General features: G+C 55.3%; 47 protein-coding genes, 1 tRNA gene, 1 pseudogene and 1 riboswitch (2 of these 50 running past the window's edge). Of the genes and pseudogenes, 22 read left to right on the top strand and 27 right to left on the bottom strand.

Features of this window, described 5'->3' with window-relative positions; translation table 11 throughout:
* From CI070_RS05255 to CI070_RS05235, 5 genes and pseudogenes are all read right to left on the bottom strand, one after another.
* The coding region annotated (locus CI070_RS05255) for an autotransporter family protein (RefSeq protein ID WP_143245701.1) crosses the window boundary (this coding region is incomplete at its 3' end): on the bottom strand, positions 1 to 1,447 show 1,447 of its 2,874 nt. 1,427 nt of the annotated region lie to the left of the window's left edge.
* Between the two features lie 636 nt (positions 1,448 to 2,083).
* Positions 2,084 to 2,899 (bottom strand): class II aldolase/adducin family protein, encoded by an 816-nt coding sequence (locus tag CI070_RS05250; RefSeq protein WP_094137115.1) that lies wholly within the window; start codon positions 2,897 to 2,899, stop codon positions 2,084 to 2,086.
* A gap of 19 nt (positions 2,900 to 2,918) precedes the next feature.
* A complete protein-coding gene (fucK, locus tag CI070_RS05245; protein ID WP_094137114.1) occupies positions 2,919 to 4,343 on the bottom strand; it encodes an L-fuculokinase in 1,425 nt (474 codons plus the stop codon).
* 430 nt (positions 4,344 to 4,773) lie between these two features.
* On the bottom strand, positions 4,774 to 6,552 hold the full coding sequence (locus CI070_RS05240; protein ID WP_094137113.1) for an L-fucose isomerase: 1,779 nt from the start codon (positions 6,550 to 6,552) through the stop codon (positions 4,774 to 4,776).
* Positions 6,553 to 7,129: 577 nt separating this feature from the next.
* Positions 7,130 to 8,506, bottom strand: a pseudogene (locus tag CI070_RS05235) (sugar MFS transporter); the annotation flags it as partial.
* Positions 8,507 to 8,695: 189 nt separating this feature from the next.
* Here CI070_RS05235 and CI070_RS05230 point away from each other — a divergent pair.
* On the top strand, positions 8,696 to 9,208 hold the full coding sequence (locus CI070_RS05230; RefSeq protein ID WP_094137111.1) for a hypothetical protein: 513 nt from the start codon (positions 8,696 to 8,698) through the stop codon (positions 9,206 to 9,208).
* 147 nt (positions 9,209 to 9,355) lie between these two features.
* Entirely contained in the window at positions 9,356 to 11,404 is a 2,049-nt protein-coding gene (locus tag CI070_RS05225) for a sialidase family protein (protein WP_094137110.1), read from the top strand.
* 208 nt (positions 11,405 to 11,612) lie between these two features.
* On the opposite strand, the gene CI070_RS05220 is transcribed toward CI070_RS05225, so the two are convergent.
* Positions 11,613 to 12,206 carry an RNA polymerase sigma factor gene (locus CI070_RS05220; protein WP_094137109.1) on the bottom strand — a complete coding sequence of 198 codons (594 nt, stop codon included), beginning with the start codon at positions 12,204 to 12,206 and terminating at the stop codon, positions 11,613 to 11,615.
* Here CI070_RS05220 and CI070_RS13895 point away from each other — a divergent pair.
* From CI070_RS13895 to CI070_RS05195, 6 genes are all read left to right on the top strand, one after another.
* Positions 12,205 to 12,438 carry a hypothetical protein gene (locus CI070_RS13895; RefSeq protein ID WP_143247155.1) on the top strand — a complete coding sequence of 78 codons (234 nt, stop codon included), beginning with the start codon at positions 12,205 to 12,207 and terminating at the stop codon, positions 12,436 to 12,438. The two genes, CI070_RS05220 and CI070_RS13895, sit on opposite strands and share 2 nt — an antisense overlap.
* Before the next feature lie 118 nt (positions 12,439 to 12,556).
* A riboswitch (TPP riboswitch) is annotated at positions 12,557 to 12,676 on the top strand.
* A 65-nt stretch (positions 12,677 to 12,741) separates the two neighbouring features.
* A complete protein-coding gene (thiC, locus tag CI070_RS05215; RefSeq protein ID WP_094137134.1) occupies positions 12,742 to 14,565 on the top strand; it encodes a phosphomethylpyrimidine synthase ThiC in 1,824 nt (607 codons plus the stop codon).
* A gap of 125 nt (positions 14,566 to 14,690) precedes the next feature.
* Positions 14,691 to 15,596: a thioredoxin family protein gene (locus CI070_RS05210; protein ID WP_179219355.1), complete on the top strand. Its 906-nt coding sequence runs from the start codon at positions 14,691 to 14,693 to the stop codon at positions 15,594 to 15,596.
* A 93-nt stretch (positions 15,597 to 15,689) separates the two neighbouring features.
* Positions 15,690 to 16,301 (top strand): RNA polymerase sigma factor, encoded by a 612-nt coding sequence (locus CI070_RS05205; protein WP_094137107.1) that lies wholly within the window; start codon positions 15,690 to 15,692, stop codon positions 16,299 to 16,301.
* Positions 16,302 to 16,316: 15 nt separating this feature from the next.
* Positions 16,317 to 16,988, top strand: coding sequence for a hypothetical protein (locus CI070_RS05200; RefSeq protein WP_094137106.1), 672 nt, complete (start codon positions 16,317 to 16,319; stop codon positions 16,986 to 16,988).
* Between the two features lie 248 nt (positions 16,989 to 17,236).
* On the top strand, positions 17,237 to 18,196 hold the full coding sequence (locus tag CI070_RS05195; protein ID WP_179219354.1) for a PDZ domain-containing protein: 960 nt from the start codon (positions 17,237 to 17,239) through the stop codon (positions 18,194 to 18,196).
* A 133-nt stretch (positions 18,197 to 18,329) separates the two neighbouring features.
* On the opposite strand, the gene dgt is transcribed toward CI070_RS05195, so the two are convergent.
* The 3 genes from dgt to CI070_RS05180 all read right to left on the bottom strand — a co-directional run bounded on the left by dgt (position 18,330) and on the right by CI070_RS05180 (position 21,146).
* Positions 18,330 to 19,658, bottom strand: a complete 1,329-nt coding sequence (gene dgt, locus CI070_RS05190) for a dGTP triphosphohydrolase (RefSeq protein ID WP_094137104.1) — start codon at positions 19,656 to 19,658, stop codon at positions 18,330 to 18,332.
* A 398-nt stretch (positions 19,659 to 20,056) separates the two neighbouring features.
* Positions 20,057 to 20,914, bottom strand: coding sequence for an EamA family transporter (locus CI070_RS05185; RefSeq protein WP_094137103.1), 858 nt, complete (start codon positions 20,912 to 20,914; stop codon positions 20,057 to 20,059).
* Between the two features lie 157 nt (positions 20,915 to 21,071).
* Positions 21,072 to 21,146, bottom strand: a tRNA-Val gene (locus tag CI070_RS05180).
* A gap of 209 nt (positions 21,147 to 21,355) precedes the next feature.
* Here CI070_RS05180 and alr point away from each other — a divergent pair.
* On the top strand, positions 21,356 to 22,459 hold the full coding sequence (gene alr, locus CI070_RS05175) for an alanine racemase (protein ID WP_094137102.1): 1,104 nt from the start codon (positions 21,356 to 21,358) through the stop codon (positions 22,457 to 22,459).
* Between the two features lie 115 nt (positions 22,460 to 22,574).
* Here the strand turns inward: alr and CI070_RS05170 are convergent, their stop codons facing one another.
* The 6 genes from CI070_RS05170 to CI070_RS05145 all read right to left on the bottom strand — a co-directional run bounded on the left by CI070_RS05170 (position 22,575) and on the right by CI070_RS05145 (position 30,768).
* Complete coding sequence (locus CI070_RS05170) at positions 22,575 to 23,582, bottom strand: ABC transporter ATP-binding protein (protein ID WP_094137101.1); 1,008 nt, start codon at positions 23,580 to 23,582, stop codon at positions 22,575 to 22,577.
* 18 nt (positions 23,583 to 23,600) lie between these two features.
* Positions 23,601 to 24,578: an ABC transporter ATP-binding protein gene (locus CI070_RS05165; RefSeq protein WP_094137100.1), complete on the bottom strand. Its 978-nt coding sequence runs from the start codon at positions 24,576 to 24,578 to the stop codon at positions 23,601 to 23,603.
* 3 nt (positions 24,579 to 24,581) lie between these two features.
* On the bottom strand, positions 24,582 to 26,831 hold the full coding sequence (locus CI070_RS05160; protein ID WP_094137099.1) for an extracellular solute-binding protein: 2,250 nt from the start codon (positions 26,829 to 26,831) through the stop codon (positions 24,582 to 24,584).
* A gap of 24 nt (positions 26,832 to 26,855) precedes the next feature.
* A complete protein-coding gene (locus CI070_RS05155; protein WP_094137098.1) occupies positions 26,856 to 28,463 on the bottom strand; it encodes an ABC transporter permease subunit in 1,608 nt (535 codons plus the stop codon).
* 5 nt (positions 28,464 to 28,468) lie between these two features.
* Positions 28,469 to 29,824: an ABC transporter permease gene (locus tag CI070_RS05150; protein WP_256943697.1), complete on the bottom strand. Its 1,356-nt coding sequence runs from the start codon at positions 29,822 to 29,824 to the stop codon at positions 28,469 to 28,471.
* 206 nt (positions 29,825 to 30,030) lie between these two features.
* The gene (locus CI070_RS05145; protein WP_094137133.1) at positions 30,031 to 30,768 is read right to left on the bottom strand and encodes a metallophosphoesterase family protein; all 738 of its coding nucleotides are present in this window, start codon (positions 30,766 to 30,768) and stop codon (positions 30,031 to 30,033) included.
* 177 nt (positions 30,769 to 30,945) lie between these two features.
* On the opposite strand from CI070_RS05145, the gene dcm reads away from it, so the two are divergent.
* Genes dcm through CI070_RS05130 form a run of 3 tightly spaced genes read left to right on the top strand, consistent with a single transcriptional unit; the run spans position 30,946 to position 33,065 of the window.
* Positions 30,946 to 31,896, top strand: a complete 951-nt coding sequence (dcm, locus tag CI070_RS05140; RefSeq protein WP_094137096.1) for a DNA (cytosine-5-)-methyltransferase — start codon at positions 30,946 to 30,948, stop codon at positions 31,894 to 31,896.
* Positions 31,897 to 31,906: 10 nt separating this feature from the next.
* Positions 31,907 to 32,638: a hypothetical protein gene (locus CI070_RS05135; RefSeq protein WP_094137095.1), complete on the top strand. Its 732-nt coding sequence runs from the start codon at positions 31,907 to 31,909 to the stop codon at positions 32,636 to 32,638.
* Between the two features lie 19 nt (positions 32,639 to 32,657).
* The gene (locus CI070_RS05130; RefSeq protein ID WP_094137132.1) at positions 32,658 to 33,065 is read left to right on the top strand and encodes a very short patch repair endonuclease; all 408 of its coding nucleotides are present in this window, start codon (positions 32,658 to 32,660) and stop codon (positions 33,063 to 33,065) included.
* Positions 33,066 to 33,070: 5 nt separating this feature from the next.
* Here CI070_RS05130 and CI070_RS05125 read toward each other — a convergent pair whose 3' ends face one another.
* From CI070_RS05125 to CI070_RS05100, 6 genes are all read right to left on the bottom strand, one after another.
* Positions 33,071 to 33,949, bottom strand: coding sequence for a hypothetical protein (locus tag CI070_RS05125; protein ID WP_094137094.1), 879 nt, complete (start codon positions 33,947 to 33,949; stop codon positions 33,071 to 33,073).
* Between the two features lie 19 nt (positions 33,950 to 33,968).
* Positions 33,969 to 34,886: a 2-dehydropantoate 2-reductase gene (locus CI070_RS05120; RefSeq protein WP_094137093.1), complete on the bottom strand. Its 918-nt coding sequence runs from the start codon at positions 34,884 to 34,886 to the stop codon at positions 33,969 to 33,971.
* 27 nt (positions 34,887 to 34,913) lie between these two features.
* Complete coding sequence (locus CI070_RS05115) at positions 34,914 to 36,536, bottom strand: formate--tetrahydrofolate ligase (RefSeq protein ID WP_094137131.1); 1,623 nt, start codon at positions 36,534 to 36,536, stop codon at positions 34,914 to 34,916.
* A gap of 188 nt (positions 36,537 to 36,724) precedes the next feature.
* Positions 36,725 to 37,324, bottom strand: coding sequence for a DUF1287 domain-containing protein (locus tag CI070_RS05110; protein WP_094137092.1), 600 nt, complete (start codon positions 37,322 to 37,324; stop codon positions 36,725 to 36,727).
* A gap of 30 nt (positions 37,325 to 37,354) precedes the next feature.
* Positions 37,355 to 38,611 (bottom strand): phosphoribosylamine--glycine ligase, encoded by a 1,257-nt coding sequence (gene purD / locus CI070_RS05105; RefSeq protein ID WP_094137130.1) that lies wholly within the window; start codon positions 38,609 to 38,611, stop codon positions 37,355 to 37,357.
* A 232-nt stretch (positions 38,612 to 38,843) separates the two neighbouring features.
* Positions 38,844 to 39,347 (bottom strand): single-stranded DNA-binding protein, encoded by a 504-nt coding sequence (locus tag CI070_RS05100; RefSeq protein ID WP_094137091.1) that lies wholly within the window; start codon positions 39,345 to 39,347, stop codon positions 38,844 to 38,846.
* A gap of 191 nt (positions 39,348 to 39,538) precedes the next feature.
* On the opposite strand from CI070_RS05100, the gene CI070_RS05095 reads away from it, so the two are divergent.
* From CI070_RS05095 to def, 4 genes are read left to right on the top strand one after another with little or no spacing between them, the layout of a single operon-like run.
* The gene (locus CI070_RS05095; RefSeq protein WP_094137090.1) at positions 39,539 to 40,756 is read left to right on the top strand and encodes a hypothetical protein; all 1,218 of its coding nucleotides are present in this window, start codon (positions 39,539 to 39,541) and stop codon (positions 40,754 to 40,756) included.
* A gap of 38 nt (positions 40,757 to 40,794) precedes the next feature.
* Positions 40,795 to 41,427, top strand: a complete 633-nt coding sequence (locus CI070_RS05090) for a MotA/TolQ/ExbB proton channel family protein (RefSeq protein ID WP_094137089.1) — start codon at positions 40,795 to 40,797, stop codon at positions 41,425 to 41,427.
* Between the two features lie 7 nt (positions 41,428 to 41,434).
* A complete protein-coding gene (locus tag CI070_RS05085; RefSeq protein WP_094137088.1) occupies positions 41,435 to 41,863 on the top strand; it encodes an ExbD/TolR family protein in 429 nt (142 codons plus the stop codon).
* A 32-nt stretch (positions 41,864 to 41,895) separates the two neighbouring features.
* Positions 41,896 to 42,444, top strand: coding sequence for a peptide deformylase (gene def, locus CI070_RS05080; RefSeq protein WP_094137087.1), 549 nt, complete (start codon positions 41,896 to 41,898; stop codon positions 42,442 to 42,444).
* A 162-nt stretch (positions 42,445 to 42,606) separates the two neighbouring features.
* Here def and CI070_RS05070 read toward each other — a convergent pair whose 3' ends face one another.
* Positions 42,607 to 43,794 (bottom strand): glycoside hydrolase family 57 protein, encoded by a 1,188-nt coding sequence (locus tag CI070_RS05070; protein WP_094137085.1) that lies wholly within the window; start codon positions 43,792 to 43,794, stop codon positions 42,607 to 42,609.
* Between the two features lie 52 nt (positions 43,795 to 43,846).
* A complete protein-coding gene (locus CI070_RS05065) occupies positions 43,847 to 45,145 on the bottom strand; it encodes a glycosyltransferase (RefSeq protein ID WP_094137084.1) in 1,299 nt (432 codons plus the stop codon).
* Between the two features lie 229 nt (positions 45,146 to 45,374).
* Between CI070_RS05065 and CI070_RS05060 the strand changes: the two genes are divergently transcribed.
* The gene (locus tag CI070_RS05060) at positions 45,375 to 47,762 is read left to right on the top strand and encodes a glycoside hydrolase family 31 protein (RefSeq protein ID WP_179218523.1); all 2,388 of its coding nucleotides are present in this window, start codon (positions 45,375 to 45,377) and stop codon (positions 47,760 to 47,762) included.
* A gap of 40 nt (positions 47,763 to 47,802) precedes the next feature.
* Here the strand turns inward: CI070_RS05060 and CI070_RS05055 are convergent, their stop codons facing one another.
* On the bottom strand, positions 47,803 to 48,816 hold the full coding sequence (locus tag CI070_RS05055; protein ID WP_094137082.1) for a chorismate-binding protein: 1,014 nt from the start codon (positions 48,814 to 48,816) through the stop codon (positions 47,803 to 47,805).
* 260 nt (positions 48,817 to 49,076) lie between these two features.
* On the opposite strand from CI070_RS05055, the gene nrfD reads away from it, so the two are divergent.
* From nrfD to CI070_RS05030, 5 genes are read left to right on the top strand one after another with little or no spacing between them, the layout of a single operon-like run.
* Entirely contained in the window at positions 49,077 to 50,417 is a 1,341-nt protein-coding gene (gene nrfD / locus CI070_RS05045) for an NrfD/PsrC family molybdoenzyme membrane anchor subunit (RefSeq protein WP_179218521.1), read from the top strand.
* A complete protein-coding gene (locus tag CI070_RS05040) occupies positions 50,414 to 50,974 on the top strand; it encodes a quinol:electron acceptor oxidoreductase subunit ActD (protein ID WP_094137079.1) in 561 nt (186 codons plus the stop codon). The genes nrfD and CI070_RS05040 overlap by 4 nt, the downstream gene beginning before the upstream one ends.
* Complete coding sequence (locus CI070_RS05035) at positions 50,971 to 51,633, top strand: c-type cytochrome (RefSeq protein WP_094137078.1); 663 nt, start codon at positions 50,971 to 50,973, stop codon at positions 51,631 to 51,633. The genes CI070_RS05040 and CI070_RS05035 overlap by 4 nt, the downstream gene beginning before the upstream one ends.
* The gene (locus CI070_RS13500) at positions 51,630 to 52,862 is read left to right on the top strand and encodes a hypothetical protein (protein ID WP_179218519.1); all 1,233 of its coding nucleotides are present in this window, start codon (positions 51,630 to 51,632) and stop codon (positions 52,860 to 52,862) included. Before CI070_RS05035 ends, CI070_RS13500 begins: the two co-directional genes overlap by 4 nt.
* Positions 52,859 to 55,183: a c-type cytochrome gene (locus tag CI070_RS05030; RefSeq protein ID WP_179218517.1), complete on the top strand. Its 2,325-nt coding sequence runs from the start codon at positions 52,859 to 52,861 to the stop codon at positions 55,181 to 55,183. The genes CI070_RS13500 and CI070_RS05030 overlap by 4 nt, the downstream gene beginning before the upstream one ends.
* Before the next feature lie 145 nt (positions 55,184 to 55,328).
* On the opposite strand, the gene icd is transcribed toward CI070_RS05030, so the two are convergent.
* From icd to CI070_RS05015, 3 genes are all read right to left on the bottom strand, one after another.
* Positions 55,329 to 56,576, bottom strand: a complete 1,248-nt coding sequence (gene icd, locus CI070_RS05025; protein ID WP_094137129.1) for an NADP-dependent isocitrate dehydrogenase — start codon at positions 56,574 to 56,576, stop codon at positions 55,329 to 55,331.
* A 139-nt stretch (positions 56,577 to 56,715) separates the two neighbouring features.
* Positions 56,716 to 57,450, bottom strand: a complete 735-nt coding sequence (locus CI070_RS05020; RefSeq protein WP_094137076.1) for a DUF4230 domain-containing protein — start codon at positions 57,448 to 57,450, stop codon at positions 56,716 to 56,718.
* A protein-coding gene (locus CI070_RS05015; RefSeq protein WP_094137075.1) for a YkvA family protein crosses the window boundary here: on the bottom strand, positions 57,431 to 57,671 show its 3' portion. 47 nt of this gene lie beyond the right edge of the window; 241 of the gene's 288 nt are visible here — the last part of the coding sequence; the start codon falls outside the window, past its right edge; the stop codon is at positions 57,431 to 57,433. Before CI070_RS05015 ends, CI070_RS05020 begins: the two co-directional genes overlap by 20 nt.

Raw genomic sequence — 57,671 nt, 5'->3', positions numbered from 1 at the left:
TGAAGATGATGGTTCCGTCCGTGTCCTGGACATTCCCTTCCTCATCCGTGTAACGGTTGAGCGTGAGAGTAAGTGGACGGTCGGAGTGTTCATTCCGGCTGGTAATCGGGTCGTTGAAGCGGATTTCACGCCCCTCCTCCGCGGCTAAGGCGAGCCTGCCCAGCGTCCCTATAGTACCTCCGGGGATTTCTCCAGCCGTAGTAAGGTAAATAGCATTGGCGACGCCGTTTTCCACAGAGAAGGTGCCGTCGTCATGGCGGGTGAAAGCACCCCCGGTCATATTGCCGCTGAAGAGCACGTCTTTCGTCAGAGCGATAATGTCGAGTTTTGCTGCTGACATGATGGCCCCCCCTTTGGTTTTGGCATAGTTGTTGATGAAAGTTGCCCCGTCGCTGAAAGAGATGTCCCCACTAGAGCAAATCACGCCCCCCGAAGCTATAGTGGAGTTGCTGAAAGCATAATTGTTGATGAATGTAGCATTGGATCCTACAGCTATTGCTCCATGAAATCCCATGCCAACAATTTGATGTCTCACGGAGTAGAATACGCCGCCAAAAGCTCTATCCAAATTACTGAAAGCATAATTGCCGATAAAGGTTGCATTGGCGCCCACAGTAGATTTTGCTCTGTTGGAGGTAATAACTCCTCCGATAGCTGTAGTGGAGTTGCTGGAAGCATAATTGCCGATAAAAAAGGAATTGTCTCCTATGGTTATTGTATTATCGTGACTATAAATAACCCCTCCTTCAGCTTGATTCAAATTGCTGAAAGCATAATTGCCAGAGAAGATAACATGATCTCCTATGGTGATCGGCGAATTTGAACTGTTTAACAATACCCCGCCCTGTGCCTTCCTGTTATCAACGCCTAGCACACAGTTGTTGGAAAAAATAACGCCGTCCCCTAACTTCAAAATCTCTCCACGATGAGAGCTATGTAACAGAGCAATGGCAATTCTATCGACATTATCTCTTCTGTTTTCTACGCAGTTGCGGTCAAATTGTACCTTACCTTCTATCATTAACGAAGACACGGTCATGCTCCGAGCTAGCTGTTTTACGGAACCGCTCAAGATGATGGAATTCATTTCCAATGTTATGTCATTTAACCCTGCCCCTGAAAAATCATAAAGGCATTCCCTTTCTCCCAATCCTGCCAAATCGATGGTGCGGAAAGTATCCGGATCATTGGACCGGAAATTGACGGCTACCGTCAGACCGCCAGTCAGCGAGGAATCGTCATTGTGCAGAATGACGGTATCCCCGGAAGACAGCGCTCCGGAAGCAGCCAGTTCCTGAAGCGTGTTATACACATGCTGCCCCGGGTTGGTTGCTTGGGAGGCGTCCACCACGAATTCCGCCCCGGAAGCGGCAGTCGCCAGCGTTACGGAAAACAGAAGGCGACCCAGCAGGAAGCGGCGCAACGGCAATGGAAGAAGAAGTCTCATATCTTTTAAAAAGAATCATTAATATTGGAAGGCCCGCTAAATAGCGGATTTTGAATCCGCTGTTCACGCTGCGTTTTGACAGGGAAAGTCTTAGAAAATATCCCGCTTATTCCAAAATATGTCCTCCGTGAAACGGCAGGCGCGCGTTATCCCCGGAGAACAGCGGCGGCCAGTATCCGAAGGGCCATGAGAGACAAATACAGCTTTTTTATTATCAATACATTACCATCAGTTCAGAACACGCGTTTTCCATGGCGGCCCAAAAAAATGCATATCCCACTAAAATAATAGGATTGACAGCGGATTCAAAATTCGCTGTCAGCAGCCCTTTTTCTCAGCGCCATGAAAACCTTTGAAGATTATCTGGAACTGTTTTATCCTTAATTATTTATTCTTTTTATGAAAGAATATTGCATTCCAATGTTGTTTCCGAGCAACTTGAGGATGCGGGCATGAAGAACCCCTTCTGTAAGGCAGGTGGTAAGGAAGACGGATAAACGCCCATCAAAAAGGCCGGGAACCGGATTTTATCCGTGTGCGCGGGCCGCGGGAAAGAACGGGGCAGGGAGAAAGCTGGGGGAAAAGGGGCGCCTTGCAGAGCAGATGCCGGCGCCCCATTGAAAAACAGTGAATGCGTTATTTGCCGGATTTGCCCAGCCTGTAACCGGCGTAGGTTTCCGTGTTGTACAGGGGCTGATTGTCCGGCACGGCGTAGCCGATGGATTTGCGAATAGCGAGGAAGTCCGCCACGCCTTCCGGCCCCACTTGGTTCAAAGGCGCTTTGTGCAGGCCGGCCATCAGCACCATGCGGCAGTAGGCGTCCGCATTTTCCATGAACCATTCCGCTTCTTCCACGTCACGTGCTCCGGTAATGACTCCGTGGTTTTCCATGAAAACGACGGTGGACTGTTTGGCTGCTTCCGCCACAGCCCGGGCCGTTTCCAGAGAACCGGGCGTTCCGTAAGGGGCCAGCGGGATATGTCCCAGGAAGATATCCGCTTCCGGATTAATTCCGGAGGGGGGAACCTGTCCGGCAAACAGGAAAGCATTGCAGTGCGGGGGGTGGGCATGAATGCAGGCATTGACTCCCACGGATTTCATCATGGCAATGTGCGTTTTCACCTCGCTGGTGGAGGGGCGTATGCCCGCCTTCTGGCGCGCGTCCATGTCCACCATGCAGATGTCTTCCACAGTCATGAAGCCTTTGGAACACAGGGTGGGGGAGCAGAGCAGCAGGTTCTGGGCCACGCGCACGGAGATATTGCCCCCGTTGCCGTCCACATATTCCCGGTTCCACAGGCGGCGCCCTATGTCGCACATGCGTTCCTTGATAACCAGAATTTCCGGGGAATGGAAGAATTCATTCACTTCCTCCCGCGAGACGGGGTTGTATTTTTCCCATGGGAACACTTTGTCCGGAAGGGGTGGGGAGATTGACCAGTCTTCTGACATATTGAGATGTAATAGCGTGTTATTGATTGAGATTTTCGTAGGCGGCTTCCTGGGAACCCGGCATGTATGTCCGGTAGGTAATGCCGAAGGCGTCCCGGGCCTGCTCCGGCGTAGAGTACACCCCGGCGCCCGCAAAGGCAAACATGGATGCTCCCAATACCGTACTTTCTGAAACTTCAGAGACTTTTACGGGAATCCGGAGAATGTCCGCCCTCATCTGGGTCCAGACGCTGTTTCTGGCGCCTCCGCCCACCAGGATAAGGAATTCGCTTTTGAACCCGCCCACGGATTCCAAACGGCGCAGACGGGATTTCAGCCGCCAGGTGAGCGCTTCCATGGCGGCGCGGTAGATATGGCCGCGTGTTTTTCCCAGCACCAGGCCGTTAATGGAGCCTTTCCGGTCTCCGGAGGCCAGGAAGTCCGGAATCATGGTTACGCCGTCGCATCCGGGAGGGACGGCGGCTGCTTCCGCGTCCATGGCGTCATAGGATTCCCCGTGAAAGCAGGCTGCTTTCACCCATTCGATAATGCCGGAACCCAGCCATTGAAGCCCGGGGTTGAGCAGGCCGGATTCCGCGTCGAATTCCGCTGTGGCGCCGTCCTCATAATCTTCCCGGGTCAGCGTGGCCTGCGCGGAGCGTGCCATCAGGATTTCCCATGTGCCGGAGGAAAGGACGGGCTGGTCCTTTTCTGCGCCGGATCCGAAAATGGCGAACTGGGTGTCATGCCCGGCGGAAATGACGGGAATGCCCTCCAGGGCCGGGAGATTCATCGCGTCTGCCGCTTCCGGCGTAAGGTGGCCGATAGTTTCCCCTGCATTCACGATGGCAGGGAAGAGGCTGCGTCTCAGGCCGAGGCGGTTCAAAATAAGTTCGGAAAAATCTCCCGTTTCCAGATCCGTGAGCTGGGAGGTCCCTGCCATGGTCCGGTCTGTCGCCATGATGCCGGTGAGCCTGTACGCCAGCAGGTTGGAGATGAAGAGCCACGCATGGGCTTTTTCCAGAAGTTCCGGGTGGTTTTCCTTGAGCCAGACGAGTTTGTAAATGGTATTGAAGGCAAAGGCCCCCACGCCGGAGATACGGTTAAGTTCCTCTTGCGGGATATATTTGCCGATGTTTTTCATGACCTCCGCCGTGCGGGGGCATTTCCAGGAGATGACTGGACAGAGCAGACTGCCGGCGTCATCCACAAGCGCCCCGTCCACGCCAAAGGTGGTAACCGTGGCGGCCACCACCTGTTTGACATCCAGACCTTCCAGGGATTTCACGGCACATTCGGAGAGCTGTTTGAAAATCCGGTCGGCGTCCCAGATATGAAATTCGGGATTTTCCTCACCGGGCAGCGTGGCGTTCGGCTGTGCGGCTTTCCCCACAATGACGCCTTGTTCATTCACAACCATGGCGCGCACGTTAGTCGCGCCGCAGTCCAAGCAAAGGGAGTACATGAGTTAAGAGTTAATCGTGAAAAGTTAATAGGAATCCGGTTGAGCTGTTTTGTTAATAGAAATGAGCATGTTAAGGATTTCTGTGCAGTCCTGGTCGATAAAGGAATACTTCCGCTTTCGTCAGGCTTCCGGCGGCATGCGGCAGTTTAAGCCATGTATGCGTCTCGGAACATTCCTTCAGGATATGCGGGTTTTGGGAAAGAAATCCCTTCTGCTGCTTCCATAGACAGCTTCGAATAAATTGGCGGCAATGCCCGTACCGGAACGTATGAGCTGGATGGGCAATTCCCGCTTGCCTCCTGCTTTTTCAAGCGCCCGCATCATTCAATGATGCGGCCCGAGAGAGAAAAGCTTTTAGAGGAAACGAGACTTTCTGCCATGTTTTATCCGAAGCTGTTAACTATTACCTATTAACTGTTGCCTTTCGTTTTCAGTATTTCCCGTACAGCGGGCCGTAGTTGGCGCAGGCGCGGAAATCAGCCCCTTCCGGGTCCGCAGTGCCGTGGAGACCCCAGGCGGAGGGGCGGTAGATTTGGTCATCCGGAATGTTATGGGCGTATACGGGAATGCGCAGCATGGAGGCCATCGTCAGGATGTCCGCGCCGATGTGGCCGTAAGTAAAGGCTCCGTGGTTGGCTCCCATGTTGGCCATGACGCTGTACACGTCCGTAAAGGCTCCCTTGCCGGTCAGGCGCGGGGCGAACCAGGTAGTCGGCCAGCCCGGATCGGTGCGTTCGTCCAGGGTTTTGTGCACCTCGGCAGGCAGCTCCACGGACCAGCCTTCCGCCACGATCAGAACGGGGCCGAGCCCCTTGACGATGTTCAGGCGCATCATGGTGACGGGAGCGCCGCCCCTGGTGACGTAATGGACGGAGTAGCCGCCGCCGCGGAAGTATTCCCGGTTGGCCGGGCACCAGACGGCTTGCTCCATCATGGTTTTCGCATCGTCCGGAGTGACGTCCCAGTGTTTTTTCATGACGGGCTGTCCGTCCTTGTCCGTGCAGGCCATGCAGCCGTCCAGGGCGGCGGAGCCGGAATTGATGAGGTGAATGATGCCGTCCTTGGCATGGCCTTCCAGCGTATAACCCGTGACGCGCTTCACGGCTTCCGGGCTCCAGTAGGTGCGAACGTCCGCGAAGACGTTGGCTTGTCCGGTCAGCAGATAGCCGAAGAGGAGGCAGGCGCCGTTGAGAGAGTCATTTTCCGTGGCGAAGGGAAGCGGGGCGCGCGGGCCGTTCCAGTCAAAGGTGGAGTTAAGCAGGGTTTCCGCAATGTCTCCGTTCGGGTAAAAGTCCGTCCAGTGGCGCTGGCCCTGGAAACCGCCGGCAATGGCCTGGTAACCCAGGGATTCTTCTTCGCGGTCGATTTTCTTGAGTTTGGGATTGCCCTGCATCATATCGCGGAAGATCATGGCCATCAGCACGCTTTCCCTGAAGGTTTTGCGGCGTCCGGCTTCGTCCAGCTTCAGGTCCGGGCGGTTTTTGTCCTCGGCGAATTTAAAGACGGAGTCCGCCCATTGCATGGCGAGGTCGAATTCCGCTTCATCATAAATTTTCTGGTCCATGCGGCGGCGCACTTCCGTCATGTCCACGGCCTGTACGCGGATGCCCAGGTAATTTTCCCAGAAAGACTGGTCCACGATGGAACCGGCAATGCCCATGGAGCAGCCGCCGATGGAGAGATAGCCTTTTCCGCGGAGGGTGGCTACGGCGAGGCCGGCGCGGCAGAAGCGCAGGATTTTTTCAGCTACGTCTTCCGGAATGGAAGTGTCCGTGGCGTCCTGCACGTCTTTTCCATAGATGGAGAAAGCCGGGAACCCTTTCTGGTTCAGGCCGGCCAGCGCGGCGGCCAGGTACACGGCGCCGGGCCGTTCCGTGCCGTTGAAGCCCCAGATGGCCTTGGGAGTGAACGGATCCATGTCAAATGTTTCACTGCCGTAGCACCAGCAGGGCGTGACGGCCAGGGAGACGCCGACGTTGTTGGCCTTGAACTTGTCCGCGCAGGCGGCGGCTTCCGCCGGGCCGCCGATACAGGTGTCCGCGATTACGCATTTAACGGGTTCGCCGGAGGCGTGACGGATGTTGGCCTCAATGAGGGCCGCCGCCGCCCTGGCCATGTTCATGGTTTGATCTTCCAGGGATTCCCGAACGCCAAGGCGGCGACCGTCAATCGTGGGGCGGATTCCGATGGTTGGTAATGCTGTTTTCATATTTTGCGTAGGTGATGTGAAGTGGTCATGCCCGGGCAGGCTCTTCTTCTTTTTTCAGATGAGTGTTGCGGAAGAAGAAGCCGTAGATTAGTACCACGGCAAAGCAGATGATGGGAATAAAGAAGGATGACCGTACCGCTTTTTCCACAAAGTTTTCCTGGGCCGTCTGGAATTGCTTCATATCCAGGGGGCGGGCAATGAGGTTGTCCAGCACTTCCGCCTGGTTCCCGGAGAGCGTGGAGAGAGCGGGAATCAGGGAGAATTGCTGAATTTGCTGTTCTCTTCCGGCAGGAGCGGGGAGGCGTTCCAGATTGGCTTTGAAAACGGCCAGTTCCTCGGGCTTGAGGGAGGAACAGCCGGGCAGGGATTGGGCCGCCTGCTCAAAAGCTGCCCCTTCCAGGGAGGGAAGGGAAAGGAAAGTTGCCAGGTTTTTCTGGAATTTGCCGGCGGCCCTGGCCTGTTCTTCTCCGTCCTCAGGGTTGGCTTCAGACATCCTGTACAGCGCCAGCATGGCTCCGGATAAGGATTTGCGGGCGTCTGCCGCTTCCGCCTGCGCGATCAGGGGCCGGTTGATGGATTCAAAATAGGCCACCTGGTTTTTTACTGTGGTGTTGTCTATCCAGGACCCCATGTACGGGGTAATGACTGCTCCGCCCAGAATGGCCATGATAAGGCCCGCCGCTCCCAGTTTCACTTCAGACCCCAGTCCGCGCAGGGCGATGCCGTAAATAGTGGGGAACATCAGGGACATGCAGCCGGAGATGCCGACCAGCGTCCAGACGGAGATTTCCCTGGGCAGATAGATGGTGCCCAGGCAGCAGAGAATGCCGGCGACGGCGAAAAGGGACATCATGTTGGCCGGGTTAAATTTTTTCATCAGGGCCGTAGTGATGGCGCGGCAGACGATAAACAGGATGATGGAAAAGATATAGTAGTTGGAGGCTGCCGCTTCCTGCATTCCGGGGAAGACGGACATGATGTATTTAATCGTCCACGTCCACACGGCGATCTGCACGCCTACATAGAAAAACTGGGCAGCCACGCCGCAGAAGTAGCGCGGAAGCTTCACCAGCTTCATAAGCTGGCAGCGGTAGTCCGGCATGATGAGCAGGAAGGCGATGGGGCCGATCATCATAATCAGGATTTGCTGCACCATGCTGAATTCGAAAGAGGAATAGTACTGGAACAGGAAGGGGATGAGAATCAGGGCGATGCAGAGGCCCAGGCGGCCTAGTTTGGAGGAAATGGGCTGCGTGTTTTCCCGGGTGGGCACGTTTTTATCGTCAGATTGGTAACGGCAGAAGAAAAACCAGATCACGGCGGCGATGGCTACCAGGCCCACATAAGGAACGCACACCCAGAAGAGTTCATCGCTGACAATGGCGTTCAGCTGTTCCGGGTCCATGGCTTTGCGGGTGTCCATGTCCGCATCGTTCAAGTGCGCCAGAATGAAATATTTGGCCAGGAAAATACCCGTCAGGGAGCCTATGGGATTGAAGGCCTGGGCGAAGTTCAGACGGCGGACACTCGTTTCCTGGGCCCCCATGGAGAGAACGAAGGGGTTGCAGGTGGTCTCCAAAATGGAGAGGCCTCCGGCCAGCACGAAGATGGCTGCCAGATAGATATCGAAACTTTGCCCGATGGCGGCGGGAATATAGCACAGCGCGCCTATCATGTAGAGCCCCAGTCCGATGAGGACGCCCGCCTTGTAGGAAAATTCCTCCAGAAGGATGGAGGCGAAAATGGCAAGCACCGCGTATGCCCCATAAAAGGAAATTTGAACCCCGGCGGATTCCGAAGCATTGATCATGAATATTTTGCTGAATGCCGGGACCAGGTTGTCCGTCATGTTGTTCAGGAGGCCCCACAGCGCAAAACAGGAGACCAGCATGAAGAACGGCAGCCGGTACCGTTGGGGAACGATCGGCACGGTAGAGGTACGGTTGTTATCCATATTGCTTTTGCCAATTTCTCATAAGGACGGCGGTGCGTCAATCTGGAAACCTGAAAGAGTCCAGAAATTATCCAACCTGTTGATAGAAAAAATAAAAGGATGTTTTTTTCGTGGTGATGCCCCGTCAGTGTCCGCAGCAGAAGCTCTTTCTTCTTGACTTGTGTTTTTGCGGCGGCTAGGGATAGAAAGATGAAAAAGAGCATTCTGGCAGTCTGTCTGGGCCTGGCGGGATTCTGGAGCGTTCAGGCTGAAGATTCCCCCATTGCGGATCCGGAAAGGGTAAATGAACAAAGCGATGCGAAACTGCCTTCAGGGGAATTGTTGTCGGATCATGTGGCGGAAGCGGAGTTTACGGGAATGATTCACCGGAAATGCATGTTTCTTACTTCCCTGTGTCCGGACAAGTGTGACCACGCCAGGGATTTCGCCGTTTTCCGGATCGTCAAGTACCTGGATTACCGGAAACCGGGCAAGTACGGCGATGAAAAGCAGGAGCAGCTGATGGTGGACGTTAATCCGGCGCACAAGCCCCTCCTGCAGGGCGCGGATGTTTTGAAGAAGATATCCGCCCTCAAACCGGGGGACAAGGTGGTTCTTCACTGGGCCCATTACTATATGCACCGGAACTCCAGTTCTTTCCCGGAACGCCCCGTGATTTCCGTGGAGCCGGCGGCTCTTTCCGAAGGAAAAACGGGAAAATAGGGACTGGTCTTTCTTCAGGCCGTTCAAAGCGGGGCTGGACGCAACGGAAAGCCGTGTGTTAGAAAACGGACCGGCAAATGGCGCTGCTCCGGGCAAGATTGTCCTGATGAGCGGCGTATATATCCAGCGAAACACACCATAAATACGATGCGTTTATCTTTGAATACATTAACGGGGGTGGCCCTTTTGTGCGCCTTGGGGCTGTCTGTTCCCGCTGCTCTTGGTACGGAAAGCTTTGAGCAGGCCAAACAAGGCAGGTTCACGTCTCTTCCCACCAAATACGGTCCCATGTCCTGCGGGGACGGCGTGGCGGAAATCGGGAGAGGAGGAAAATCCGGGAAATCTTCCCTGCGGATGTTCGGCGGGCAGGATACCGAATTGAAACTGGACTTGAAGGATATTCCTTCCAGAGAAGTCCGGCTGTCAGCTTGGGCGGAGCGATGGACCGGACAGGCCCCTTTTGAATTTTCCATTGTGGCCATAGGACCGAAGGGAGAGAAGAAGATTTATGACGGCAAGGATATCAGGACGGGCGGGTTTCATACCAAGATAAAAGCCAGTGTTCCCGCCGGAACGCGTTCCCTGCTGTTCAGGCTTACTTCTCCGGAGAATAAGGGAATGAAGCTGGACGATTTGTTCATCGTTCCCTGTATTCCCATGAAGGTGAATCCTCAGGTGGAGATGGCCTCTTCCGCCTATCCGGTGATGGTGCGCATCCCGTGCAACCCTGTTCTTTCCCTGAATGTCCGGACGGACGGCTGCCTTAATCCCCAGTTCCTGACAGCCGTCAATCTGGATTTTACGGGTACGACGAAGCTTTCCGACATTGCATCCGTGACTGTCATGCGGGGGGAAGAGGAGCCCCACGTTCATCATGGGGAAGAGCCGTTTCCGAAAGACTCTTCCCAGGTTCTTGGCACGGTAAAGCTTGCCGGTTCCACGAGACCTCAGATTTCTGTGAAGGGGAACATGGAGCTGGAGCCCGGAGACAATTACCTGTGGGCTTGCGTGACGATGAAAGAAGGAGCCTCCCTGGACGGCAGGGTGGTGGTGCGTCCGGCCAGCCTTGTGGCGGGCAATAAACTGGTGAAGGTTGCCAATGCGGCTCCCGTAGCGCAGCGCATCGGCGCGGCCGTAGTCAGGCATGGGGATTTCAACTCCAAATTTTACCGTATTCCCGGGCTGGCCCGTTCCAAGAAAGGAACTCTGCTGGCCGTGTACGATATCCGGTACAATCATGCCGGAGACCTGCCTGCCAACATTGACGTGGGCGTAAGCCGTTCCGCGGACGGAGGCCGTACCTGGTCTGACGTCAAGATCGCCATTGATGATTCCAAGATTGCCCCTTCTCTGGGGGCTACCAAAGGCGTAGGGGATCCGGCCATTCTGGTGGATGAAAAGACGGGGCGCATCTGGGTGGCCGCCATATGGAGCCACAGGCATTCCATCTGGGGCAGCAAGTCTGGAGACAATTCCCCGGAGGCCTGCGGACAGCTGGTGCTGGCCTACAGCGATGACGATGGCCTGACCTGGTCCAAGCCGATTAATATCACGGAACAGACCAAGAACAAGGATTGGCGCATTTTGTTCAATGGCCCCGGCAACGGCATTTGCATGAAAGACGGCACGCTGGTTTTCGCCGCCCAGTATTGGGACGGCAAGGGGGTGCCGTGGTCCACCATTGTTTATTCCAAAGACCGGGGGAAAACCTGGCACTGCGGCACGGGCGTCAACCAGCAGACGACGGAAGCCCAGGTGATTGAGCTGGAAGACGGTTCCATCATGATCAACGCCCGGTGCAACTGGGGCGGTTCCCGCGTAGTGGGCGTTACGAAGGACCTGGGCCAGACCTGGGAAAAACACCCCACCAACCGCACTTCCCAGCTGAAGGAGCCGGTCTGTCAGGGCAGCCTGCTTGCCGTGGACGGCGTGCCGGGGGCGGGCAGGGTGGTTCTGTTTTCCAATCCCAATACCACATCCGGACGTTCCCACATGACGCTGAAAGCCTCTACGGATGACGCCGGTTCATGGCCGGAAGACAAGTGGCTCCTTTACGATGCCCGCAAAGGCTGGGGGTATTCCTGCCTGGCGCCGGTAGACAAGAACCATGTGGGCGTGCTGTACGAATCCCAGGGGGCGCTGAATTTCCTGAAAATTCCCTACAAGGATGTTCTTAACGCCAAAAATGCGCGCTGATTCCGTTTCCCGGTAACATGTTGAACGGGCCGTTTCCTCTGGAGAACGGCCCGTTTTTTGTTCCGGGTGTGTTTTTGTGAAAAGACCTGGCCGTCGGGCTCCGGGAGATTATTTGCCGCTAAAGGCGGAAAACCGTGCAGAAAATGGCTCCTCTCCCTCTGACGGGAAAGCTGGCAGTGCATTGTTAATTTTTTGAAAGACGCAATTGTCAGGATAAAAAGGAAGCAAGAGCTTCCTTCAGCATGTTTCTGGCGCGGAACAGCAGGCTTTTGGTAGCGGGAACCGTCATATCCAGCACCTTGGCTATTTCCTCATAGGGCATGTTTTCGAAACGGCGCAATTGAACGGCCAGCCGCGCCTTTTCCGGCAGGGCTGCGATTGCCGCGTCCACGGCTTGCCGGAGTTCCGTATGCTCCAGCGCTTCGTCCGGGGCCTGGGAAGGTTCCAGAAATACGGCCATTCCACCTTCCTCCTCCATGGCGTCTGCGGAGGTGGTAGGCTTGCGTTTCTGGCGGCGCACTTCATTGAACACCAGATTGCGCAGGATGGTGAACATCCAGGTGGTAAACCGTGCGGAAGGTTCGTAATTCCCGGCTCCCTTCCAGATGCGGATGAATACCTGCTGGGCGATGTCCTCTGTCTCCGGACCATTGTTCAACATGCGGGCCACAGCCGCATATACGGAATTCTGGTGTTTGCGGACCAGCATTTCCATGGCGGAAGCGTCGCCATTCCTGACCCTCAGCATCAGCTTGGCATCTTCGTCTGGTTCCGCAGGCGGCATGTCTTGTGCTTCGTCCATGAAATACCCTTCTATAAACCCCGTGTCCGGTGAAAGGTTGCGGCCGGCAGGGCGTATTCCAGAAAAAAGTTTATCCTGTCTTTACATGGCTGACGAGATGAAAACAGGTCTTTCTTTTTTCGCACAGGGGTCTGGTAAAACTTTTGCTCTTTTCGAAGCCCGGAAAATATTCACGCTTTTGAAGAAGCGGGGCCGGGGCGTTGATGGATTCCTTCCATGCCCGCCGATTTAACAAGGGCGGAAGGGGATTGTCCGGGGGGAGGAATGGAGGCCGTCCCTTTGGCTCTCCGGTTTCACCACGCCGGGCTGGAAAACGCTTGGATGGAGAGAAAGTCCATGTTATTCTTTTTTCAGTTCGGCAGGGGTGCCCAAATAAAGGCTGAGATTGCGGGAACGGCATGCTGTTTCCGCAGAACCCTTCAAACCTGATGCGAATAATTCCGCCGCAGGGAGTTCGATGGAACGGGCTCGTCCCGTTTTTCGGGGAGGTTTCGTTTCCGCTGTTCCCCTGCCGGAACAGAACAGCACTCATCCCATGAACGATACCTCCAATTTGTCCTATCCCGGTTCCCGCCGCATTTATGTTCCGGGCCGTCTGTACCCGGATGTCCGGGTTCCCATGAGGGAAATCCTTTTGAGCGATACCTTGCTGCCCGACGGCACCTCCCATCCTAATGACCCGGTGCGCGTGTACGATTGCTCCGGCCCCTGGGGGGACGCTGCGTATGAAGGGACTGCAGAGAACGGGCTTCCCTCCCTGCGTGCCGCCTGGATACGGGCCCGCGGGGATGTGAAAGAGGATGAGGGGCAGGAGCGCTCCCTGCGTGCCGCGGGTAAAACGCCTGTGACACAGCGTTATTACGCTCAACAGGGCGTTATTACGCCGGAAATGGAATTTGTCGCCATCCGGGAAAATTTGGGCAGGGAACAGGCTTTCAAGGCGATATACGACCGCTATCCGAACGCCAAAAGCCGCCCGGACGGGGCCGCGGAAGCTCTGGAAACGCTTACCATGATGCCGCGGCCGTCCGAATTGGAGGCGCAGGAAGGATTTGGGCCGTCCAGCATGGTGGCCCGCGACCGTCTGGATCACCAGCATGCCCCGGAACGCCGGAAGGGCTGCCGCATGCCTGCTTACTTTACGCCTGAATTCGTCAGGGATGAAATTGCCTCGGGCCGTGCGCTGATTCCCGCCAACATCAATCATCCGGAATGTGAACCGATGGCTATCGGCCGCAATTTCCTGGTAAAAATCAACGCCAACATAGGCAACTCCGCGCTGGGGTCCAGCATTGAGGAGGAGGTGGAAAAGCTGCGCTGGGCCATTCACTGGGGGGCGGATACCGTCATGGACCTGTCCACCGGGAAGAATATCCACGCGACGAGGGAATGGATTTTAAGAAACTCCCCTGTTCCCATCGGGACTGTACCCATTTACCAGGCTCTGGAAAAGGTGGGAGGAAAGGTGGCTGACCTGAGTTGGGAGGTTTTCCGCGATACCCTGCTTGAGCAGGCCCGCCAGGGTGTGGACTATGTGACGGTGCACGCCGCCCTTCTGCTCAGGTTCGTGAACCATACGGCGCGGCGCATGACGGGCATCGTTTCCCGAGGCGGTTCCATCATGGCGCAGTGGAGCATGATCCACGAACAGGAAAATTTCCTTTATTCCCACTGGGATGAAATTTGTTCCATTCTGGCGGCTTACGACATTGCCGTCTCCATCGGGGACGGCCTGCGGCCCGGTTCCGTGGCGGACGCCAACGACTTCGCCCAGCTGGCGGAGCTGGAAGTGCAGGGGGATTTGACCATGCGCGCGTGGAAGGCGGGCGTGCAGGTCATGAATGAAGGCCCCGGCCATGTTCCCATGCATCTTATTGGAGAAAACATGAGCAAGCAGCTGGAATGGTGCATGGAAGCGCCCTTTTACACGCTGGGGCCGCTGGTAACGGACATCGCCCCCGGTTACGACCATATTACCGGAGCTATCGGGGGGGCGATTATCGGCCAGCTCGGCTGCGCCATGCTTTGCTATGTAACCAGAAAAGAGCATCTGGGGCTTCCGGACAGGGAAGACGTGAGGGAAGGCGTGGTCACCTACAAGCTGGCGGCCCACGCCGCAGACCTGGCGAAGGGGCATCCATCCGCGCAATGGAGGGACAACGCTTTGGCCCAGGCCAGGTTTGAATTCCGCTGGGAGGATCAATTCAATCTTTCTCTGGATCCGCAAAAGGCGCGTTCCTTCCATGACCTGACGCTTCCTCATGCCAACGCCAAAAAAGCCCATTTCTGTTCCATGTGCGGTCCGGATTTTTGCGCTATGCGCCTGAGCCAGGATGTCCGCCGCCGCTCGCAGCAGTAGGCGTCTTTGTTCAGGAGTTTCTGATGAAGCCGGTTCTTCTTAAAAAAGAATGACACGCGCAGGGATAATGCTATAGTGCGGTTAACATGAGAAGTTCATTTTTTTCTGCAATTGGCGTTCTTTCCTTGGCCTCCGCTTTGATTTGTTCCGCGTCTTCCTCCTGGGAGACTGATTGGAATAAGGCGCTGGAGAAAGCCGGAAAGAGCGGACAGCCGGTACTGGTTGACTTTACCGGTTCCGACTGGTGCCCCGGATGTATTTATCTGCGCAAGAATATTTTTGACACGGATGCGTTCGCCAAATATGCGGCGGATCATCAATTCGTGCTGCTGGAGCTGGATTTTCCCAAGACCGCCGGGAAAATGCCTCCGGAACAGCTTAAATTCCATGAAGATCTGATGCGCCGTTACGGCGTTTCCTCATTCCCGACTGTTTTGCTGATGGAAGGGAATGGCGCTCCTTATGCTAAAATAATGAGTGCGACCAGGACGCCGGAGGAATATCTGAAGAAACTGGAGGCTGCCGGAGAAACGAGGAAGAAGTTGAAAGAGGCTGTGGCGGCGGCCCTGCCGCTGAAAGGAAAGGAAAAACTGGAGCAGCTGGTTAAGGCCCTGAACGTGCTTCCGGAAGATTTGCAGCCTTTTCAGAAGGAGTTGATTGCAGAAATTTCCGTCTTGGACCCGGAAGATAAATACGGATTCGCGGGGAAGTCTGAAAAGGCTGCAACCATGGAGAAGCAACGGCTTATGTGGGAGCAATTCTGCCGGAAATATTCGGGAAAATTCTCTGCGGCAGATATGCTCGCCGCCCGTAAGGAAGCATTGAATATGCTGGAAAATAAAGACATGCTCCCTCCGATTCGTCTGGAAATCGCCAAATATATCAGCGATGGGTATGCCCAGGAACGTAATTTCCCCAAGGTTCTGGAATACTTGAAAATTGCCCGGGATGCCGATCCGGAATCACAGGCGGCCAAAAAGCTGGAACCATGGATTGAAAACATGCGGAAATTTGTCAATCAGGAGAAGTAGAAGTTGTGTCCTGAAAGGCATGGCGGCCTTCCGCGGGAGGCCGCCATGCCTTTCCATTTTTTATTTTAAACAAAAAAATGGGGCTGTTGCGCTATGGTTGATGAAGGGAACGAATATGCAGAAATGAATACGCCGGCCTATGTCAGAAAAGAGGAGGTGATTGAGGGAGAAAGCAGCCATTTGCTGAGTTGGGATGAGTGGCTACGGGAACATGCTGCCCAGTTGCTGTTGTTTGCCCGCCAGCAGTCCCGCTCACCGGAAGATGCGGAGGACATACTTCAGGATGCCCTGATACGCCTGGCGCGCAAGGAGGCCTCCGGGGAATTTGTGGGAGGGCAGGAGGCGTGGCTCTCCTATGTCTTTGCCTCCATCCGGCGTCTGGCGGTGGATTATGGCCGCAAATCCGACCGCCGCCAGAAAAGGGAAGATGAGGCCTGCGCCGCTGAACAGGATGAGGATGTTTATGCGGACCCCTGGTTTTCCAGCGCTGCGGCGGATGAGGAACTCAAACAATTCATGGAAACGCAGCTCAGGAAGCTCCCTCCCAAGTTCTCTGAAGTCATTGTCCTGAAAATATGGGGGGAGCAAACTTTTCAGCAAATTGCGGAAACGCTGGAAATCTCGCAGAATACGGCGGCGAGCCGGTACCGTTACGGGATTGACCTGCTCCGCAGGGCTTTAAGAAATAAAAAGAATCAATTCTAACGCCGTTCCGCCCTTATGAAATATGAGACAACATCATCTGCCGCAGGGGAGGAAGGCGGCGGTACTGCCGCCCTGCAGCCCCTTCCCGTATCTGATGAACTGATTTCCCGGCTGGCCGGAAAGTGTGAGGAAATCTTCCCTTTGAACAACCGATTCCGCCGCGATGAAATCTCCGATGATGAAATTCATGAGATGGAATCCCTCTTGAAACGTCTTCAGCCCTCTCCGGCAAGAGTCCTGTTCAGGGAGCAATGCTGTGCCCTGATGTGCGCGGAATCCGAACATGAGATGGAAACCCGGCTGAAAAGGCTTTCCGCTTCTTCCATGCTGGAATTTTCCGTCTGTAAAATGGCGCAAGCCATGAATTGCGCCAGTGATGAGAAACGGGAAAAAGCGTTGAACATCTCCCTCTGGCGGCGTTTTGCCTGTATTTCCGGCATTTCTGCGGCTGCCGCTGTGGGGGCTGTCATGCTGGTTCAACATGCACTGGCGCCTTCCGGCGGAACGGTGGCTGCCGGAAATGCCGGGGAAGCCTCCACGGAAAAGGCTGAAATGCCTGTAATTCCCGGTGAAAAGCGGGAGTTGCTCCGGACGCCCACTATTTTTGAACTGCAGGGAGGGGATGAGCGCGTACCTGTGATTGCTCCTGCCGTTATCCGCAGGATTCTTCCTGAAAAGGAATACTGAGAAAGTGCGGTGCATGCATCTCGCCGGAATGGGCGATCTGTTGCGGCCTTCCAGTTTTTCTTGGTAGGGAGGAAAAAAGCCCGGCTGGCGTCATGGTGATAAGAAGCCGGAAAATCAGCGGTTTTATCCCAAAGGGAGAATCTTTTATTTTGGAGATATGGTATTCTCCGATATTCTGCGGCGTGGGAAGGAAGAAAAAATGCACGAATTTTGAACATTGTATGGACAGATGTTGTATATTATCCCACATGGATATGAAACCCTGTATCTTTCTGACATTGGGATTGCTGGCAGGTTCGGGCTCCGGATATTCCATTGACCGGCCCGCAGGAAGTACGGATAACCTTCAGCCGCCTCCTCTGACGCCATACACGCATCAGGTCAGGCCTCTCCCCTCTTCCAAACCGGCCAGACTGGGAATTGTTCCGGGCACGGTGCCTCAAGCGCTTGTTGCCCAGCTGGAACTGAGCGGATTCCCCGGAGTGCTGGTGACCAAAGTGATGCCGGACAGCCCCGCGGCCAGGGCCGGGCTTCTGGAAAATGACGTCATCGTCAAGCTGGGGGATGTTTCCCTGTCCGGTCCGCAATCCGTGACGGAAGCCCTGTCTGAAAAGGCTCCCGGAGACAGGATTACGGCGGTATTCTACCGGAAAGGAAAGCGGGAGACTGCTGAAATTACCCTGGATGGGGGAACGCTTTCCGCTGAAGAAATATTGGCGGCTCAGGGGGATCCCCGCACGCAGCCGCAAGCAGTTCCCTCCGTTCGGCGTCAGGCGGCGCCTTTTTCCGGAATGTCTGCACGGCCTCATCTTTCTCAGCGTATTCTGGATATTCAGCAGATGATGGATGAGTTTTTGGAAGATTCCGCCATGGATGATTCCCGGATGGACGACATCATCGGCCGGATGAACCTGACTCCCGGCGCGGCGCAGATGCTTCGGAGCTTGCAGGGCCTTCACCAAATGCCTATGCCTCCCATGGGCAAGGTCTCCGGAGGAGGCCAGAGCACGTCTTCCGTCCGGATGTCGGATGCCAACGGGACTATCGTGGTTTCTTCCAATTCCCGGACGGGAACCACAGTTCATGTGACGGACTCCGCGGGGAAAGTTCTGTATTCCGGTCCCTACAATACGCAGGAGGAAAAAGCCGCCGTGCCGGAAGCCGTCAGGGAACGCTTGAAAAACATAGAAACTAATTTCTGCTTTTAACGGCTTCATGAAATAGCGGGGAAATTCGGATTCATGGAATTAACGGCAGCTGCCCCGCATGGGGCAGCTTTTTTATTCAGTGAAAGGGAGGGGAATTCTGCAATCCGTCCACAAGCCGGCTTGCCGGAAGGAGCTACAGAATTCCGGTCAACTTCCGGTAAGTCTCCAGGGCAAAGGAATCCGTCATGCCGGAAATATAATCAAGCATATGCGCCAGGCGCGCAGCCTCCCCTCCGTTATTTTGGGGCACGTCGGTGCCCTGAAGCATGATGGCGATTTTTTGGGATTGTCCGGAGGACGGATGGTTCACCCATTCCATAAAGAAGTCGATCAATTCGCCCAAAACCTTGTACCCCATGGCTTCCACCTCAATAACCTCCCTGGCGCGGTACACATTCTTGATGGCGTACTGGTACAGGCCGTTCAGCGGGGCGGACAATTCCGAGCTGTCTATCAGGGATTGTTCCATCCTTCCTTGCAGCAGATCTTCCTCGTGGTTCACAAAACTGTCCACAGCGGATTGAATGCTTTTTCCGATGGCGATCGCGCGCATGTAATGGATGCAGGAATCTTTTTCCTTCTTTTCTTCCAGCTCCCGGACATAACGGAGCTGGGATTCCGTCAGGAAAGGACTGAACAAATCCCTGGTGGGAGCAAAATCCAGAAGGCCGGAAAAGTACCCGTCTTCAATATCCGCGATGCGGTAACAGATATCATCCGCAGCCTCCATTAAATACGCCAGGGGATGGCGGCTCCAGCAAAGATGGGCTGCATCAGGTGTGGAACGCGGGATCAGACCCAGATGGGCAGCCATGAAAGAAGCAGCTTCCCTTTCCTGTTCCCCGATGCCGAATTTTTTGCATTCAAGCTTGTTGGCCGCAACTATGCTGCCTTTCTTGACGGCGGCGGAATAGGATTGCGTACAGGGATATTTCATAAAGGCGCCCAAAACGGTTGCCGTCAGTTTCAGGCCGCTGCCCTCCATCGGATCCCCTGTACGTGTCAGGATGCGGAATCCCTGGGCATTACCCTCAAAAGGCAGCTCCAGGCCGTGCCGTTTCAGGGCGGTTTCAATGGCGTCTTCTCCGGAATGGCCGAAGGGCGGATTGCCGATGTCATGGGCCAGGCAGGCGGTAGAAACAATGGTGGCGACATCGGAAGGCATGATAGGTGCGGGCAGGGAACCCTTTTGGGCCAGCCACTCCCCCGCCAGCATGCCGAGGGAGGAACCGATGTGGGCTACCTCCAGGCTGTGGGTCAGGCGGGTGCGGACGTAATCATTGCGGCCCAGGGGAAAAACCTGTGTCTTGTCCTGAAGGCGGCGGAACGCGCTGGAAAACAGAATGCGGCCGTAATCCCGGTCATAATTGCTGCGGTTTTTCTGCGGAGACGCCGTGCTTCGGTGCCTGGACCCCCAGCGTGCGTCCGACAAAAGCTGCTGCCAATTCATCATCCCTGACATGGTAAAGAAATGCTACAGGGGAATGCCCGGCTGGAACAGAAGAAAATAGAGAGGGCATTCAATAGGTCAGCGTCAGTCCCGCTCCAATTGCAGGAGCGCCTTGCCGTCCGTGTCAATGCGCGCGTCCGCAATCAGGAGCGTGGGCGGCGTGTGTCGGGCGCGCAGTTTTTTTGGTGAATCTGACGTAACATGTCGCGTTCTCCGGCCACCGGGCGGCGGCAAGCAGCACAAAAATGGAGGAAAATGGGAGCCGCGTTTGAATATGAAGGGGGAAAAGCACTGCCTGAAAAGACCTGCTCCTTGAATTTTCCGTTAAAATGGAACGGATGTGATGTGTTATGCTTTTCCCGGGGCTGGGCTGAATCGGGCATGCGGTCCGGAATATAGGCGTCTGGAATTTATTCCTGCGCAGTTTTTTTGAAGGGGATGGGGGCGATCAGGAAAGAGGACAGGATAAGCAGGCAGCCGATGAACAGCAGGAACATGTTGGGATGCTCCCTGAACAGAAGCAGGGAAGTCAGGGCCGCCAGGGGAATTTTAAGATTGTTCATAACCGCCAGCTTCACGGGAGTTACCCGCCGGGCGCCGTAATTCCAGAGGAAAAAACAGACTCCTGAAGCGATGATCCCCAAATAGGCCAGCAGCCACCATTGCTTGGCGGAAATCCCCTGCCAGCAGGCCAGCCCTGACGGCAGGCCGGAGGGCAACGTGACCAGCAGAGCGCCTGCATAGGCATAGGCGAAGCAGGAAGCTTCGCTTCTCCCGAACCGGGAATTTTTCAAGGAAATGTAGGCTATTTGACCTGCCGCGAAACAGAGATTGGAAAGCTGGACAAGAACAATTCCTGTAAACACCCCGTTACCGGCGGAATATCCTTTCCAAAGGATGCCCGCTCCTCCCATGGCCGCAAGAATAGCCGCCGCCAGATGGAGCGGCGGAAGCTGTTTTTTCATCAGACCGTTAATCAGAACCACATAAATCGGCGTGGTGGCTGTAAAAAGGGCAACCTGGTGGGAAGGCAGATAGTGAAAGGCCGCGATATAACAAAGATACATTCCTCCGAACTGGACGGCGCCTATGCCCATCATCCCCAAGGCATGACTGAAAGGAACCCTCCGGACGAAGGGGAGGAAAACGGCAAGCGAGCCGGCCATGCGCGCCATCGCGACAAAGCTGGCAGGGAGGCCGGACAGGCAGTTTCCCAGAAGTCCGAATGACAACGCCCAGATGAAAGACGTGATCAGCAACGCAGACATGCGGGCGGAGCATACGGAGAAAAGGAAACCAAGTCAATGCCCATGGCGCAGAGCATATAGCCAGGAGCATGCAGGATTACCCAAAAGAAAAGGGGAAGATAACGGTTCTGAACGTAAAAACACCCCGGAATATTGAATTCCGGGGTGTTTAGGAAAATGGTACGCGGTACTGGTTTCGAACCAGTGACCCCATGCGTGTGAAGCATGTGCTCTACCACTGAGCTAACCGCGCATTTGCAGTGCGGAGGGAATATATCGTTCGTGCCGGGGATTGGCAAGGAGTTTTTTGAAATCGGGTGAAAAAGGATTTCGCTTTTCCACCGTCAACAAGTTCCCGGAGGAATGACCGGCGTACTGTCTTCTTCGAGGAACGTTTGGAAAAGTGGAAAGGTGGCTTAATTCCGGCTTGTACAGCATCAACCGTCTTCCTACACTCCGGGCATGAGTTGCACAAGCCCTCCCAGAGCATGGGCCCAGATTGATACGAATGCGCTGAGACACAATTTGAATGTCGTCCGTCGCGTCATGCCGGATCACCGTCTGATGGCTATTGTTAAGGCGGAGGCTTATGGGCACGGTCTGGAAGGGGTGGTGAAGGCCCTGGATGGCGAAGATTGCGCTTTTTTTGGCGTTGCCACGGTGGCGGAGGCCTGCCGGGTGAGGGATGCCGGGGCAACAACATGCCCGTTTATTCTTGGCCCCTGTTTTGCGGGGGAGCGGGAGGAAATTGTGCAGAACGGCTGGCGCGCCGCTCTTTCCAGCCTGGAAGAGGCGGAGCATTTCAATTCCCTGGGCGCCCTTTACGGCAAAACCGTCCATGTTCATTTGGGCGTGGATACCGGCATGGGGCGCAGCGGTTTTTTACCGAGCGAATTGCACGGCCTGACGGATAAACTCAAACAGTTCAGTTATCTGGATCTGGAGGGCGTGTTTTCCCATTTATCCGCAGCTTCCGACGATATTTCCTTCACCCACGGGCAGATCAGCGGCTTTACGGAGGCCGTAAACGAACTTTCCCAAGGCCACCGGTACAGGTTCCGGCACCTGTGCAGCAGCGCCGCTGTGTTTAATTACAAGGTTCCCTGCGCCAACATGGTGAGGCTGGGCAGAATCCTGTACGGGTATTCCCCCATGCCGTCTCCCTATAATAAGGAGCTGCGGCCTACCATGACCCTGTACAGCCGCATTACTCTGATACGCACGCTGCCGGGAAATCACGGCGTTTCCTACAACCACTGTTATATAACGAAGGGGAGCACGAAGGTGGCCACTATCGGCATCGGCTATGCGGACGGCTATCTTCAATACCTGTCCAACCAGGGAGCGAGGGTGTATATCAATGGCCAGTACTGTCCTGTTTTGGGCCGTGTGACGATGGACCAGATCATGGTGGACGTTACCTATATGGACCATGTGGAGACCGGAGACCTGGTGGAAATCATGGGGCCAAATGTAAGCTGGGAGGAGTTGACGCGCCGCGCCAATACCATTCCCAGCAACGTACTGACCAGCATCAGCGCCCGCGTGCCCCGGATTTACGTGTAGGAGGATGCCGGGAGCATGGTGATTAAAAGCTGTCCGCCGTCCGGGAAAAAATCAGGGGATTTGTTTGCAGATATATTTTTCCCCGGCGGGCGCGGATGAACGTTTTACCGTACTTTTACCGCTGGCGGATCTTATTCCAGTCTTCCGGCTCCAGAGCGCAGGGATCCGGGGCTACCCAGTGGCCCGGTTCTATTTCCACAGGGGTAAGGTCCGCGCCCACCGTCTCCGGATAGGAGGGGTGCTGGATGCGGTGGCCGAAAGCAGAACCGAGCGGAGGATTGATGGGGGAGGGAACGTCTCCCGGCAGGGGCTGGTGCTTGTTGGCCCTGGCAGGGTCCGGTTCCGGAATTGCGTCCAGAAGAGCCTTGGTGTAAGCGTGTTTGGGGGATTGATAGATGGTTTCCGCATCTGACATTTCCACGATTTTACCCAGATACATGACCGCCACGCGGTCGGAGATGTGTTTGACGACCGCCAGATCATGGGCAATAAACAGGTAAGAGAGTTTGCGTTCCTCCTGAAGTTCCAGCAGCAGGTTGAGCACCTGGGACTGGACGGATACGTCAAGGGCAGAGACGGGTTCGTCCAGAATAATGAGGCTGGGATTCAACGTCAGGGCGCGGGCGATGCCGATACGCTGGCGTTGCCCGCCTGAGAATTCAAAGGGGAAGCGGTCAATAGCGCTGTCCGGCAACCCTACGCGGTCCAGCAGGCCGCGCACCCATTCCCGGCGCGCGGCGGGGGTGCCCATGCGGTGGATGACGAAGGGTTCCGCTACGATTTGACCGATGGATTGCCTCTGGTTGAGGGATTCCGCAGGATCTTGGAAGACCATCTGGATGTGCGGACGCAGAGGCCTCATTTTGCGCTGGGAGAGTCTGGCGATATTGTTGCCGTTGAACCGGATGGAGCCCCCGGTGGGTTTCAGCAGGCGGACAATGCTTTTGCCAATGGTTGATTTTCCGCAGCCGGATTCCCCCACCAGGCCCAGCGTTTCCCCCGGGTAAATATTGAAGGAAACGTCGTCCACAGCCTTGACCCATCCCGCTTGCCGCAGGAAAATTCCGGAGCGGACGGGAAAGTACATTTTCAAATTGTCTACTTGCAAGAGAGTTTCCGGCATGGCTGGGAGAAAAAGAAGTTAAAGGTTGGCGCAACGGGGGCAGGCTTCCACGAAGTGGTCCGGGGATATTTCCACGAGGGGAGGGCGTTCCGTGAGTTCTTCCGCGGGCACGCCCTGCCTTTGGCAGAAGCGGCATCCGGGAACGAAATCCGCAATAGAGGCCACCTGCCCGGGAATGGTGGGCAGTTTGGTTTTCCGCACGGAACTTAGCTGAGGGATGGAGGCCAGCAGTCCCTTGGTGTAAGCATGGCGAGGGTTGGCAAAAAGTTCCCGGACAGGGGCCTTTTCCACCACGCGGCCAGCGTACATGACGACTACGGAGTCACAGCTCTGTGCGATGACGCCCAAGTCATGTGTAATGAGGATGGAGGATGACCCCATTTCTGCCTGAAGATCCTTGAGCAGGGACAGGATTTGAGCCTGAACGGTGACATCCAGGGCCGTGGTCGGTTCATCCGCAATGATGAGTTCCGGATGGCAGGCCAGGGCAATGGCTATGACGACGCGCTGGCGCATGCCGCCGGAGAGCTGATGAGGAAATTCGTCCACACGCTGTTCCGGGGCAGGGATACGAACGCGCTGCAGGAGCTGGATGGCTGCATCCCGGGCTTCCCTGGTGTTCATTCCCCGGTGGAGCATCAGGGATTCCCCAATTTGCCTTCCGATGCTGTGTACGGGATTGAGCGCCGTCATTGGTTCCTGGAAAATGACGCCGATATGGCGGCCGCGGATGCCGTGCATGTCCGTCTCTTTTGCCTGAACCAGGTCGCGGCCCTTGAACAGAATTTGCCCGTCCAGAATTTTCCCCATGGGCTGGGGCAGCAGCCGGACGATGGACATGGCCGTAACGCTTTTGCCGCAGCCTGATTCCCCTACGATGCCTACGCAGGCGCCTTTGGGGACGGTGAAGCTGACGCCGTCCACCGCTTTCAACAGGCCGGATTCCGTTTCGAAGCCGGTGACCAGGTTCTTGATTTCCAACAGGGGGTCGCTCATGTGTTATTTTTCCGTGGCAGAAGGTTCCAGAGGGTCGCCGCTTTCCGGGATGACAGGCACAGACGGCAGCTTGCCGCCTCCATCCTTGTTATCCAGGCTTTCAATGGAGTCCATGTAGCGGTACTGGTCATACACGGTATCCACTTCCTCGAATGTTTTTCCTTCCCGCTTGGCTTCCATTGTTTCCTTTTTGATATCGTTATCCACCCAGTACAGATAACTTTCCATGGGATCAAATACGACGGGATGGCAGAATTGCGTAGTCGCGCTGTTCGGCCATTTGACCCAGCGCCAGTAGCCCAGTCTGATGAATTCCGTGGTCCAGCAGGGAACCCACAGGGCTTCGTCATCAATTTTCTGCTGCACTTTCCACGTAGCCTTTTGGAGTTCGTCTTCCGTGGCTGCGTTTGTTTCTGCGTCCAGCAGCTTGTCCATTTCTTTGTCCGCGTAAGCGCAGATGTTATTGGTATAGGTAATAAGGCCACCGCGCTCATCATAGGCGTACCGGGAGTGGAATCCCTGCTCGTTCATCGGATGGGGGGGAGTGAATCCCCATGCCATGAAGGAGGCCTGGGCGCGTTTTTCCATGATTTTGCGGAAAGCTACGGTGGAGTCCAGAGGATCAAGCTGGATTTCTAGGCCGCACTTGCGCGCGTCTTCCTTCAGCTTGCCCAGGGTGGAAGCCAGGGAAGGAGATGAATTGGGGAAGGTGATGGCTGCGGTGAGCCGGGTGCCGTCCGGCTTGCGGAGGATGCCGTCCGGGCAGGGAATGGTGTAGCCCGCCTTGGCGAAATAAGCGCGGGCCTGTTCCGGGGAATAGGGGCGCGCCTTGATATAAGGGTTGGTGAATTTGCCGAAACCTGAATTGTAGGAATTGAGCCGCTGGTAGTCTCCGCGGAAGGTAATGTCAATAATGTTCTGGATATTAAGCGCGTGCTGGAACCCCCGGCGAACATGGAGGTCATTGAAGGGGGCCTTGGAGGTATTCAGAAAGACTCCGTAAGGAGGGCGGGGGTAAATGGTGTAAAATGTGCTGCGGTTAATGTAGCCGTTGTGGACCTCCGGTATTTCCATGCGTTCGTGCCACAGTTCCGGTTTGGTGATGTTCAAAACGTCCAGTTCTCCGATGCGGAAGAGTTCGATGGCCTTGGATGGCTCCGCAATGAAATTATACACGATTTGATCCACATTATACATGTATTTCGTGAATTTTTTGTCCCTGGCCCACCAGTCCGGCACGCGCTGGAGCGTTACCTGGCGGCCGCGGATGATACCGTCCGGCTTGACAACGTAAGCACCCGTAGTGGGCGGTATGCGCCACTGGTAGCGTTCCACGTAGTTGGGGCCGAACTCGCAGTAAAAGTGCGGAGGGGAAGGAATGAACAGCGTGCAGTAGTACGGGAGCAGAGGTTTGGCGAAGGGGAGCGTGATGGAAAAGCGGCTGTCGTCGTAAATGGTGATGTTGGAAGCGTTCTGGTAGAAAAAGTTGTTATAGAACACATCCCGGCTGTATTCCGAAGTGCGGATGTACATGTTCACCAGGAGGTCGATGGCCTTTACCTTGGCTCCGTCCGTATAGCGGGCATCCGGATCCAGTTCAAAGTAAACAGTGCGCCTGTCTGGGGATTCCGCCCATTTATGAGCGATTCCCGGAATGATTTTTCCCGTAACCGGATGGATGGAAACGAGGCCGATGATGATTTCATCATACAGGGGGCCGCGGAAGCCGCTGTTGCTGTTCGGGCCGTTGGGCCGGAATGTGTCCGGATAGGAGCCGGGGGCCCACTGGCGCAGCACGCCTCCTTTTTTGGCATTCGGATCTCCTATCTCCGGATTGTCCAGTCCATCCTCCCATTTCAGGTCTTGGGGAATGTCTGCCGGGGTTTTGAATTTAATGTAGTCGCCTTCCGTCTGCCTGCGGTGAATGACGGACAGGGCTGCTTCATCCGCAATAAGTTTGCTTTGCAGTTTTTCCCTGACTTTAGAATCTTCCTCCTTGAAAAATTTGTCCCGGAGTTCCCGTATTTCCTTTTGCTTGGCGGCTTCCTCACGGGCCAGGCGGTCATTGATCTGTTTGTTCCATCGTTCCGGGAAGGAATCAAATCCCGGAGGGAGCGTGCCGAAAGGCACGTTTGGCTGCCAGCCTGCCCCCTGGGATTGGGAGGAATCCTTGCAACCGGCTCCGGCTGTCAGCAAAAGAGACAGCATCACGGAAGAAAGGATGGAGCGGAAGATGGTGGACAGCTTGAGCATAGGGAATGGCAAAACAGGAGTCTTTTATTTATAAGTAGTGAATTTTTTGGGGTCAAAGGCTTCACGGACAGCCTCTCCGATAAAGGTGACGAGCAGGAGGGTAATCACCAGGGCGGAAAAGGCGGAGGTGACCACCCAGCTGGCGGAAAGATCCGCCAGTCCGTCATTGAGCAGGCGGCCCCAGCTGGCGTATGTGTCAGGAAGGCCGAAGCCCAGATAATCCAGGGAAGCCAGAGCCAGAATGAGGGCGGAAACGCTGAACGGAACCAGAGTGACCAGAATGGCGACCAGGTTGGGCAGGATATGGACGAAAAGAATACGGCTGGTGGAAGCCCCAAGCACGCGGGCCGCCGCTACGTAGTCGCGCGCTTTTTCCTTCATGGTGGAGGTTCTGAGCTGGTAGGTCATGGACATCCACCCGAACATGATGAGAAGGCTGATGATCAGGAACATGCCTTTCATGTGAAGGGGAACCATATCTGAAATAATCATGATGATGAAAAGGAAGGGAACCTGGGAAAAGATTTCTATGAGGCGTTGCATGCCGAGGTCAAACATGCCGCCGAAGTATCCCATCATCATTCCGAAAGTGATGCCGATAAAATATACGATAGGAAGGTAGAATAGGGCGGCTTTCATATTTACCTGGAGGCCGCCGTACAGATAGGCCAGGATGTCCGCCCCCTGGGTATTGGTGCCAAGCAGGTGGCCCCCCTTGAGGGGCGGGGAGGGGTGGTAGAAGATACGGCTGATTTTATGTTCATCCGTCTGTTTCAGGAATTCTTCCTTGGTGCCGGGGCCGCTGTAATGTTCCGCCACAATTTGGTTGTTTTCATACGTGGCGCTGTACACCTCCGTTCTGTCTTCCAGCCATCCGGTGGCCCGGTCCACTTTCTTTCCTTTGCGGAATTTGTAGCTGATGTGGGGTAGGGCTTCTTCATCCTTATGCAAGCGGGAGGCCAAACCGGAATACGGCTTGCCGCCGGGCTCGCAGACGAGGCCGTCTTCATTCACCATCAAAGCTTCCGAACCGGGGTTGGTGGAATCTCCCGTGGGATCGTACGGAACCAGGGGCATGATGACAAGGGAGGGTTTTCCCGGCTGGCCTGCCTGTTTTTTCAGTTCGCGGTAGTTGGCTTCCGCATCCGCAAAATCTCCGGTTTGGCCAAATGTAGAACCCTTGTATACTTTGCGCATAATGGCCGGAAAGTACCAGGAGCCGTCCTGAACGACAAGGAGGGCCCGCTTGCCCACCAGGCACTGGTCCATACAGGCCAGCAGCGTTAATACAAGCAAAATGATGAGGGATACGTAGCCGCGGGAGATGCTTTTAAAACGCTGGATGCGGCGCCTGGTGATCGGCGTTGGATGGAACCTCCGGGGGCCTTTCAGCATGAGCCAAAAACCGAGGCCTCCCATGACCAGCACGCAAACCCAGCCGAACCACAGGAATTTCCCCTGAGGCGTCAGAAGGCCGCTGTTGTTTTGGTCCGTACAGACGATGTTGAGCATGCTCATTTCCCGCGAGACGGTGAAGGGCCAGCTTAACGTGGGCAGGAGCAGCCCGCACAGCTCTCCCGCGGCAGTAAGCACCGCCAGGATGACCAAAAGGTATGCCAGTTTTCTAACCATGTGTATTATTCAAATTTGATGCGCGGGTCTACCGCGGCCACGATGATATCGGAGAGAAGGTTGCCCAGCACCATCAGGAAGGAGGTAAGCAGCAGCGTACCCATGATCAGGGCGTAATCCTTGTCCATCAGAGCCTGGTAACTCAGCATCCCGAATCCCTGGATATCGAAAACCTTTTCCACCAGCATGGAGCCGGCCACAATCAGACTGATAAGGCTGCCCAGAGTGGAAGCAATGGGTATAAAGGAGTTGCGGAAGGCATGCTTGATGACGGCCCCTCTGAAACTCACGCCCTTGGCCATGGCCGTCCTGATGTAGTCCGCGGAAAGGTTATCCATCAGGTTGTTTTTCATCATCATGGTGGTGATGGCAAAGGAGCTGACTACATAGCAAATCAGGGGAAGCACCGTATGGTGCAGCAGGTCTCCGGCCTGTTGCCAGAACCCCATGTCCGCAAAGTCCGGAGACGTTAGCCCGCAGAGCGGAAACCATTCCAGCCGAGCGCCCAGATATACCACCAGTACGGCGCCCAAAGCAAATCCAGGCACGGAGTATCCCAGGAAAATCAGGACGGAAGAGATGTTGTCCACCATGCTTTTATGGCGGATGGCCTTTACTACCCCAAGGGGAATGCAGACGGAATAGGTAATAATGGCGCTCAGGATGCCGAAGTACAGGGAAACGGGAATGCGTTCCTTGATCATGTCCCATACGGGTTCATTGTACTTAAACGAATTGCCCATAGTGCCCTGGAGCAGCCCGTCAAAACTGGTCTTGTACATAACGGCCCGCCACGCATAGCCCCGGGCCTTGTCGCGGACGGCCTCCGTATTATCCGTCTGCCTCATGCGGCGCGCCCAGCGTTCGGCGCGGTCCATGGGGGATTCTATATCCACGGTCCAGCCTTCTGAAGAGGCTTTCCGGGACGGCGTGCCGGAAAAGAAAGCATCTTTCACGCTGCCGGAATCCTTGTCCTGGCGAACGACGACGACTTGTTCTCCTGTTTCATTCAGGTTGATCCGTGTATGCGTATCGGAAATACCGGAATATTCATCCTCCTTGTCTTCCTCTCCCGCTCCGCCGATTTCCCCAAATTCCTCACGGGAAATGAAAATCTTTTTGGGCAGGACGCCCAGCCATTGCAGATAAGCCGTGATGATAGGCTCCTGCAGGCTGTACTGTTCTTCCAGCCGCTCCATATCCGCTTCACTCAGGTTATTGTCGCCGCGCTGGGAGCCGGCTTTCTGTCCGGACAGGGCGCTCATGCTTTGCTGCTGCATCATCTGCTCAATGGGACCTCCCGGAACAAAACGGGTTATGCAAAAGACGAGAAACGTAACCCCCAGAAGCGTCAAGGGCATGAGAAGGAGTCGTCTGATGATATAGGTCTTCATTCGTCGCGCTGAACTCTACCGGTTTGTGGAAGGTGAGGCAAGTAGCAATACAAATTTGTGAGCCTTTGCTAACATGAAGCATGGCCCTGTTCTTCTTAAGATGAAAGGGAAACAATAAAATACGGTAAATTCCCATTCATCTTCCTGAATGGCCTTTCGAGAGGCGGGGAATATTACATTCCTTCTCCCAGCCGGCGCGCCAGCATGTCCGGAAGGCCGGCAGCCAGAATGCGTCTTTGGGCCTCCTCTACATCGTATTCCACGCGGCGCTGGTAGTACACCATGCTGTCTTCGTCAAAAACGCCGTAGGCGGCGCGGGGATCGCCGTCTCTGGGCTGGCCCACGGAACCCACATTAATCAGATATTTGTTAGTTTTAAGAAGCTGAATATCCCCGGATTCATATTCATGGATGCTTCCTTCATGGCGGATAAATGTGCGGGGAACGTGCGTGTGTCCGTTAAAGCACAGGAATTGATTGTCACGCAGCATATTGACGCTGTGGGTGGCCGTATCTACATTCGTGACATAAGCCCAGGAGTTGGGTTTGTCCTGTGTGGCGTGCACCAGAACGATTTCATTAGGGAGAATGCGCTGGAAAGGAGCGCGGCGAAGCCACTTTTTCTGTTCTTCGGAAAGTTGCTGCCGCGTCCACATCAGGGCATTGTACGCCACAGGGTTCATTCCCGCCGGATTGTTTTCTCTAATGGCTTCCTCATCATGATTGCCGCGCACGGTGGGAATCTGGAGGCTGCGGATGAATTCAAGGCATTCGGACGGATTAGCGTTATAGCCCACAACATCTCCCAGGCAGTAAACGGCGTTGCACTGAAGTTGTTCTATATCTTTCATTACTGCTTCCAGAGCGGGCAGATTGGCATGGATGTCACTAATCAGGGCTATTCTACTCATGGTATTGCAAGCAAGGAGCATAGCACTTTGGGCAGGTTTTGCCAAGCCGTGATATGGTCCACAATGGATTAAAGTTTCTAATTTCGGTCTATAGACTTGCTGGAAATGAAGAAATGTGATAAATAGTAATTACGCAATGCTTTATTTGCATAAAATTAGAAGAAGGTGTGAAAAATAATGGAAAATTTGACATTCATTGATCTTTTTGCAGGCATTGGAGGAATTAGACTGCCTTTTGACGAACTTGGATACGAAAATGTTTTTTCTTCTGAATTTAATGAAGCCGCATGTGATACATATGAAGCTAATTTTGGGCAACGACCGAGTGGAGATATAACCAAAATTAAATCGGAAGATATTCCTCCTCACGATTTATTGTTAGCAGGTTTTCCTTGTCAGGCATTTTCAATTATGGGTTTAAAAAAAGGGTTTGAAGATACCCGGGGGACATTATTTTTTGAAGTGGAGCGTATTCTTCGATATCATAAACCCAAAATAATTTTATTAGAAAATGTAAAACAACTTGTAACTCATGACAAAGGAAGAACTTTTAATGTGATTATTAATAGGCTTACGAGCATTGGTTATCATTTAAAATGGAAGGTTCTCAATGCGCTTGATTTTGGATTGCCCCAGAAAAGGGAACGTATTATTATAGTAGGTTTTTTAGATAAACTATCATATCATTATTTTGATTTTAGTTTTAATAAAGTTAAATATGATTTAAATTCTGTTTTAGAGTCTGATGAAAATGTGGATTCTTCTTTATTCGCTTCTGATCGAATACAAAAGAAGCGAAAAGAGAAGGTGAAAGATAAAATAATTTTTTATCCTTCTATCTGGCATGAAAATAAATCAGGGAATGTTTCTATTTTGGATTATGCGTGTGCATTGAGAACAGGTGCTTCTTATAATTATCTTTTGGTAAATGGATATAGACGTCCTTCTTCTAGAGAGTTGTTCAGATTTCAAGGATTTCCGGATAGTTTTAAAATAGTTGTTTCTCATCAAGAGGTGAGAAAACAAACTGGCAATAGCGTGCCTGTTCCTCTTATCCGCGCTGTAGCCCGTAAAATTCATGAAGCTCTTCTATTTTCGGAAAAGACGCGTTTCACTAAATTAAGCTAATTGAATAATTATGGAAATTCCTAGATTGAGAGATTCTGGACGTCGAAAAAGCAGAGAACCATTTAGATTAAATGAAATACCTGATGACGTTATAATAAATATAGGTTCTCATTTAGTTTATTTGATTTATACAGGACGAAAAGATATTTCTGGTGACGATTGGGGAGATACTTTGGCATTAGCCATTGGAGGAAAGCATCTTGCAAGTCCTCTTGGAATAGCTGATGTTGAGTTGGAAAAGTTAGCATGGTCTGCTAAAACGGTTAAATGTAAAAATCCTTTTGAAATATCATCTGTACGTCTCATTTCAGGACGTTGTTCTCCTGATTATTCCTATGGAATAGTCAATCCTCACGAAGATGTACAAAAAACGGGTACTGCGGTGTTGAATATTTGGAACGAACGCATTAATATAGCTCAAGACAATTATGCTTCCGTTCGTACTTCTGTTTTAATCCGAAGTTATGATTTGTGTTCTTATATCCTTTTTGAGGAAGAAAATCATCGATACTGTACAACTGATTACGAATGGAAAGTCAACAATAATGGTAATTTAGTTGGATATTTAGCAAATACAGAAAGACAAATATTTACTTGGCAGCCTCATGGTTCACAGTTTACAATTCATACACAAATACCTAAGTCGGCCCGACGCTTTAAAATTAAGAAACCTTTTGCGCTTAACGAAAAAGAAGTTCTGAAACTGCTTAAATTTGATCCTTCATGGATTTCTTTTTGCTGACTTATTTTTATTTATTGTTATGGATAAAGTAAGTCCAGAAATCCGTAGCCGCACCATGGCTTCAGTAAAAAGCTGTAATACAAAACCAGAGGTGATGGTGAGAAAATTATTACACTCTCTCGGCTATCGGTTTCGTTTACAACGGAAAGATTTGCCAGGAAGACCAGATATTGTGCTTCCAAAATATAAAATTGCTATTTTTGTTAATGGTTGTTTTTGGCACAGACATAAGGGATGTAAGAGGGCCACTATGCCTACTTCTCATTTAGAATACTGGAAAGCGAAATTTGCACGAAATATTACACGAGATAAAGAAAATTATCATAAGCTAGAGGAATTAGGATGGCATGTTCTCATTATTTGGGAATGTGAACTTAAATCCATTCTTAAAAATCGTATAATTCCAGATTTACCGAAGAAAGAATGATATATTTATTTTTTAGAGCTTTTCTTCTTTAGAGTCTCTAAAGATTCTCTCAGCCCGTCTACCGGATACTTCAGGGAATTGGCCAGATGGCTGGTCATCAGGTCACGGGCGATCTCATCCGTAGGAAACAGTTCCCGGAAGGGAATGCGCTCCTTTTCCGGTATGTTCAGCCTGTTTTCCAGAACAAAAATATTACTCACCAGGCTGGGGGTCCTGTTGCGGGGATCCTTGAATAACTCCCGGCCCAGTTTCAGAGCTTCTCTGGATTTGGAAGGAACACGGACGAGCGCATAAAATTCTTTGCGGGCTGTAAGGGGAGGCGCTCCCAAATCCCGTGCCTTGCGGTAGGCTTCCGCCGCCTTTTCAAAGTCCGGCTGCCGGTAGGTATCGCTGTACATGTTGCCCAGCAGGGATTGAAGGTACCAGCTGTCAGGATTGGCGTTGATGCCTTTTTCCAGGAAGCGGCGCCCCTTTTGAATGTATTTGCGGAAGCCTTCCCGGCGTTCCATGGGAGAAAGACGTTTATTGTCCAGATAACTGGAGGAAGCGTTATTGCCCAAATGCCACGATCCGTTGTCCCAGTAGAAATCGGAGTGAGGAGCGAGAGCGGTAACCTGGTTGTAGCGGCGTTCCAGGTTGGCCCAGTCGGAAATCAGGAAACAGTCGAAAGCTTCCATGCTCAGCACGGCCGCCACCAGGGAGCGGAGCCCTCCCAGGGAGACCATGGCAAGTTGTTGTTCCAGATAATCGGAAGAGGAAAGCTCTGCCGGATTATCCAGCAGCCCCGCCGCCTTTTCCTGTTCCAGAATATGATTCTGCAAAGGCAGGCGGATCATGCCGAAGCCCAGCAGGGCAATGATGAAAATGACGATGGTCTTCAGCATGATTCGCAATTGGTTCGGGTTAATTCATGTTCAGGCGCTTGCGGATGGCCTTGTTCAGAAGTTCCCATTCCGGCACGGAGGCTCCGGCTTGCCGGGCCTTGGAGAGAGGGTCTCCCCAGATAGCCGTGTATTCGACGGGGCGGCCTTCGTTGTAGTCCACGGCGCTGGACGGAATGAAAGCCCCCATGGTTTCCGTACGGGAAAGGTGGAATTCAACCAAATCTTCCGGCAGGGCATAGCCGCGGGCTTTGGCTGCCTGCACCACTTCCTCCATGATGCGGCGCGCCCGCATGACGTTTTCCGGGTTTTGGTAAAGTTCCGCAATGCTGATGCCTCCCAGAGCCAGGCAAAGTCCATTAAACGGGATGTTCCAGACGAGTTTGTACCACTGGATTTGCTCTGCGGCGTCAAAGGCGCGCGTTTTGATGCCGGCATTGGCAAACAGCTCGGAAAGTTCCCTGGCTTTTTCAGTTCCTTCCGGAGTGGGGATGAAGGGGGCGAACTGGATGTTGCCCCCTTCCAGATGGTTGACATGGCCCGGTTTTTCCCGCATGGCGCAGATGAAGCACAGACCCACATAGATACGGTCCGCCGGGATGATGCGGGCAATTTCCTCCGCATTCCCCATGCCGTTCTGGAGTGTAACAACAGTCGTATCCGCTCCCATCAACGGGGGAAGGGCTCTGGAAAATCCGGCGTTTGCCGTGCTTTTCCATGCAACTACAACGAGGTCTACCGGACCGACTTCCTCCGTGTCCCGGTAAACGTTGATGCGGGGCAGAGAGATGTCCCCATGCAGGCTTTTCACCTGAAGGCCGTGTTCTTTCAGATAGCCGTATTCCGAACGTACGATGAAGAATACGTCCTGGCCAGATTCCTGGAGCCTGGCTCCGTAATAGCAGCCCAGGGCTCCGGCTCCCAGAATGGCGATTTTCATGGCGTGCGGCGCGTTTGGCGATATTTTTCAGAGCCCCTGGACGTTGCCCTTGTCGTCCAGATAGATGTGCATGGCGTTCGGTGAGACGGGAAGGGCGGGCATGCGCATGATTTCCCCGCAGAGGGCCACCAGGAAGCCGGCTCCGTTGGCGATTTCAAAGTCGCGCACGGTGATGGTGAAGCCGGTGGGACGTCCTCGTAGGCGTCCGTTGTCGGAAAGCGAGTTCTGGGTTTTTGCCATGCAGACGGGAAGGTCCGTCAGGCGGCTGGCTTCAAACTGGGCCAGTTTCTTTTTGGCGGCGGCCGTCAATTCCACACCGTCCGCCCCGTAAATGTTGCGGGCAATGATGTTGAGTTTTTCTTCCACCGGCAGGGCGGATTCATAGAGGGGCTTGAAGGGAGCGGAGTGTTTGTCCGCAGCTTCCACTACCATTTGGGCCAGGTCTTTTCCTCCTTCTCCTCCCTGGGAGAAGATGTCCGCAATGGCGCAGGGAATACCGCGTTCCGCACAGTGTTTCACGATGGCGTCCAGTTCTTCCCGGGAGTCGTCAAAGAATTTGTTGACGGCAACCACGACGGGGCGTTTGTAGTGGGCGGCAGCGTCCAGATGCGCATCCAGGTTGGCAAGGCCTTTTTTCAACGCGTCCACGTCCGTGTTTTTCAGATCCGCCAGGGCAGTGCCCCCGTGCATCTTCAGCGCGCGCGCCGTAGCTACGATGACAATGGCCGCCGGATCCAGTCCGGACTGGCGGCATTTGATATCCAGGAATTTCTCTGCACCCAGGTCAAACGCGAATCCGGCTTCCGTGACGGCATAGTCCCCAAAATGCAGGGCCATCCTGGTGGCCAGCACGGAGTTGCAGCCGTGGGCAATGTTGGCAAACGGGCCGCCGTGCAGGAAACAGGGCACTCCTTCCACGGATTGAACCAGATTGGGCATCAGGGCGTCTTTCAGCAGGGCCATGACGGAACCGGTAATGCCCAGTTCCCTTGCGAACACGGGTTTGTCATCCGTGGTGAATCCGATCACGATGCGGTTGATGCGTTCCTCCATGTCCTTGTAGGAAGTGGCAAGGCACAGGCACGCCATGATTTCCGAAGCCGGGGTGATATCGAAGCCTGTTTCCCGGGGGAACCCCTGTTTGTTGAGCCCCACGATGATGGAACGCAGGGAACGGTCGTTCATGTCCATGACCCGCTTCCATATGACTTTGCGTTCGTCAATGTTCAGCGTGTGGAAGAACATGGCGTTGTCAATGATGGCGCTGATGAGGTTGTGGGCGGATGTGATGGCGTGGAAGTCCCCTGTGAAATGCATGTTGATTTCCTCTGCCGGCGTCAGGGAGCTTTTGCCGCCTCCGGTAGCTCCGCCCTTGCGGCCGAACACCGGCCCCATGGAAGGTTGCCGGAGCGCCAGGCAGACTTTTTTGCCGATGGCCTGCAATCCCTGCGCCAAGCCGATGGAAACGGTGGTTTTGCCTTCTCCGGAGGGTGTGGGAGTGATGGCGGATACCAGGATGAGTTTGCCGGGGGCTGCCGGCCTGTCCAATACGTCCAGAGAAATTTTGGCCTTGTTGCGGCCGAAGGGGATGACGTCTTTTTCATCGACGCCCAGCTTGTTGATACAGTCGGAGAATGCAGGTGTAGCCATGCGCACATGATGACGGAAGCCCCCTCTTTTGGCAAGAAGGTTCATGGGCATTCCGGGCCGGATGAATCAATGAGGCGGCAAGAACCGTCTTCTGCCTGTTCCGCGGCTTTCCTTGGATGACCCGCGCAACTCCGGGAAAATATCCTGAAATGCCCGTGATGGCAGGTTGTGCTAAGACGGGGTAAGAATCAGGGGGGCGCTTTCTGTTTCCCTTCAGCCAGCACGGGACGGTAATGGCCCGTGATGGTGTGGGAGAACAGAAAGTCTTCTTCCTGCGTTCCGGAGCCGACATTATGAATGATCAGCGGCGTTCCTTCCTTCGTTTTCCGGTCGGAAACGATGCCAATGTGGGGAATACTATCGGACAGGTTCCATGTAACCAGGTCACCGGGCTTGTAGTCCGCCGCGTTTTCCGTAATGGGAACGGCCCAGCCTTTTCTGGCAAAGAAGGCACGAAGATTAGGGACCCGGCGGTGGTCAATGCTGCGGTCCGTCGTTTTCAACCCCCATATTTTAGGGTATTTGGAAAAGTGGGCCTTCATGTCCTCATGCACGGCTTTTTGAAGGTCCAGGCCGAAAGCCCTCATGGCGCGGATGACTACATCCGTGCATACTCCCGTTTCGAGGGGAACATCCCCGTTGGGGTAGGGGATGGATTGATAGTCTCCATTGTAGGAAACCGTTACTCCTACCTGTTCACGCGCCTTGGCGGCCAACGCGGCGTTGTCCGCCATCAGGCATGCGGAGCAGGAAAGAAACAGGAAGGAGAGAAGGGCTGCCGGTTTCATGGGGCAGGCGGGGAGGGAAGAGATAGAAAATCAGACGAAGCTGGCAAAGCCGATGTCCGGTCGGCGCTGCATGCCGTCAAATTGAATCTTTTTAATTTCGTTGTGGGCGCGCTGGCGCGCTTCGGAGAGAGTGTCCCCCTGTGCCACGACGGCCAGGACGCGGCCTCCGTTGGTTTCATAACAGTTTTTGTCCGCATTCCATTTGGTGCCGGCGTGGTAAACGGAAGCATTTGAAATGTCGTCCAGTCCCTGAATAGCGTCGCCGGAATGGGAGGTCTCCGGATATCCTTTGGAGGCCAGCACGCAACAGACGCTCCAGCCGTTTTGGAAGGAAATTTCTTCCGGCGTAAATTCTCCCTTGGCCCCATGCAGGCAGAAGGAGGCCAAGTCTCCGGAGAGCAGGGGCATGACAGCCTGGCATTCCGGATCGCCGAAGCGGCAGTTGTATTCAATGACTTTGGGGCCGTTTGGGGTCAGCATCAGGCCGAAGTACAGGAACCCCCGGTAGGGCAGTCCGTCTTTTTTCAGCCCGGCTACCGTCGGGGCCACGATTTCCTTTTCAATGCGTTCCAGCATTTCCGGCTCCACCAGCCGGCGGGAGGCCACCGCTCCCATGCCGCCTGTGTTGGGGCCTGCATCGCCTTCCTTGAGGCGCTTGTAATCCCGTGCCGGGCAGAGAATAAGGTAATGGTCGTCCACCAGAGCGCCGAAGATGGAGACTTCCGGCCCGGTAAGGAATTCTTCCACCAGCAGCCGCCCTTCACCAAAGCGCCTGTCCGTAAATACTTCTTTCAGGAAAGAGTCGGCTTCCTCCTTGCTCATGCAGACGGCTACGCCCTTTCCGGCGGCCAGGCCGTCAAATTTCAGCACGGTAGGATAGGTGTTTCCGATGAATTGCCGGGCTTCCTCCAATGTGGCCGCTACGCGGGCCTGCCCGGTAGGGATGTTGTGGCGGAGCAGAAAGTCCTTGGCAAATTCTTTGCTGGCTTCCAGCTGGGCGCTTTCTTTTACCGGTCCCCAGCAGGGGATGCCCGCACGGGTGCAGGCATTGGCCAGGCCTTCATCCTTGACCAGATAGCTTTCCTCCCCGGCAACGCAGAGATCCATTTTATTGGAAACCATCCAGTCGATTAGCGAGGGGAGATCCCTGGCCGGGATGGGGGTAGCCAGACGGTTGATGGCGTCACTTCCCGGGAAACAGAACATTTCCGGTGCGGAGGGAGATTCCTTGAGCGCCTTGACCAGTGCATGTTCTCGTCCACCTTTTCCAATAACGGCTATTTTCATACGCCGCCAGTATGCCGGGACGGACTGATTTTGCCAAGCTGAAATGAACGGTGAGGCTTTTCCTTTTGTCCGGTTGTTCCCGTGCTTTTTCTCCATTGCCGGGAATGAGGCTGTATCCCTTTTTCCCTTCACAGCACGGCGTTGCCGTTTGTTCATGGGGAAGGTGATGATAAAAAAGACCGCCTGACCCGGAGGAAAGGCGGCCTGTAAAAAGAAAAGGAGGTATTTGCGTTTAGAACGGGATTTCGTCGTCCATGTCTCCAAAGTCGTTGGACGGTTGATTGGAGGAGGGCATGGGGGGCGGGTTGTAGTTCTGGGCCGGGCGGGATTGTCCGTAGTTATTGGAACGGGGAGCATTCTGGTACTGCTGGCGCGGAGCGCCGCCCATATCGCCGCTTTCACCGCCGCGGGGGAAGAGCTGGATGTTTTCTCCAATCACGCGCAGCTTGGTACGTTTCTGCCCGGAGGCCTTGTCTTCCCAGGAATCCAGTTGCAGGCGTCCTTCCACAAAGACTCCGCGGCCCTTGCTGAGATAGTTGCCGGCGACTTCCGCCTGGCGGTTCCAAAGGGTAACATCCACGAAAGTGGTTTCTTCCTGGCGTTCGCTGTTGTCGCCTGCGTAGTAACGGTTGATGGCAAGGCGAATGTCCGTAACGGCGGTTCCTTTGGGAGTGTAGCGCAGTTCGGGATCAGCGGTAAGGTTGCCCATTAAGAAGACTTTGTTGAGATTGGCCATATAAGATGGGTGTTAACGAGGTGTATGGTATATAAGATAAGGGCCTTGCCGTTTATGGCAAGGCATGTGTTTGGTCGCTAGCAAGTATGGGCCTGCACATGGTTTTGTGCAATACTAAATTACGGAATCGTCCTTCATCATGTCTCCTTTCTACATTGCATTCGTCATGGAACCGTGAAAACTTTACCTCCATGAGTTTCAGGCAACGGCGGCGAAACGGACTGTTCCGGGTTTCCTGGAGCACATGCCTGTTGCTGTCTGTGCTGGCGCACCTGTTTTTGCTGGCGGGGAGCTGTCTGGTTCCTGAAGAATGGCTGGCTTCCCCACTTCCGGCTGAAGCGGAGCGGAGGAAAGTGGCTGTAAGCGCGCGCATGGTAAAGAAAGTGGAACCTCAACAGGAGGGCCGGAAACAAGAGCCCGCGGAATATCTGCCTGCTGTCGTGAAGACCAATGAGGAGCAGGAAAGCGCCACCAGGCCGGAAGCTCCCAAATTCCAAAGCGACAGAAACACGCGGGCGGAAGGAGGCCGGAAGGATCCGGACGGCGACAGGGACATGCCCTCCCAGGATGGCGTGGAACGGGAAAACGGAGAGATTGTCCTTTTTAACCAGGAAAGGCAGGATGGGGATTTAAGCCATGAACGGGACGGCAACAAAAATGCCTCCCCCGGAGCTTCCTCCAATGTTCCCTACCAGCCTCTGGAACCGTCCATGCCGTCTGCCGGGCATCCCGATTCCCTGGCCCGTTCTACCGTCAAAAAGGGTATTCCAGGCAAATCGGAAGAGGAAAAAACGGCCCAGCAAAACGTCCGTCATACACAGGAGGGGGCCATACAGCTTCCCCATGCGGTAGTGTTGCCCAGACCCGGAGATTCGGAGAAGCCGGACCCGCTTGAGGAACTGGCCAGGAGCATCGCGAAAGGAGCGGACAATCCTCCCCTGAATCTTCCTGATCTGGGTTTGGTGCCCAATACGAAACCGGTTCAGAAACAGCCCCTGTATGATCCCATGTTTAATGCGGAAAGCCAGCCCGGCTTCAAGACTCATGAGAGGAAGACCAGGCAGACCGGCAAATTCAGCTTTGGCCGCCGTCCGACATTGGATGTGGAAGCTACGCCTATGGGAACGTACCAGGCGATCATTTACCGGGCCATCGGGGAACAGTGGTACCGTCAGTGCGATTTGAACCGCGACCTGATTGTTACCGGAACCGTGCGCATCCGCATCCTGATTAACAAGAATGGCAAGGTTTCCTCCATGAGGCAGACTTCCCGCGTGGGAGCCAGCGAGGTGCAGAAGTCTTTTACCTTTCTTGCCATCAAACTCGCCAGGCTTCCTGCGATGCCTCCGGAGGTCAGGAATATGGTTGTGGGGGATTCTTTGGAAATGTATTTCGATTTCAATTTTTAACAACCTACCATTCTACAACAAATACCATTCACAGATATATGATGATGAACTTGATTAAGGATTGCATTACATTCTTCCAGGCAGGCGGCGTTTTCATGTACCCGCTGGCGGCCTGTTCCGTTCTTCTTATTGCGGCCGTTATTTACCGCATGTTCAATATGAAGAAGAGTTTTATTTGCCCTGCCGCGCTGACCAGGGCCGTGGAGCAGTACACCCGCGGCGCCGTGGAGCGCAATGAATTGGAGAGAATTGCCGCGGACTCGGATTCCGTGGAGGGCCGCCTGGTGCTGGATGCGTTGAATTCCCCGCTGGAGGATGAAGCCTCCCTGAAGGAGATGATCCAGGTGAAAGCCCGCAAGGAATTCGTAACGCTTCAGGCGGGCCTGCCCCTGCTGGACATGATTGTGATGATCGCCCCCATGTTCGGCATCCTGGGAACCGCCAGCGGCCTGGTGCAGATTTTCAGCGTTTTCGGAATGGATGATAGTCACGGCATGATCGCTCAGGGGATTGCCCAGGCGCTGAATACAACGATTGCCGGGCTCGCCATCGCCACTCCGGCCGTGATTGCCCATGTTTATTATTCCCGCAAGTTGGAGCGCATTTCCGCCTCCATGGAAGTTTTGCTGACGGGACTGGTTTCCTTCCGCTGCCATCATTCCCAACGCTGACAAGGCCATGCAGTTTTACCGCAAGAAAGCAAGGAGCATGGGGGTACCCATTGTCCCCATGATTGACATATTGACCATTCTGCTGATTTTTTTCATTGTCCATACGCAGTGGAAGAAGCCGCAGTCCCTGCTTCAAATAGATGTACCCGGTGCGGAATTCATGGAAGGGGAGCCTTCTTCTGAACAGAGGGCCGTTCTGGCCGTGACGGGGACATCCGCCATTTCCCTGAATGGAAGGCTGGTGGAGATGAATGAACTGGCTGCTGTCCTGGAGGCCTTGAAAAAGGAAAATCCGGGCGTCAAATTGCAACTTGACGTGGATAAAAAAGCGGAGTTCGGCGTCATTGTCGGCATTTGGGATGCGCTGACGTCTGTGGGTATTGACGCAGGGGAGGTTCCTGCCAGAATAGAAATCAACAAGTCCGGCGCACGGTAAGCGCCTTAACAATATATTATCCCCCCCTCCCGATGTTATTGGAAATAGCGCAGTATGGAAATCCGGTATTGAAGGAAAAATGCCGCCCCGTAGAACATTTTGACGACAGCCTGAAAACGCTGGCGGAGAACATGCTGGAAACCATGTACGCCGCAGAGGGCATCGGCCTGGCAGCTCCCCAGGTGAGCATTCCCATGCAACTGGTGGTGATTGATATCCCGAAGGAGGAAGAGTCCGTCACCTGGCTTAAAGTGAACGGAGAGGACAAGGAACTTTCCGACATTATGCCCTTGATGTTTACCAATCCCGTTCTGGAACCTTACGGCCCCATGCATCCTTTTCATGAAGGCTGCCTGAGCGTGATGAAGATACGCGCTTCCGTCGTGAGGCCGGACTTTGTCAAGGCTACGGTGCTTCTGATTGACGGAAGAGAAATAACGATTGACTGCAACGGCCTTCTGGCCAGATGCCTGCAACATGAATGCGACCATTTGAACGGCATCCTTTTTGTGGAGCGCGTTTCTTCCGCACAGAAGATTACCCTGCGCAACAAATTGAAGCGTCTGGCGTTGGGATATTAAACTTCCCGTGAATCTCCTCAGGCCTTTATGGCATCCAAAAGAGGCGGGCAGGGAAGACCGCATTCCGGGACCACACAATTTCTGCAACCGGGAATCATCCTATGATGTTTCCGGCAAACAGGCTGCAATTCACCCGGATTTTCAGTATTCGGAAAAAAGAGGTCAGGACGCTTTTTCCGAATTTGACTGAACCGTTTTCCCGGATTCCCTTTTGACGCGTATTTGCAGATCCGCCAGGGCGTTCATGTAGTAGATGTATGCGTCAAAGGCGGATGCATACGGCGTGAAGGAGTTTTCCTTCTGCATGTAGTGGAAGTGGTCCGCACTTTGAAGTTTGCGCCAAACGTGGGTGAGATCCTTGTCATGGGCCGCCTTGACCGGTTTTTCCAGACGGTAGATTTTGCGGAGGGCTTCATCCTGCATGACGTTTCCGTTCCAATGGGACATGGTTCCAAAAGTGGAGCAGGTCATTTCCTGGGTGCATTCACAGACGGAAACGGGTTTGATTTCCCGCGCCACTTCGGACGGAGTCATGAACCGGTTGCCGGCGTCTACGCAGGCAAGAATCATCGTCCGCCAGAATTCGAAGACGCCTGTAGCGTCAGACTGGCGTTCACCCAGTGTTTCATAATCCATGGACAGGGTAGTGACGCTTCCCTGCTGGTGCGTCAACCAATCCGCGAACGTAGTGGGGGAAAGAGGGTATTCCGACCATTCCGGATCAGTCCGCATGATTGCCAGGTCATTGGAGAGTTCCCGGTTGCGGAAGATGGTGGTGGTGTTATACACCCAGGGGGCCAGGAAGACTTCATTGCTGGTGAATCCCTTGAGCATGGCCGGGTTGCCGTCCGCCATGATGCCTTTGAAGCCGAGCGTTTCCGCCTGCGCCGCAATGGCATTGGAGTACAGCATGCCGGTATTCATCAGGACGTCCGATTCCTGATGAAAGAGTTTTTTGAGGAGTTCCCGGTGTTCTTCAATCTGTTCGGCAAATTCCTGAGGAGAGTAAACGGAGGCCAGGGAGTTGTAGTAAGGCATTGCCAGAAAGTCCACACAGCCGGTTTCCGCCAGATCCTTGAAAGCGGCAATCAGATCCGGCCTGTGGTACAGGGCCTGTTCCAGAATGACTCCGCTGAGCGCCAGCCCAAAACGGAATTTACCCCCGGTTAGTTCAATAAGCTGTTTCATCAGCCGGGTTGCCGGGAAGTAACAGCGTTCCGCCACCGTGCTGAGCACGCGGGCATTCAGATCATCATCTTCATAAAAGGCGTGTTCTCCAATTTTGAAGAAGTCATAATGAATCAGCCGGTTGGGCTGATGAGCCACGAAAGTGAGGGAAATGTTGCTCATGGACGGAGGAGGGAGAGGGCTGAGAGTTATTAAGTAGGGTAAAAAGGCGTTTTTAGCGGTTCAGCACATGTTCATAGACCCGGATGACCTTGTCCGCGGCGGCGTCCCAGGTGGAGGCTTTGATGTCCTCCGTGCTCTGTTCCACTACTTTCCGGTACAGTTCCTCATCCGTGCAGAGATGGACGATATGCTCCGCCATTTTGTTGACGTCCCAGAAGTCCGCTTTCAGGGCTCCCTTCATGACTTCCGCTACGCCGGACTGCTTGGAAATCACGGCGGGGATGTTGAATTGGGCCGCTTCCAGCGCAGAAAGGCCGAATGGCTCCGATACGGAAGGCATGCAGTAGATATCCGTGATGGAGAGGAGTTCATTGACTTTGTCCTTGTTCAGGAAACCGGTGAAGTGGAATTTGTCGCCTACGCCCTTGAAAGCTCCGGATTCAATCAACTGGCGGAGTTTTTCTCCCGTGCCGGCCATAACGAAACGAACGTCGTCCGTTTGTTCCAGAACCTTGGCGGCAATCTGAAGGAAGAATCCCGGGCCTTTCTGCGCCGTCAGGCGCCCCAGGAACAGCACGAGTTTTTCCGGGAATTTCTTCTTGCCTTTGAAAACTTTGACCGGATCCGCTCCGTTGTGAATGGGAAATATCTTATGGGGATCAATGGCATAGTGCCCGCTGGCGATGGTCCCCGTGTATTTGCTGACCGGGATAACGGCGTCCGCCTGTTCCATGCCGAATTTTTCAATGTCGTAAATCCAGCCGCGGGCATCCGCTCCGGCCCGGTCAAACTGGGAAGCGTGCAGATGCACCACCAGGGGCTTGCCTGTGGCTTTTTTCACTTCCACGCCAGCCAGGTAGGTCAGCCAGTCGTGGGCGTGGATAATGTCAAAATCCTGTTGGAGGGCGACTTTTACCGCTATTTTTGAGAATTGAATGACTTTCAGGGCCAGGTCTCCGGCGTAGAGGTCTTCCTTGTTTCTGAACAGCTGGAGGTCGGCTTCATGAGTTTTGGAGAAGGTGATGCGGCCTTCCTTGGTGAACTTCACTACTCCGGAGCTTCCTTCCACGGTAGTATAGGGATCCAGTTCAATGGGGGCGCGCTCCACCAGGGCAAAGCTGTCATAGGAATATTTCCGGTCCACTTGTTCCACTTCCCGGTAGGAGACGTTATTGAGACCGGTGAGCTGGAATCCGTCAAAAAGAACGGAAGGATCGGCCTTGGGAACGATTACCCTTAAATCCACTTTTTTTGCCAGTGCCTTGGAAAGACCCAGGCAGGCAATGCCCAGCCCTCCGTTAACCAGGGGCGGGAATTCCCATCCTAATGTAAGAACTCGAATTGTGCTCATCGGTTGATGTGGTTTGTCGGTGTCGGGAAGGGTACGGACTCGTGCCGTGTTGTGCACCAACGCAATAAAACCAGATTTTTCATGTTCGGTCTAGATTATTATGAATAATTTTACTCTAATAATGAAAAGAAAAGCGCTGCATTAGTTCAATCTTGCGTTCGTCATGAAATTGATTTAGTCTGGACTGAACGCTTTTGATTCTCTCTTCCGCCCGGCTTCGATGTGCACCGTGTCCAACATCCCTGAACGACGAAAAAAACCTCCTCTCCGGGGGCGTTTCGTCAAATGGGAGTACACGAATGCGGTTTCCAAAATAACTCTCAGCGTGTGTCTTGCTGATGCCGGAATTGTCCGCGTAACGTACTTCCCCGGGGCAGTGCCGGAAGATGAGCCAAGTTATGCCGTCAGCCCGGGGTATTCCGCCCCGGGAGCGGAAATCCGTGAGTATGACGAGGCCGGAGCGCATGTCGTTGAAACGTCCCTGCTTCGCATCCGCATCCGCCCGGAAGAACAAAAGGTGGATTTTTACGATATTGCCACGGATGAACCCCTGCTGACGGATGAGGGCGGCTTTGGCCGGGAGAGCAAGGACTGGACCGGAGACGCCCGGGTATGGATACGGAAAAATCTTCAGGAAACGGAGCATTTTTTCGGGCTTGGAGACAAGCCGTGCGCCTTGAACCTGAGAGGCAAGTATTTCTCCATGTGGGGAGCGGACCATTATGATTTTCATGAGGAATCGGATCCCCTTTACAAAAGTATTCCCTTTTTCCTCAGTTTGCGGGAGAGGAAGGCGTACGGCCTGCTGTTTGACAACACGTGCCGTTCGTTCTTCGACTTCGGCGCTGCGGATGAAAAGGTTCTTTCTTTCGGGGCCTCCGGAGGCCTGATGAATTATTATTTCATTTACGACCGCAGCCCGCTGGACATCATCTCCGCTTATACGCGCCTTACCGGTACGCCTGAATTGCCGCCTTTGTGGGCGCTGGGGTACCACCAGTCCAAGTGGAGCTATTATCCGGACAAGGCCGTGTACAACCTGGTGGAACGCTTTCGGAGCCTGGGCATTCCGTGCGATGCCGTGCATCTGGACCATCATTACATGGAACGGAAAGAGGGGTTTACGTGGGACAGGCAGAATTTTCCCGACGCGGAAGGAATGGTCCGCGCCCTGGAGAAGGACGGTGTGAAGACGGTCCTGATTGTCAATCCCGGCGTGAAGGTCAACCCCGCCAATCCGGTCTGGAAAGAGGGGATGGAACGCAATTATTTCTGCCGCCGGTCGGAAGGCAATTTATTGTCGGAGGAAGTATGGCCGGGGCTTTGCAATTTCCCGGATTTTACGGCTCCGGCCGTACGCGGCTGGTGGGCGGGCCTGTTCAGCCGGGATATTGGGAAAATTGGCGTGCGAGGTCTCTGGAACGATATGAACGAACCTGTCGTTTTTCCGGACCGCACTTTCCCGATGGATACGCGGCATGAATATGACGGCATGCCCTGTTCCCATGAGAAGGCTCATAACATTTACGGGCAGTGCATGGCGGAAGCCTCCTGGCTGGGCATGAAGCGTCATGCTCCGGACCGGCGCCCCTTCCTGCTGTCCCGGTCCGGTTTTGCCGGGCTGCAGCGTTTTGCCGCCACATGGACAGGGGACAACCGGTCCAACTGGGAACATTTGAAGCTGGCCAATTTCCAGTGCCAGCGGCTTGCGGCTTCCGGCATTTCCTTCGCGGGAGCGGATGCGGGGGGATTCATGGGGCATCCCACGCCGGAATTATTTTGCCGCTGGATGCAGATGGCTTCTTTCCACGGTTTTTTCCGCAATCATTCCTCCGGGGAGTTCGGCGGTCAGGAACCATGGATGTTTGGACAGGAAGTCACCTCTTGCGTGAAAGCCGCCATAGAGGGCCGCTACCGCCTGCTTCCCTATATCTATACGCAGTTCCGCCGGTACGCGGAGACGGGCATGCCCGTGCTGCGTTCCCTGGCCCTGCAATGTTTTACCAACAAGGACACCTACTGGCGGGGGGCGGAGTACTTCTTCGGCGACCATCTGTACGTCGTTCCCATTCATGAGCCGCAGGAAGGCGGACGGTTTCTCTACATTCCGGAGGGTGTCTGGTATTCCTATCACACGGACAGCCTGATGGAGGACACCGGAAAGGATGTCTGGGTGAAATGCCCTCTTTCTTTCCTGCCCGTGTATGTCCGCGGAGGGGCGGTAGTCCCCCATTGGCCGGTGCAGCAATATGCAGGGGAACTGCCTCGCCCGCCGCTGACGCTGGATGTATGGTGGGCGCCGGAAGGGGAGGTGGCCTCCCATTTGTATGAGGATGCAGGGGACGGGTATGCATACCGGAACGGGGAATGCGCCGTGCATGAGTTCCTTTACCGCGGCGGCTCCAATTCCCTGGAGCTGGACTGGAACTGCGAGGGAGATCCCTGTGCATTCCATGAGTCCGCAGAAGTGGTTTTGCACGGCTTGCCTGCGGGTATTTCCGTCAGCGCATGCATGGACGGCGTTCCTTGCCGCAGCGTAACGAGGGAAGGCCGGGTATGGAGGATACCGGTGAAGGATAAATTTGATGCGCTTTCCGTTTGCTGGACGACGGAATGATGTTTTTGCCGTTAAGGGCGGGAGGCGCCCGGCGGATTTGTCATGGAAGGCGGAAACTGCGCCTGACCGTATCCCTCTTCAATTTCAGCTCCCGCCATTCATGCGTCAGGGTGGAGGATGCCACGACGCCTCCCCCGGCGCAGAGGGAGAGCTTCTGCCCCTGCCAGTACAGGGAGCGGATGCCTACCAGGCAGAAGAAGTCTCCGTCTTCCAGAAACCCGAACGGAGCGCCGAAACGAAGCGGACAGCGCAGGCGTGAACGCCAGTTGTCCAGCTGGGCGAGCGTTTTCTCCGTGCGGGGCTGGGATCCCAGGGCGGGGGTGGGGTGGAGCAGCCGTATCCAGTGGGCCGGAGTGTGCTGTTCGTCCGATTCCAGCGTGAGGTAGGTGACGAAGTGGATCAGGGTGTCGAGGTTCAGCACGCTGCGGGCCGTTCTGGTGACGCTGCCGCAGGGGGACAGGCGGGAAAGAATGCTGCCCGCCACGATTTCATGCTCGCGGATTTCCTTGTCGTCGTTGATGAAGACCCCCACATCTTCCGGACGGGCCGTTCCTGCCAGGGCCATTGTCTCCAGGAGGCGGCCCTGTTGGCGGAACAGTGTTTCTGGAGTGGTTCCGCAGAATCCTTCCCGTTCCGTCCACCAGGCGTAGGGATAATGGGACGGAGAGCTGTTAATGGCCCGCGGTATGAGTTCCCGGGGTGTGTGTGGCGGCTGCATTTCCCCGAACTGAGGCATCGCCGGAACGCTTTTCACCAATTTCCCGGTGGCGATTTGTTCCATTATTTCCGCAAAAACCTGTGCGTACGCGTCCGGAGACGGTTCCGACCACCGGATTTCCGGAGCGGGCGGCAGGAGGCTTTCCTCCGGTGAAAGAGAAAGAAGGGCTGACGGTATTTTCCATGGCCGCGGATCGTCCAGACGGAATGTATCAACATAAAAAGCGGGACCGGAATCCGGTGGTTCCGCCGATTCCCGGAAAGGCCCGGTTCCGAGCAGAAGGCCGCGGGAAGGGTGCTTGATCAGGGCTCCGGAAGTCAGCGTTTTTATGTCCATGCGCCATTCATGTTAAAATGCCGTGGCCGGGAATTCCAGCTATTTGAATGTTTGTGAAAGTGCGGATGAAGCGGGGGTAACGGTTCCCATGGGCCTTTTCCCCGCCGCTGAAGGAGCAGGAGGGTGGCTTATCTTTCCCTGCCCGAAGGGAATTCCGCCTCTGTTTCCTGAAGCCGTGCGCCATGTCACGTGCGTTCCCCTTTTGAATTGACGGGAAAAAGCGCTCAAGTAAACTTTAACGAGCTTGCGTCCCTATGCAGATGATGAACAGACCAGCACCAGCAGTTCCCTCCGCCGATATTCCGGTAGAGGCCATGCTGGCAGAGGTGCGGAAGCCGCCGGGGCCTGTCTGGTGGGGCGTGTTTCTCGCCAGCGCATTGCTGGCGGCGTGGGGCATCGGGTGGAGTTCCTGGCGCATTGCAGCAGAGGGGGCAGGCGTGCTGGGGGTGAATAATAACGTGGTATGGGGGCTGGACATTGTGCATTTTGTTTTCTGGATAGGCCTGGGGCATGCGGGCACCCTGATTTCCGCCGTCCTGCTGCTGACGCGCCAGTCATGGAGAAGCCCGATTGCGCGCGGAGCGGAACAGATGACCCTGTGCGCGGTCATCTGCGCCGCCGTCTTCCCTGTAGTGCACGTAGGGCGTGTCTGGATGGCGTGGATGGCTTCCCCCCTGCCGGAAGTGAGCGGAATTTGGCCGGATATGGCCTCTCCTTTGATGTGGGATGTCATGGCCGTCAGCACCTATTTTCTTCTTTCCCTGTTGTACTGGTATATCGGCCTGGTGCCGGATTTCGCGCTGCTGAGGGACTGCTGCAAGGGGCGTCTGAGGCGCCGGTACGGATGGCTGGCGTTGGGCTGGCAGGGTACGGGGCGCCAGTGGCGCGCCTATGAAAAGGCCAGCCTGCTTTTTGCGGTTATTCTGACTCCGCTCGTGGTATCCGTTCATTCCGTGGTGAGCTTCGATTTTTCCGTAACTCAGGTGCCGGGGTGGCACCAGAGCATTTTCCCGCCCTATTTCGTAGGAGGGGCCATTCTTAGCGGCATGGCGATGGTTCAGCTGATTCTGCTGGGGGTGAGCCGTCTGATGGCCGGCAGCGGCGTTCGCCAGGCCGTTACTCCGGCCATTCTGGATTTAAGTTCCCGGTTGGTGCTGGCCCTGAGCCTGGTGATGGGGGCCATGTATTTATGGGAGCATCTGGCCGCCATTCTGAATGGAGGCGCTCAGGAGCCGTTTCCGGGCAGAAATCCCGTGAATGCCGTGTTCATCATCGTCATGGTTGCCGGGAACGTGGTGCTGCCCCAGTTGTTCTGGTTCCGCCCTCTGCGAACCAACCGCCGGGTGATTGCCGCCGTGGCTCTGGGAGTGCTTGCGGGCATGTGGATGGAACGTTTCTGGATTGTCGTGAATTCCCTGAAGGCCTCTCTGCTTGCCGCCAACATCGGAGATTATTTCCCAAGCGTGACGGATTTGGCCATGATGGCCGGGAGCGTGGGTCTGTTTATGGCCCTGTATATGGCGCTGGTGCGTGTGGCTCCGTTCTTTTCCCTGTGCGACGTTCGGGAACAGCAATCCCTGAACAAGGAGGGCGGGGCATGAAGAAGGCCGTCATTTCCGGCTGGGTGCTTTCCTTCGGTTCGGAGAAGGCGCTTCTTCAGGCCGTCCGCATGCTGATGAAGGAGGAAAATTTGCGCTGGGAAGTTTGCGCCCCTTATCCTTGCGCCGCCGTCCGGCTTGCCAACAGACACGCCGGGAGGGCCGTGGGCGCAGGCATCCGGCTGTGGGCCGCTGCGGGCGGCGTCTGCGGGTTTCTGGCCGTGGCCCTGTGGCTTTACTGGACGCAGTTCTGCGCGGATCCCCTTGTGACCCAGGGCAGGGTGCAGGGCTGGGACAACTGGCCCGCATACGTTCCGCCCCTGTTTGAGGGTACTTTGCTGGGGGCCGGATTGCTGACCGCCGCCGGATTCCTGAGGGGGGCTCTTCTTCCGAAGTGGCATGACTGGGCGTTCGAGTGTGATTTTTTCAGGACGGATGAGCACGGAAACGGGTACTTTATTCTGCTGGAAGGTGGATGCGAAGAGCGTTCCGCCGCCCTGGTTGAGGCCCTGAATCCGGATGCCCGCGAGCATGTTCATGGGAAAGGAGGCCGGCCATGAGAGGCGGCATTATGGCGGCAGCCGCCCTGGTTCTGCTGGGAGCGTTCTGGTTTCTGGCGGGAGACGACGATGGGAGAAATGTCGCTCCCCGTCTGTTTGACAATATGAATGAACGCCCTCTGGCGGATGCCCAGCAGGTGGGGATGCCTTCTGCCCCCGCAGGCCGGAAAACCCGTCTGACGCCCCCCCATTCCGTGGCGCAGTCCCTGGGCATCGTCGGAACGGCTTGGAAACGGGAAGGCGACCGGGATTCCTTTGCTGCGGAAGGTTCCTATTTTTCCTCCGGCCGCATGCAGGGCGGAGAGGAGGATTCCATGCCTCTGGAACTGGGCGGCATCTCCCGCAGCCGCGACGTGCAGGCGGAGGGGCGTGCGCTTTATCTGGCGCACTGCGCCGTTTGTCATGGAAAGGACGGAGACGGACGCGGCAGCATGGCCGCTTATGACACCTATCCGCAAATAGGCTCCTTCCGGGATGAAAAGTACGCTTCCTATTCCCCAGGAAAAATGTTCAGGAGCATTCGGTCGGGGCAGGGGAACATGCCCGCTTTCGGAAACATTCTCACGGCGCGGGAAATCTGGTGTCTGGCGGCGTTTGTCCGCCATTTGCAAGCGCTGCCGGAAGAACCGGCCGTTAAACAGAAGGAACAGCATCCATGAACAGCAATACATCTTCAACAGGCAGGGAACGCCGGGACCGTCCGGCATTCGGCTGGGTCGGGCGTTCCGCAGCCCTCTCCCTGTGGATACTTTCCGTTCTATTGTGGTGCGTGCTGATGCGCCAGTCTTTTACGGCCATGCCCTGGGACGACATGACGGTTGCCGGGGAAAGGCTGCAGGAATTGAGAAGGCCGTTCGCCGCTGCCGGAATGGCCGCAGGCGTCTTCGGCTCCGGCCTCTGTCTGGGGTGCCTGTTCTGGCTCTGCCTGTCTTCACTGACGGGTTCCGGCTGGGGGATCGCTCTGAGAAGGGTGCTGGCGGCGGGTTGTTGGGGGTTTTTACCCGGTGTTCTGGTATTGGCCGGAACGGTCGGCTGCCTGACTACCGTGATTTTTCCGGAAGCAGCACGCTACTGGGGGGTAGCGGATGTTTCCTCTCCCGGCGTCCAGGCCTTTGGCGTTCTTGATTTGGCTGACTTCTCATGGTGGAACCCGGCATGGCTGTACGTGCGCGTGGGGGGCGTTGCGGCGCTTTCCTGGAGCATGGCCCAGGTATGGGAAACGCTGGTTGCGGAAAAAAATGTCTGGCAGCCTTCCTTCCGCCGGGGCTCTGCCGCCTTTTGCATGATCGTGACGGTGATGATGCTGGGTCTGCTGGGGGTGGACATGCTGGGAGGAACGGGGAAGAGCGTTCTTTCCATGTTCCCCGTATACATGATTGCATATGTTCTGCTGGCGTCCCTGGCGTTCGCTGTGTTGTCCGCCGTGCTCCTGAAGCGGCTGGACGGGGGGAAGGAGCTGCCTTGGCCCCGCCTGGGAGGCATGCTGACGGCCATGGTTCTGGTGAAAGCCTATATTGTATATTCGCAGTACATGATTACCTGGTACGCCTCCATTCCGGCTGAAATGTCCTTTTATGAAGACGCCGCTTCTTCCGGCTGGTCCGGGATGTTGGCCGCGGCTCTCGTTCTTCAGCTTTTGCTTCCTTTCCTCATATTGCTGTTTCCCGCGTTGAGACGCCGTCCGTCCGCTTTGGGCGCCGTATGCGCCGGAGTGCTGTTGGGCTCCCTGCTGGAAGCGTGCTGGATGTTCGGCCCAGGCCTTGGGCTGAACCCTGCCGCGTGGAAGGCATGGCTTCCGTTCGTCCTGCTCCTGGTGGGAATGGGCCTGATCTGCTGTTTTTCCTTCCTGGGGGCCTTGAGCGTCCGCAGGGTATTTCCCAAACCATGATGAACCGTATCCCCGCCGTTTTTTTTCTGTTTCTCCGCCGTCCGGGAGAGTTTTTCCCCCTGTTCTGGCTGGCAGGCGCTTTTGTGCTGGGTTTCCTGTGGTCGCTGGCCTACGCCTCCGGTCTGGTGGCGGAAGGGCCTTTGCCGTGGCCGGCCGGCCGTCTCATGTTCGCATTCTACGGCATGCTGGTGTACGGCTGGGCCCTCCCCGTCCTGTTTTCTGTTGCGGCGGGAAGCGGGGGCCGGTGGAGGAAACCCGCAGAATGGCTCTGGCATGCCTGCGTCGCGCTGGGGGTGGCGACCATTGCCGCGGGGAATGGGAGCGGCGTGCTCCTGATGCCTTTTGACTGGTGGGTCTGTCCGGTTTTCGCTTTCCTTTCCGCAGGGGCTGCGTGTCTCGCATGGTTCCGGCCGTTTCCGTGGCCTGTACGGCTGTTGTTCAGTTCCTCCGCCGGGTGCGTGGCGGCGGCCCTTCTGGTGCTGGGATATACGCAGGGATTGTCCATGAATGGCCTGCTGGATGTTTCCGCCCTGGGGGGGAGCCTGTCCTGCGGGCTGATGTTTGCCGCCCTGGGAGCGGCGGCGCTCCGGCTGGATATGGGGCAAGGGAGGACAGTTGGAATTCTGTCCGTCTGGATGGCCCTGGTGCTGGCGGCGGCACCGGTGATCGGAGGGCTGGGGGGGCTTCAGGGATTTCCCGTGCCGTGGATGTTGGTGGAGGCCGGTACCGTCTGGTGTTGGTGCGCCGTTCTTCCCGCCGTTCTGGCGGCGGCGCGTTTTTGGATGAAATCCGGTACGAAGACAGGAATATGGATGAAGACCGGGGTTTCCCTGCTTGCCTTGCTGGCGGCATGGAACGTGTTTGTTGCAGGTGCGCCGGAGCTGATGCAGTTTTCCCTGTCTGCGTGGCATGAGCCGGAATTATGGATTCTGCCGGGGGCCGGAGTGTTGATGATGGCAGGGGGGAAGGCTCCCGGACGTTTCCCTGCGGCATGGCGGCTGCTGGGCGCAGGCGTCTGCGGCGTGTTTCTGGCGTATGCCGTAGGCGTGCTTGCCGTCCTGGATGTTCAGGCTTTTCCTGAGGCGCGTCGTGCGGAGCTGATGAGCGGCTGGGTGGGCATGGCTGCCTGCGTCCACGCCGTTGCCATGGCTTTTTGCCTGGCGGGCAGTCTCTGCCTGTGGCGGCCTGTGGAAGAGGAAGACGGAAGCCGGGAGCCGGAACCTCCGTTTTTGCCGCGCTTCTTCTTTATTTCAGCCGTTGCGGCGGTTGTGGCGCTGGCTGCTGCTGCCATTTTCCTGCATGCTCCGCCTCCAGATTCCATGGAGGTCAGGAGGCCCGTTCAGGATGCGGCTGGCGCCGGTATTTATGCCGCGGAGGGGTGTGCCCTGTGCCATACCCAGATTATCCGGCGTTCCCTGTCCGGAAAAGACTGGCAGACGGCAATTAACCGCGGGACGGATCCGGATTTTCCCTACCGGGTTAGTGAGCCGGAAGACATGGATGCCGAATTCAACAGGGAAGGAGCGCCGCAGGCGGGCGTGGCGGCGGTTGGACCGGATTTAAGCAATGCTGCGGAGTATATCACAGGCAGGCTGGAATATGAGGATGCCGTGTCCGGCGGCACGCGCCGCGCCGCGCAGGCGCGGGAATGGCTGGCCCTGCATCTTTACAACCCGCGGGAAACGCAGTTCAACAAGCCCTGGACGGTGTGTCCGGCCATGCCCGGACTGTTTGAGGAACGCCCCGTAGAAGGGAATGCTCCTTCCCCAGAGGCCCTCCCCGTCCAGATGGAACCGGGCTGGGAACTGGTTCCCACGGAACGGGGGAAGCATCTGCTGAACTACCTGGCTTCCCTCCGAAGGGTGGAGCCTTCCCGGAAACGCGACCGTATTCATTCTTCCCCGGGAATGTCCCATATTCACCCGGATTATGCCGCCCATCCTCCCGCCGTGGACATGGAACGCCTGAAAAAAGCACGCGCCGCTGCCGTCATGGAAAAGGGGAAAGGCGTGTATCTCTCCAAATGCGCCATTTGCCACGGCAACGACGGCCTGGGAGACAGGGTAACCTATCCTCCCCTGGCTGGTTCCGAATGGCTGAAAGAAAAGCCTGATGCGGAAATCGTCAGGATCATCCTCCAGGGGCTGACCGGCCCCATTACGGTGAATGGCAAGGCATGGGATTCCACCATGCTGCCGCCCGGCATCACGAATTCCCGGGATCTGGCCAACCTCCTCACATTCCTGCGCCGCCAGTTCGGAGGCGTGGAAGGAGCGGCCTATACGCCGGAACAGATGGACGCCATTCGCCGGGAGCTGTGACGGTCCGGACTTTCGATAGCCGCTTCATGACTGTTCTGAAAGAAGAGGAGAGAGACAGGGGGGCTGGGGTCCGCTGCAACAAAAAAGACTGCCCTCCGAACCATATGCCGGAAGGCAGCCTGATGAAAGAGGTTTGGGAAAAAGGTCAGCTCAGGGCTTCCACCAGCTTGTCCCCGTAGGCGGAGCAGGTAAGTTCCGTGGAACCGGGAATCATTTCCGCAAGGTCGAACGTGACCGTTTTTTCGGAAATTACCCGGTCGATGGCCTGAATCAGCAGGTCGGCGGCTTCCGTCCAGCCCATGTAGCGCAACATCATCTCCGCGGACAGGATGACGGAGCTGGGGTTGGCCTTGTTTAGTCCGGCCAGTTTTGGACCGGTGCCGTGCGTAGCTTCAAAAATGGAATGCCCCGTCAGGTAGTTGATGTTGCCTCCGGGAGCGATGCCGATGCCGCCTACCTGCGCCGCCAGGGCGTCGGATATGTAATCTCCGTTCAGATTCAGCGTGGCTACTACGTCGAAGTTTTCCGGGTGGAGCAGAATTTCCTGAAGGAAGGCGTCCGCAATGCAATCCTTGATGACGATACCGTTGGGAAGTTTCAGCCAGGGGCCGTCCCCGATGGGGATGGCGCCGTATTCGCGCCGCGCGACATCGTATCCCCAGTCACGGAAGCCGCCTTCCGTGAACTTCATGATGTTGCCCTTGTGCACCAGCGTGACGTTCTTCCTTCCGTTGTTCACGGCATAGTCAATGGCGGCGCGCACCAGGCGCTCCGTGCCTTCACGGGAAACGGGCTTGATGCCGAAGCCGGAGCTTTCCGGGAAACGCACCTTTTTCATGCGGTCCGGGAAAATGCGGCTCATGGTATCAAAAAACAGCTTGGCGTCCTCCGTGCCTTCCTTGAATTCGATCCCGGCGTAGATGTCTTCCGTATTTTCACGGAAAACAACCATGTCCACTTTTTCCGGAGCCTTGACGGGAGTTTCAATGCCATTGAAATAGCGCACGGGACGCAGGCAGACAAACAGGTCCAGATCCTGCCGCAGCGTGACGTTCAGGCTGCGGATGCCTCCGCCCACCGGGGTGGTGAGGGGGCCCTTGATGCCGATGAGGTACTTGCGGAAAGCTTCCACCGTCTCATTCGGAAGCCAGGTGCCCAGATTATCAAAAGACTTCTGCCCGGCGAAAACTTCATACCACGCGATGGAACGCCTGCCCTGATAGGCCTTGGCTACGGCTGCATCAATGACGCGGGAAGCCGCCGCCCATATTTCAGGACCGGTTCCGTCACCAATGATGAAAGGAATGACGGGTCTGTCTGGAACGCAAAGCCTGCCGTTCTGCATGGTGACGGCTGCACCGTCTGCGGGAGGGGTGAATGTTAAATTGGCCATGACGTGCGTTCCTTTATAGGACACAGCCCGGTTTGGCAAGATAAAAGAGCGGAATGGGGGATTGTGTTTCATGGGGTTTTGCAGGCTTGTGCAGCAACTGGATTGGAAATGTTTTCCCTATCTCCCCCGCATGGGCGTGTCAAAACCAGCGGTCCTTCCCGGACGGCTGTTCCGGCTGACCGGCTTCTTCCCGGAGGCGTTTGAGGAAATTTTCTTCTGCCTGATGTTTCAGGCCGCTCTCCATGATGTGCTTCCGGGCGTTTTCGTTCAGTTGGTTGACGGCAATGGCGGCATCTTCGGAAGTCAGCCTGTTCCAGATGCCGGCGTCGTCCTTCACGATGCGCAGGGAACCCTCCACCATCTCGCAGGAAATCAGCGTTCCATGAAGGCCCTCCGCCGTAATGGAGTTTTTGTTGTCTGCGGGAATGATAATCCGAAGAGGTTCGGGCCCTTCCAGGTTGATGCCTCCGTGGGCGCGGTAGGCCGCTTTCAGAACCAGCGTTTTTCTGCTCCACCACCAGGTGGTGGAATAACGGTATTCATATTCAAAAGTCCGTTCCACGGTAACCAGATTGGCGACTTTTTCATCCTTCTGCACCACCAGGGCCACGCTGCCGTGGTTGGAGGAGAATCCCTTATTGATCAGGGTAAGGCCCATTTCCCTGCCGGCTTCAATCAGTTTTTCCGCTACAGCCATCGGCTTTTCCGCCGGGGCGGTGATGCAGGAGCGCACACACCAGAACAATACGGCCAGCACACCGATCAGAACGGCTCCCCTGGCCAGGGCGACGACAGCGGGGGAATGGAAAAAGGTGGTGGAGGAACCGCTCATGAGATGTTGCGCGTAGCGGAATTCAGGGTTCCGGATCTTCATGGGAGCCATCTTCCCTGATGGGAGGCATGAACAGGGCCAGGAAAGTGAAAGCGATGACGGTCAGGTCGTCTATTTGTCCAAATCCGGGAATGAAATCCGGAATCAAGTCAATGGGGGAAAAAGCGTAGAGAGCGGTCAGGATGAGGAGAACAATCTTGCGTTTGGTGAAAAGGCGCGGTTCTCCTTCCCGGCTGCGGAAGTAATTGACGGCTCTGACCAGG

This window comes from Akkermansia muciniphila, assembly GCF_900184965.1.
In the GTDB taxonomy this organism is placed as follows: domain Bacteria; phylum Verrucomicrobiota; class Verrucomicrobiia; order Verrucomicrobiales; family Akkermansiaceae; genus Akkermansia; species Akkermansia muciniphila_A.
Note: the sequence above shows the minus strand (reverse complement) of the source record. Positions and strands in the feature narration are given on the sequence as shown.

What these genes read in the sequence shown, in the direction of transcription:
- CI070_RS05090 (WP_094137089.1), top strand. Translation starts at nt 40,795, where the DNA reads ATGATGATGAACTTGATTAAGGATTGCATTACATTCTTCCAGGCAGGC.
- CI070_RS05250 (WP_094137115.1), bottom strand. Translation starts at nt 2,899, where the DNA reads ATGTCAGAAGACTGGTCAATCTCCCCACCCCTTCCGGACAAAGTGTTC.
- CI070_RS13500 (WP_179218519.1), top strand. Translation starts at nt 51,630, where the DNA reads ATGAACAGCAATACATCTTCAACAGGCAGGGAACGCCGGGACCGTCCG.
- CI070_RS05135 (WP_094137095.1), top strand. Translation starts at nt 31,907, where the DNA reads ATGGAAATTCCTAGATTGAGAGATTCTGGACGTCGAAAAAGCAGAGAA.
- CI070_RS05205 (WP_094137107.1), top strand. Translation starts at nt 15,690, where the DNA reads ATGGTTGATGAAGGGAACGAATATGCAGAAATGAATACGCCGGCCTAT.
- CI070_RS05110 (WP_094137092.1), bottom strand. Translation starts at nt 37,324, where the DNA reads ATGAAACCGGCAGCCCTTCTCTCCTTCCTGTTTCTTTCCTGCTCCGCA.
- nrfD (WP_179218521.1), top strand. Translation starts at nt 49,077, where the DNA reads ATGATGAACAGACCAGCACCAGCAGTTCCCTCCGCCGATATTCCGGTA.
- CI070_RS05120 (WP_094137093.1), bottom strand. Translation starts at nt 34,886, where the DNA reads ATGAAAATCGCCATTCTGGGAGCCGGAGCCCTGGGCTGCTATTACGGA.
- CI070_RS05065 (WP_094137084.1), bottom strand. Translation starts at nt 45,145, where the DNA reads ATGAGCACAATTCGAGTTCTTACATTAGGATGGGAATTCCCGCCCCTG.
- CI070_RS05125 (WP_094137094.1), bottom strand. Translation starts at nt 33,949, where the DNA reads ATGCTGAAGACCATCGTCATTTTCATCATTGCCCTGCTGGGCTTCGGC.
- CI070_RS05095 (WP_094137090.1), top strand. Translation starts at nt 39,539, where the DNA reads ATGAGTTTCAGGCAACGGCGGCGAAACGGACTGTTCCGGGTTTCCTGG.
- thiC (WP_094137134.1), top strand. Translation starts at nt 12,742, where the DNA reads ATGAACGATACCTCCAATTTGTCCTATCCCGGTTCCCGCCGCATTTAT.
- alr (WP_094137102.1), top strand. Translation starts at nt 21,356, where the DNA reads ATGAGTTGCACAAGCCCTCCCAGAGCATGGGCCCAGATTGATACGAAT.
- CI070_RS05240 (WP_094137113.1), bottom strand. Translation starts at nt 6,552, where the DNA reads ATGAAAACAGCATTACCAACCATCGGAATCCGCCCCACGATTGACGGT.
- dcm (WP_094137096.1), top strand. Translation starts at nt 30,946, where the DNA reads ATGGAAAATTTGACATTCATTGATCTTTTTGCAGGCATTGGAGGAATT.
- CI070_RS05225 (WP_094137110.1), top strand. Translation starts at nt 9,356, where the DNA reads ATGCGTTTATCTTTGAATACATTAACGGGGGTGGCCCTTTTGTGCGCC.
- CI070_RS05230 (WP_094137111.1), top strand. Translation starts at nt 8,696, where the DNA reads ATGAAAAAGAGCATTCTGGCAGTCTGTCTGGGCCTGGCGGGATTCTGG.
- def (WP_094137087.1), top strand. Translation starts at nt 41,896, where the DNA reads ATGTTATTGGAAATAGCGCAGTATGGAAATCCGGTATTGAAGGAAAAA.
- CI070_RS05055 (WP_094137082.1), bottom strand. Translation starts at nt 48,816, where the DNA reads ATGGACATAAAAACGCTGACTTCCGGAGCCCTGATCAAGCACCCTTCC.
- CI070_RS05185 (WP_094137103.1), bottom strand. Translation starts at nt 20,914, where the DNA reads ATGTCTGCGTTGCTGATCACGTCTTTCATCTGGGCGTTGTCATTCGGA.
- CI070_RS05040 (WP_094137079.1), top strand. Translation starts at nt 50,414, where the DNA reads ATGAAGAAGGCCGTCATTTCCGGCTGGGTGCTTTCCTTCGGTTCGGAG.
- CI070_RS05130 (WP_094137132.1), top strand. Translation starts at nt 32,658, where the DNA reads ATGGATAAAGTAAGTCCAGAAATCCGTAGCCGCACCATGGCTTCAGTA.
- CI070_RS05085 (WP_094137088.1), top strand. Translation starts at nt 41,435, where the DNA reads ATGCAGTTTTACCGCAAGAAAGCAAGGAGCATGGGGGTACCCATTGTC.
- icd (WP_094137129.1), bottom strand. Translation starts at nt 56,576, where the DNA reads ATGGCCAATTTAACATTCACCCCTCCCGCAGACGGTGCAGCCGTCACC.
- CI070_RS05145 (WP_094137133.1), bottom strand. Translation starts at nt 30,768, where the DNA reads ATGAGTAGAATAGCCCTGATTAGTGACATCCATGCCAATCTGCCCGCT.
- CI070_RS05100 (WP_094137091.1), bottom strand. Translation starts at nt 39,347, where the DNA reads ATGGCCAATCTCAACAAAGTCTTCTTAATGGGCAACCTTACCGCTGAT.
- CI070_RS05020 (WP_094137076.1), bottom strand. Translation starts at nt 57,450, where the DNA reads ATGAAGATCCGGAACCCTGAATTCCGCTACGCGCAACATCTCATGAGC.
- CI070_RS05160 (WP_094137099.1), bottom strand. Translation starts at nt 26,831, where the DNA reads ATGCTCAAGCTGTCCACCATCTTCCGCTCCATCCTTTCTTCCGTGATG.
- CI070_RS05155 (WP_094137098.1), bottom strand. Translation starts at nt 28,463, where the DNA reads ATGGTTAGAAAACTGGCATACCTTTTGGTCATCCTGGCGGTGCTTACT.
- CI070_RS05070 (WP_094137085.1), bottom strand. Translation starts at nt 43,794, where the DNA reads ATGAGCAACATTTCCCTCACTTTCGTGGCTCATCAGCCCAACCGGCTG.
- CI070_RS05165 (WP_094137100.1), bottom strand. Translation starts at nt 24,578, where the DNA reads ATGAGCGACCCCCTGTTGGAAATCAAGAACCTGGTCACCGGCTTCGAA.
- CI070_RS05150 (WP_256943697.1), bottom strand. Translation starts at nt 29,824, where the DNA reads ATGCCCTTGACGCTTCTGGGGGTTACGTTTCTCGTCTTTTGCATAACC.
- CI070_RS05195 (WP_179219354.1), top strand. Translation starts at nt 17,237, where the DNA reads ATGGATATGAAACCCTGTATCTTTCTGACATTGGGATTGCTGGCAGGT.
- fucK (WP_094137114.1), bottom strand. Translation starts at nt 4,343, where the DNA reads ATGTACTCCCTTTGCTTGGACTGCGGCGCGACTAACGTGCGCGCCATG.
- CI070_RS13895 (WP_143247155.1), top strand. Translation starts at nt 12,205, where the DNA reads ATGAAATACCCTTCTATAAACCCCGTGTCCGGTGAAAGGTTGCGGCCG.
- CI070_RS05170 (WP_094137101.1), bottom strand. Translation starts at nt 23,582, where the DNA reads ATGCCGGAAACTCTCTTGCAAGTAGACAATTTGAAAATGTACTTTCCC.
- purD (WP_094137130.1), bottom strand. Translation starts at nt 38,611, where the DNA reads ATGAAAATAGCCGTTATTGGAAAAGGTGGACGAGAACATGCACTGGTC.
- CI070_RS05115 (WP_094137131.1), bottom strand. Translation starts at nt 36,536, where the DNA reads ATGGCTACACCTGCATTCTCCGACTGTATCAACAAGCTGGGCGTCGAT.
- dgt (WP_094137104.1), bottom strand. Translation starts at nt 19,658, where the DNA reads ATGTCAGGGATGATGAATTGGCAGCAGCTTTTGTCGGACGCACGCTGG.
- CI070_RS05030 (WP_179218517.1), top strand. Translation starts at nt 52,859, where the DNA reads ATGATGAACCGTATCCCCGCCGTTTTTTTTCTGTTTCTCCGCCGTCCG.
- CI070_RS05035 (WP_094137078.1), top strand. Translation starts at nt 50,971, where the DNA reads ATGAGAGGCGGCATTATGGCGGCAGCCGCCCTGGTTCTGCTGGGAGCG.
- CI070_RS05200 (WP_094137106.1), top strand. Translation starts at nt 16,317, where the DNA reads ATGAAATATGAGACAACATCATCTGCCGCAGGGGAGGAAGGCGGCGGT.
- CI070_RS05220 (WP_094137109.1), bottom strand. Translation starts at nt 12,206, where the DNA reads ATGGACGAAGCACAAGACATGCCGCCTGCGGAACCAGACGAAGATGCC.